The sequence below is a fragment of the Sunxiuqinia sp. sy24 genome (genome assembly GCF_052677165.1).
Genome location: NZ_JBQYLH010000002.1, coordinates 1 through 57,671 on the forward strand (window position 1 = coordinate 1; position 57,671 = coordinate 57,671).

The window sequence follows — 57,671 nt, forward strand, 5'->3', positions numbered from 1 at the left end:
CATTCTCCACATTTTAGGTTGACTATCATTATTGTAAGTTGTTGGTTATGTGTGCTATGCGTAGCATTACATCTAACACTTGTATACCCACAGTCTTGTGGATATATTCGCTTTAGTTGGATGTACTTTTGTTTGTTAATAGGCTGCTTAGGGGTGGTTGATGCGTGTAGGATGATACTGTCATTGGTTTTTTGTTTTTTAGATTTAAAAATTGATTAATCAGCTTGTTTAAAAATAGGAATTTTTTGTTTCAAAAGTCAAGTTTATCCAAAGGATTTTGGATTTGGTCAAACCCTTTTGTGGTAATATGGGTATAAATCTCGGTGGTTTTGCTGCTTGCGTGCCCCATCAGACTTTGTATATACCGTAAGTCGGTTCCGTTTTCGAGCAAGTGGGTGCCAAAACTATGGCGTAAGCTGTGGGTCGAAACCTTCTTTTTGATCCCGGCCCTTTTGTAGGCCGTTTTTACAATACTTTGTACGCTGCTAGCCGAGTACTGCCGTCCTTGGGGACCTTCAAAAAGCCATTCTTTCGGCTTGTACTCCCTAAAATAGTCTCGCAATACCGGTAGTACTTTCTTCGACAACAAGGTATACCTGTCTTTTCTTCCTTTAGCTTGTTGTACAAATACTTTCATCCTTTTGCTGTCAATATCTTTGATCCGTAAGTTGATAAGCTCGCTTAAACGCAGCCCGGCCGAGTAAATGAGCAAAACAACAGCTTTGTGTTTGATGTTGTCTATTTTTTGTATCACCGAAACCAATTCCTCTTCGCTCAATACTTCAGGCAAGGTCTTCTCCTTTCGTGGCCGCTCAACCAAATATATTTTTCGATGTCCACCCAATACCCGTTCGTAGTAGAATTTTATGGCGTTAATAGACTGGTTCTGATACGAAGTCGATACTTTTCGCTCAATCACCAAATACTGCATAAAAGCAATGATCATCTTTTCGTCAATCGTTTTGATATCATATTTGTGGTAATAATTTATAAATTCCTCGAATAAGCCTTTGTACGATTTTATGGTGCTGGCACTGTATCTGAGTTCCTTCAGTTTGAGGATATATTCATCAGGGCATTGGCGGTAATTGGCAACATCAAACGCCGTAATTCGAGGAACCTTATTTTCAGTCGTGGGTTCTTCTTCAAATAAAATCGCTAAATTTTGAGCTTTTGCGGTGACGGTAATTTCGTTTAAAATTTTTTCGGAGAAAGGGACTGTCCACCATTTGTTGACTGAATCCCAGGAGTGAAATGGCATTTTTTTCAGCAAATAGCTTAAGGCTTTGTTGAACCCAAAAATCAATTTTAACCTTCCCGTCTTGGTTTTGATGATTAAAAGCTCATTCGCATTTAACGTTCTTTGCGCATCGGTACTTGTTTTGACTTCCAGCTCTTCATGAATAATAAGTTCGCTAATCCGATCTTTAAAATAGTCGTTAATCAGCTCTAAATTGCCCGGGTAATTCGGCACAATCCAGCAAAACTGTTTCGGGTCCCACCGGCTGTAGCGCAACGAAACGATAAAGCGAGTGTCACGGTCATTCTTAGGCAGTTTCAAGATGATCTTCCTGCCGATGACCTGCACCGAAACACCTTTTCGTTGTTGTGAAGGCGTAGGACGAACCGCTATGGAGGAAATGAGCTTCGATTCTTCCGGTTTTTCAACAAAAGCGTTGGGGAGATATTCCATCTTCGGGAAAAGTTTTTTCAACTGATTAAATGCACTTTCCCCATAGGGGATATGCCATGCCCCCAGCGTTTTGCTCCATTTAGCATCCTGAATTTGCTTAATTAAGCCAGCAATCTCTTGGTTGTAAGGAAAATCAACTTGAATACGATGCTCTCCCCGGTGGATGATTTTTGTTGCCCGCATAAGATAGCGTTGAGTGTATACATCAAAATTAAGAAATATCTACAGTCGAATACCTAATTTTTTGTAAGAAAAACCGGGTGTCACTAGTCTTTAATCCCTGAAAACCAATCCGGAAGCAACCGGCTTGTTATGGATATCGATTATTTTTTCATCAATTTCGTTGTTACTCCACGGTACTTTGGATCTATTGTCCTTTCTTCTGACTGGCTATTTAGTTAAAATCGATCTCATCATTTTACCTCTAGTCGAGTCATCCGATCCTGCTTGGGATGATTAAGCCCCTTGTATTTGCAGTCGAGGGCAACAGGTCGAGGGCGGACGAGTCAGCTAGGTATGTTGCTCCATACCAAGTCCAAATCTTTCCCGTTTTTTCTAAGTTATTTCAAAGTATCTTCTGTGTTTTTCAATACAGAAGCTATACAGAAGCTACCCAGAAGTAACGCAGAAGATCCGGAGTTGAACCGAAGACGATTCTGTCCGGAAAAATGCAATAGAAGAAACGAACAGACGAACCTACGAAGACACGAACGCACGAACCGATTCCCAACAACCGACAAGGTCTAAGTCTTCCACTTCACCGGCAGGTGAAAGCGCGTTGGGCGAAAATTTGGCCCGGGACAGCTAGAGCCTTGCGGGAGGAAGGATGAGGCCACGAATGTACGAAGGCACGAAGCCACCGGCAGGTGAAAAGCATCGTTAGCCTTGATCTTTTCGTTCTTTGGGATTTAGCCAAAAGGACAGGTCTGTTTTATCGGAAAAGAAATGAAAAGTGCCGCAGACACAGAAGCCTTAACAACAAAACCACCTCGACAACGGTAAACCGGCGCCACTCCTCTTTGAAAAAAAAGGAGGAGAAAAGAGCTGCTGGCATTCACCGAAAATAATACAAACAGACAACTTCCGGCCAGCAACCGATCCGGAAACGAGTTCAGGAAGGCGCTTAAAACGGATAACCAAGCGCACGAAAACATGAATTAACGAATACAATCAAAGGGATGACTGTGGGCGTATATCCCCGGCTGCTATAGGTATGGAGTGTAGCTCGGTTTCTTATTCGTTTAAAAACTGGATCAAGGGTTCAATAAACTGATTGAACGCTTCAATGTGGGGAAGATGCCCAATGTTATCCAGCTCTATGAGTTGACAGTCGGGAATTTGCTGTTGCGTGCGACGTCCTAGTTCCGGGTAGTTCCCCATAGTAGCACGGACCTCCGGACTCACCAACGGTTTACCAAGTGCGGTACGGTCGCGCTGACCAATAATCAGCAGCGATGGATTTTGAATCTGCCCGAATTCATAGCACACCGGCTGGGTAAAAACCATGTCGTAGGTTAAGGCTGCATTCCAGGCTATTCGAGGATAATCAATACTTAAGGTCCAACCGGCAAGCAGGTTTACCCATTCATCGTATTCTGCTTTCCACTGGTTGTCGTAGTAGTTTTCCAACTGGTAACTTCTGATTCCCTCGTACGTTTTTTTTAACTCAAGCTGATACCACCATTCCACTGGTTTATAGGGAACTTTCAATTTCCAGTCTTCCAGTCCGATGGGATTTGCCAAAATCAACTTGTCGATCACCTCAGGAAACATTAAGGTTAAGCGCGTAGCCAGCATGCCTCCCATCGAATGCCCCAGCACACTAATCTTCTCAATTTCCAACGTATCGATAAGCGCCTTTGTGTTGTGCGCCAGCTGCTGAAAGGAATATTGATAACACTCAGGTTTGGACGATTTCCCAAAGCCAATCTGGTCGGGAATAATGACGCGATAGCCTTCTTCAGTAGCCAGTCGATTGGCGGTTTCAGCCCAGTAAGCACCATTAAAATTCTTGCCATGCAGTAGCAGGATACTTTTGCCATTGGGGGCAGTGGGGTGCACATCCATGTAGGCCATCTGGTAAGCCTGATTCTGACTCGTAAGGGTGATGTAATTAACCTCGTACGGATAATCATAATTTTCAAGATTGAGTCCGAGTACCTTTAGTTGATTTGGTTGAGCTGAGCTGTTCAATCCAAGGAATAAGGCCAGCAAAGACAGGTATGATTTGACGTTTCGCATAATGTTCTACTTTTATATTTCTCTTGAATAGAACAGACTGGTTAACCAATGGTTTAGCTGCTGAAACAATGTTATTGGAAAATAGAATAGCATCAGATCGAACTAAAGCAAGTTCGGAACGGTCGGGAAGTATTGAATAAACTGGAGAGCACGCTTATTTCAGATTCTTCTACTCCAGCACGGATTTATCCAGTTGATCTCGTTTGTCAAATCCCTGACGGATGACAAATAGCAGTTGTAGTATGTTGCTTAGGATACTGTTGAAGAAGATGATCACCATCACCATAATCTGGTATTTCACGGCCAGCACTGGATCAGACCCTCCGAGGATTTGGCCGGTCATCATTCCGGGAAGCGACACCAGGCCGATGGTAGCCATCGTGGCCAGATTGGGAGCCATAGCCGTTCGGATAGCTTCCTTCATAAAGGGGCGGGCAGCTTCCTGTTTCGACGCGCCGTTGGCAAGCAAAAACAAGTAGGTTTTCTCTTCTTTGGAGGCACTGTTGAAAAAAGTTTTCAGAGCCACAATGTTTGATTTTAGCGTGTTGCCGAGCATCAGTCCAGCAATGGGAATGAGAACATCAGCCTGGAAGATATGGTCGAGCTGAACAATGGCCCAGTTGAAATAGAGCAGAGTCAGGATGGTGGGAAGAAACATGGCCATAAACGTGGGAATCAGAAGTTTTTTCAAGCGTAATGACGAACTTCGGATGCCCGAATGAGCGGCAAACAGAACCATGAGCAGGATGTAGCCCAGGCTGACCAGGATATGGTCGAGCAGGAAAATGTATTTTAGGTAAAGGGCGACAAAGCTAAGCTGAACCAGCATACGGATTACTGAAATGATCAGTCGCTTGTTTATCCCCAAGCGGAACCACCAGATAAGCAAGATGCTTGGTGCGATTAGCAAAAGCCCAAACACCAATCCACTGATGGGTATGGTGGCCGCGTTCATGCGATGAAATTGGTGATGATTTTCATTTCGGGGATTTGCCATGCCGGGTCGTGACTGACACATATCACCGTTTTCCTGGTCTGGATAACATAGTCGATGAAACGTTGCTTTTGCTTTTCGTCCATCGCGGAAGTGGGCTCATCAAGCAATAATATGGGGCGGTCGAGCAACAAGAGCAGGATCCAGCCCAGGCGTTGCCGTTCGCCTCCGGAAATGATGCTGGTGTTTTTGTCGAGCAGTGTTTCGGGCAGGTCGAAAGCAGTCAGCTTTTCGCGGAGTTTCTCTTCGGAGTAGGGTAAGTGCTTGTTGGTTGCGAATTGGAAGATCTCCTGAAAGACTTCCCGCACCTTCCCATTCGGAAAGTCAACATCCTGGCTTAGATAGGCCATCTGGCGACGCATCTTCTGGATGGTCTCCGGTGTAATTGCGTTCTTTTTGAAAAAGATTTTGCCTGAATCCGGATCGCTGAATCCCAGAATCAGACGCAATAAACTGGTTTTTCCGCTCCCTGACTGGGCCGCCAGCAGTACTTTATCTCCTTTGCCAATGCGAAGGTTGAAGTTCTTCAACAACTGTTTATTTCCCCGGGTTAGGGAAACATCTTTGAATCGTATCATGGGAGATGTATGGAAAAAGTAAGACAAAAAAAGCCGGAACATGTCCGGCTATATTTTATAAAAGGCATCAATATCTGACCATTACGTGATTGCATTGTATGTAATCGGGTAACCGTCATTGTTTTGCCTTAGGTTTTATGAATCACTTCTTAGCTTGCTTTTAAGCGGTGAGCATTGCTGGGATCAATTTTTGCTTCAGCATATTCCCGTGTTATTGCAAGACTTTTAACTCCATCAGAAGGACTGTCGAACATGGCGTCAATCATGATGCTTTCACAAATGGAACGTAATCCGCGGGCACCCAGGCTAAATTCAACAGCTTTGTCAACAATGAATTCCAAGGCGTCGTCTTCAAAGGTCAAGTCAATATCATCGAGCTTAAACAGTTTGATGTATTGTTTGATGATTGAATTTCTAGGTTCCGTCAGGATGTTGCGCAATGCTTTCCGGTCCAGTGGTTCCAGGTAAGCCAATACGGGCAGACGACCGATGATTTCAGGAATCAAACCAAAACTTTTCAAATCCTGGGGGGCAATGTATTGCAACATATTTTCCCGGTCCAGGTTATCAACCAGTTTTTGTGCTCCAAATCCAACCACCGAAGTATTGAGTCGTTTGGCAATTTTCTTATCGATACCATCGAAGGCTCCACCGCAAACAAAAAGAATGTTTTTGGTGTTGACCGGAATCATCTTTTGCTCCGGATGCTTGCGTCCTCCTTGTGGGGGAACATTCACAACGGCTCCTTCGAGCAGCTTCAGCAAACCTTGTTGAACACCTTCGCCCGAAACATCGCGGGTGATGGAAGGATTATCGCCTTTGCGGGCAATCTTATCCAGCTCGTCAATAAAGACAATGCCGCGTTCGGCTGCTTCTACATTGTAGTCGGCTGCCTGCAGCAAACGAGTCAGTAAGCTTTCGATGTCTTCGCCCACATAACCGGCTTCGGTTAATACGGTGGCGTCAACAATCGTGAAAGGAACGTGCAACATTTTGGCAATGGTGCGGGCCAGTAAGGTTTTCCCGGTACCGGTTTGCCCTACCAGGATGATATTGGATTTTTCAATCTCCGTTTCATCATTGGTGACCTTCTGAGTCAATCGTTTGTAGTGGTTGTAAACCGCTACTGCTAAAATTCGTTTAGCCTGGTCTTGTCCAATCACGTACTGATCGAGAAATTCTTTGATTTCTTTTGGCTTCAACAGTTTCAGTCCGGCAAGGTCAAACTCACTGTCGTGTTTCAGTTCTTCCTCTATGATGGTATAAGCTTGTTCAATGCAGTGGTCGCAAATGTGGCCATCCATCCCCGCAATCAACAAGTTCGTATCTTTCTTCTCTTTTCCGCAAAAAGAACATTTATCCATGATCTACTCCTCTATCGCTAATGCTTATTTACTTCTAATTAAAATATCGTCAATCATGCCATATTCTTGGGCTTCTTCTGAAGTCATCCAGTAGTCGCGGTCTGCATCCTTTTCAACCTGCTCGTAAGGGTTTTCTGAATGTTTGGCAATGATATCGTATAATTCTTTTTTCAATTTCATAATCTCACGTGCCGTGATTTCGATGTCCGACGCTTGTCCTTGCGCACCACCCATTGGCTGGTGAATCATAATGCGTGAGTGTTTCAACGCTGAACGTTTGCCTTTGGTTCCGGCTGTCAGCAGGACGGCACCCATTGAGGCGGCCATTCCGGTGCAGATGGTGGCAATGTCAGGTGAAATGTACTGCATGGTGTCGTAAATGCCAAGTCCGGCATGAACGGAGCCTCCGGGGCTGTTGAAATAAATCTGAATGTCTTTACTTGGATCTGTTGACTCAAGAAACAGCAGCTGGGCCTGAATGATGTTGGCGATATAATCGTCAATAGGTGTTCCTAAAAAGATGATGCGGTCCATCATCAAGCGGGAAAAAACATCCATTGAAGCTACGTTCAGTTGTCTTTCTTCGATAATGTATGGGGTCAGGCTATTGGTAAACAGCGAGTCGTAACGGTGCATGTTTAAGCTACTAATTCCCATGTGCCCTTGGGCGTATTTATTAAATTCTCTTTTATCGCTCATCTCTTTAATTTCTGGTTAAAAAAAAACTTTGTAAACTCCGTCTTCATGATACTTTCCGCTGCATGTGCAGTAGAAAGCTAAAGGCGGAGTTTACAAAGTTATAAAATTATGCTATTTGCCTAAGCAGCAGCAGAATTATTTTTCGAGTAATTCATTGAACTCGTCCTGGCTGATTGGTTTCTCATCCAGATTGACGTTTTCCTTGATTACCGCCATGATTTTGTCTTCCTGAACCCTGGTGGTGATGCGACGTTTCTCTTCTTCGTTTTGAAGAATCTGATCGGCGTAAGCGCTCAGTTGCTCATCGGGCATGCTGAACATACCATACTGGCGGAATTGCATTGCGGCAATTTCTTTAGCCATGGCTTTCACATCTTCCTGTTTGATTTCAATTTCGTTGTCTTTCGCAATGCGATCTTTGATCAATTGCCAGCGAAGGTCTTTCATGAAATTGTCAAAGTCAGCTTCAATTTGCTCTTCCGTCAGCTCGTTGTTGGTTTCTTTCAACCAACGTTTTAGGAATTCTTCTGGCAATTCCATGCTGATTTTTTCGATCAAAATATCGCGGCTGTCGATCGTGAATTTATAATCGCTTGAGTATTTCAGTTGCCCTTCTAAATCTCCTTTAAGCTTATTGCGGAATTCTTCTTCAGTCTTGATCTCCGTATCTTCGCCTAAAGCTTTTTTGAACAAGTCTTCGTTGATCTCGGCTTTTTTGAATCGCAGAATTTCAGAGATGGTGAATTTGAAGTCTCCTTCAATGTTCTCTGCTTCTTCATGCGACACATTCAACATGTGGCCTACTTCGTGTTTGTTATCGTAAACTTTGATTGGGTCGAATACGATGGTGTCACCAACTTTCTTCCCTTGAATTTCTTTTTTCACTTCTTCGTCTTTCATCACATCAACTGCAATGATGACCTGCTCAGCTTTGATGCCATCTTCCAATTCGTTTCCTTCAGCATCTAATTGTACAAAGTTTCCGCGGATGGTATCTTTTTCTTCAACGGCATCAACCGTTTCATTTTCGCCAAAACGTCCGGTATATGAATCTACCTGTTGATCCAGCATTTTGTCATCTACCTGAATCTGGTAGTATGGGTATTTCTTGCGTTTGTCGAATTTTACTTCAACTTCAGGAGCAACAGCTATGTCGAATGCAAACTCGAAATCTTCGGCTGTTTCCCAAGTGAAGGCTGGAGTTTTTTCTTCATTGGGAAGGGGCTCCCCAAGAATATTAAGTTTCTCCTCAACAATGAATTTTGACAAGTTATTTGACAACATCTTGTTTACCTCTTCAGCCAGAATAGCTTTTCCGTACATCTTTTTCACAAGACCGGCAGGTACTTTCCCTGGTCTGAATCCAGGCATGTTGGCTTTTTTACGATATTCTCTTAGTTGTTCGTTTACTGTTGCCTCGTAATCGCTCTTTTCAATCTTAACAGTAATAATCGCATTTAGCTCGTTGATGTTCTCTTTTGTAATATTCATATAATTCCGCTTATGATTTTGGAAAATGTTCAAGTAACCAAATAGTTAACTCATTTTGTCAAGTTAAACTAAAGCCTATAAATCAATAAAAACCGCATGCTTAGATTTAAAAAATCAAGCACTACGGTTATTTTTGTTGTTTGGTGCGGGCGAAGGGACTCGAACCCCCACGTCAAAGACACTAGATCCTAAGTCTAGCGCGTCTACCAATTCCGCCACGCCCGCTAATTGCGGTGCAAATGTATGTTATTTTTTTTATTCGCCAAACAGTTTCTGAAAGTTTTCTTGAAAAAAAAGATTGTTTCTTCGGACTATCTCAGGGTGAAGTTCTGACCCAGGTAAACCCGTCGTACGTCTTCATCGTTTGCCAGGTCTTCGGCCGATCCGGCTTTCATAATTGACCCTTCGAATAATAAGTAAGAACGATCGGTGATCGACAGCGTTTCGTGCACGTTGTGGTCGGTAATCAGCACACCAATGTTTTTTTCCTTTAAGGTCATCACGATTTCCTGGATATCTTCTACCGCAATGGGGTCTACTCCAGCAAACGGTTCATCCAGTAAAATGAATTTAGGATCGATGGCCAGGGCCCGGGCGATTTCGGTCCGGCGACGCTCGCCTCCGGACAGCTGAAACCCTTTACTTTTTCGGATGTGTTGTAAGCGAAACTCTTCAATCAGCGATTCCATTTTTTCTTTCTGGTAGCTTTTTGAGTAGTCGGTCATTTCCAATACAGCGCGCAGGTTGTCCTCGATGCTTAGTTTTCTGAAAACCGAAGCTTCCTGCGCCAGGTAGCCGATTCCGAGTTGGGCACGTTTGTATACCGGGAGCTTCGTAATGTCGCGATCGTCCAGAAATACTTTGCCGGAAAGGGGTTGAATCAATCCAACAATCATATAAAAGGAGGTTGTTTTTCCTGCTCCATTGGGGCCCAGTAGTCCAACGATTTCTCCTTGTTCTACTTCAATCGAAACCCCTTTTACGACTGTTCTTTTTCTGTATTTCTTGACAATGTTTTCGCCCCGTAATTTCATAATATCTATTCGCTTAACGCTTGTTGTATAAATCTATTATATTGATTCCAGGTTTTCCTCTGCTTTCTTATTCACCCGGCGTGAGATAATGATACCGATTTCATATAGAAAAACCAAAGGGATACAAACCATAATCTGACTGAATACATCCGGAGGCGTAATGATTGCTGACAACAGTAAAAGGGCAACATAAGCATGTCTTCGGTAGCTTTTCATCAAATCAGGGGTCAGGATCCCAATCTTGCTCAGAAAGTAAACAAAGATAGGCAATTCGAAAATAACACCGCTAGCCAGGCTTATCGAAGTAACCGTACCAATGTACGATCGCATATTAATTTGATTGATGACCTCGCTTGATATGGAATAGGAGCCTAGAAAGTGAATCGAGAGGGGGACTATTAAATAATAGCCAAACAATACACCGGTAATAAACAGGAATGACATGTAAATAACCGCACCTCCTGAATGGCGGCGTTCTTTTTCGTATAAAGCAGGGCTGATAAATCGCCATACTTCGTAAAAGACGTAAGGGGAAGAAACGATCAGTCCGGCAATGATCGAGGTCATGACGTGAGTCATGAAATTGTCGGCCATTTTAATACTGATCAATTGTAGCTCGGTCGTGTTGATTCGAAGTGAGTCTGTGCCCGTTAGTTCTGCCAGTTTGGCAAACATGCGGTTGGTCCAGAAATCAGCTGTTTTGGGGTTGAAGATAACCGTATCGAAGATAAAATCTTTATTAATGAAAGCGAGGATTGCAAAAAGGACGATCGCCAGAAATGCGCGGATCAAATGCCACCTTAATTCTTCTAAGTGTTCGAGAAATGACATTTCTTCTTTTGGATCTTCCTTGCTCTTTTCCTTTTCAGAGTATTTTGTTTTAGTCATTATTGGCAATTTGGTTCAGAAAAAAGATTTAAAATTAGCTTTAAAAAAATCACGACAAATATAGTTTATATTACCGATTAAGCTTTTGTGTGGCGTCTTAATTTTTGGGGGGATGAGCGAAAATGTCATATTTGGAAAAAAGCTTGCGAAATGAAGCATATTTTATCTATCTTAGTTTCTGCGATTGTGAAAATAAAAAGGTTTAACGAAAACAAATTCAGGCTTTTATGAAGAAAGAGCTATCATTAACTGAGCAACTCCAGAAGTATTTTGGGTTTGATCGGTTTAAGGGGCAGCAGGAAGAGGTCATCAAAAGTGTTCTTGATGGAAGGGATTCTTTTGTGCTGATGCCTACGGGGGGAGGAAAGTCATTGTGCTATCAGTTGCCTGCGTTAATAATGGAAGGGACTGCTATTATTGTATCACCACTGATAGCATTAATGAAGAATCAGGTGGATTCGATTCGCAGTTTTGGAACTGAGGATGGGATTGCACATTTTTTGAATTCATCATTGACGAAGCTGGCGATCCAAAATGTAAAGGATGACGTGCTTGCGGGGAAGACAAAGTTGCTATATGTCGCTCCCGAATCATTAACCAAGCAAGACAATATTGATTTTCTAGCGAATGTCAATATATCGTTTTACGCGATTGATGAAGCACACTGTATTTCGGAGTGGGGGCATGACTTTAGACCCGAGTACCGACGAATCCGTCCTATTGTTCAGGATATTGGGTCGGCTCCCATTATGGCATTGACGGCTACGGCCACAGCAAAAGTGCAACATGATATCCAGAAGAATCTGGGTATGTTGAATGCACGCGTATTTAAGGCTTCTTTTAATCGGCCAAACTTATATTATGCTGTTAGGCCCAAGGTGAAGCCGGAAACTCAGATCATCCGGTTTATTAAGGAAAATGAAGGCAAGTCGGGCATAATCTATTGCCTGAGCCGTAAAAGGGTGGAAGAGTTAGCTGAAGCCTTGCAGGTGAATGGTATTAAAGCGCTGGCCTATCATGCGGGAATGGATTCGGCTACCCGTTCCGGAAATCAGGATAAATTTCTGATGGAAGAAGTTGATGTCATTGTTGCGACTATCGCCTTTGGAATGGGAATTGATAAGCCAGATGTCCGTTTTGTGATGCACTATGATATTCCTAAAAGTTTGGAAGGTTATTATCAGGAAACCGGGCGGGCTGGCCGCGATGGAGGAGAAGGGCAATGTCTGACTTTCTATTCGTATAAAGATATTCAGAAGCTCGAAAAGTTCATGCAAGGGAAGCCAGTGGCTGAGCAGGAGATTGGACGGCAGTTGTTGCTTGACACCGCATCGTATGCCGAAACCGCTATTTGCCGGCGGATCATGCTGCTTAATTATTTTGGAGAAACGTTGGAAGAGCCTTGTGGTAATTGCGATAATTGCCTGAACCCTAAAGAGCAGTTTGAAGCCAGTGATGAGGTTGTGCGTGCACTGCGAGTAATTGATGAGGTGCATGAGAAATACAAAGCTGATCATATTTCCGATATTCTGACCGGAAGAATGTCCGCAGCAGTCAAGTCGTTTAAGCATGACCAGCTTAAAACGTTTGGTTCGGGCAATGATCACAGCGACCGTTTTTGGAACGCTGTTTTTCGGCAGAGTATGATTGCCGGGCTTATTAATAAGGACATTGAGCATTATGGCTTGCTGAAGATTAATGAAAAAGGGCACCAGTTTATGGAGAAGCCCGAATCATTTATGTTGGTTCGCAATCATAATTATGACGAGCTTGAAGAGGAAGCTTCGTCAACAGGACCATCCGGAGGCTCGGGTGGTGATCCGGAATTGTTTGCCATGCTAAAGGATTTGCGGAAGAAGGTTGCCAAAAAACACAAGTTGCCCCCTTTCGTTATTTTTCAAGATCCTTCGTTGGCCGATATGTCGATCCAGTATCCGATTAGCTTGGAGGAAATGAAATTTATTCAGGGTGTTGGAGAAGGTAAAGCTCGCCGATACGGCAAAGAGTTTGTGCAATTGATCAAAAGCTATGTCGAAGACAAGGGCATTGAGCGGGCGCAGGATATGGTCGTAAAAATGGTGGCTAACAAATCAAAACTGAAAGTCTACATTATTCAAAGTATTGACCGCAAGCTTTCGCTGGATGACATTGCTGATTCCAAAGGTCTTGAATTGAAAGATTTGATCACTGAGCTGGAGGCTATCGTCAATTCAGGAACGAAGATTAACATCGATTACTATATCAATGATGTGATGGATGAAGATCATCAGGATGAAGTGTTTGAATATTTCCGGGAAGCCGAAGATGATTCGGTGGACGCGGCGATTGAAGAGCTGGGAGAGGACGAATATACGGAAGAGGATATTCGTCTGATGCGCATTCGGTTTATGTCTGAAATGGGAAACTAAAACTTAGAATAGACATTAAAAAGAGCGGCTGATTCATAATGAATCAGCCGCTCTTTTTTTATTTATTTAGAGATGCAAGTGTTTAGCATTTGGTCTGTTGCTTATTTCAGGTTGGCGATTTGCTCCTGCAATACTCTTATTTTGGCCTCGGCATCAGCTTGTTTCGCTTTTTCCTTAGCGACAACGGCTTCGGGCGCTCCACTTACAAAGCGTTCGTTGCTGAGTTTCTTCATTACTGAATTCAGAAAACCTTGCGTATACTTCAATTCTTCTTCCAGTTTCTTCAGTTCTTCTTCTGCATCAATCAAATCTCCCAGATCAATAAAATAACTAGATGAATACACTCGGAACGAAGCGGCTCCTTTCACTTCTTCGGTTACCAGATTGATGGCCGACAGGTTTCCCATCTTCGCAATAACAGAGTCGTATTGCTGATTGTAGCCCTTATCTCCCGACTGAATCTTTAACTCCAGTTGGTCTTTCATTGGTAGGTTGTTGTTATTTCGGATATTCCGAATCCCGGCGATTGCCTCTTTTACCGATTCAAAGTCGTTCAGTACACTGGCATCTACCACGCCAGCTTCGGGCCACTGGCTGATCATGATGCTTTCACCTTCCTGGCGTTCGCGAAGCAACTGCCATATTTCTTCTGAAATAAAAGGCATAAAAGGGTGCAATACCCGCAACACTTTGTCCAGAGCTTCCAGAACTTCTTCGTATGTCTTTTGGTCGATGGGCTGCTGGTAAGCCGGTTTTACCACTTCAAGCAGCCACGATGAAAAATCATCGCGGATGGTGGTGTAAACGGTCATCAATGCATCCGAAATCCGGAACTTGTCAAAATGATCGTTGATAATGGCGATTTGCTCGTTCAGTTTGTTGTTGAACCAGTCGAGTGCTAGCCGTGAGTGCTCAGGTTGCTTCAGGAAACCAGCAACTTCCCAGCCTTTAATCAATCGGAAAGAGTTCCAGATTTTTGCGGTGAAGTTTCGTCCCTGTTCGGTCAGTGCCTCATCAAACAGCAGATCGTTTCCGGCAGGCGAGCATAGCAGCATGCCTACCCGAACACCATCGGCACCGTAAATTTTAATCAGGTCAAGAGGATCGGGCGAGTTGCCCAGCGACTTACTCATCTTGCGGCGAAGCTTATCGCGCACAATACCAGTAAAGTAAACATTCTTGAATGGTTTCTCCTGACGGTATTCATAACCGGCAATAATCATTCGGGCTACCCAGAAAAAGATAATTTCCGGAGCAGTTACCAAGTCATCGGTCGGATAATAATAGTTGATTTCTTTGTTGTCGGGATCATTGATGCCATCGAACACCGAGATTGGCCACAACCACGAAGAAGCCCAAGTGTCGAGTACGTCTTCGTCCTGTGTCAGGTCGGCCATGGTCAGGTTTGCGTTGCCAGTTTTTTCTTTAGCTGCTTCCAGTGCTTTTTCAGCGGTTTCGGCTACCACAAAGCTGCCGTCAGCCAGGTAGTATACCGGTATTTGATGTCCCCACCACAGTTGGCGACTGATACACCAGTCTTTCACATTGCCCATCCAGTGACGGTAAAGGTTTTTAAATTTCTTGGGGTGAAATTCTACGTCGTCCGACTCTACGGCTTCCAGTGCGGGTTTCCCCAGCTTTTCCATAGCCAAAAACCATTGAGCCGATAATTTGGGTTCTATAGCGACGTCGGTGCGTTCTGAGTAGCCAACCTTGTTTTTATAGTCTTCAACTTTTACCAGATTGCCGGCTTCCTCCAGCATCGGAATGATTTGCTTGCGCGCCTCAAACCGGTCGACTCCCACCAGCAGTTGGGCTTTTTCGCTCAGTGTACCATCATCGTTGAAGGTGTCGATGGTTTCCAGGTTATGGCGCATACCAATTTCGTAGTCGTTGATGTCGTGGGCAGGTGTAATTTTCAGGCAGCCTGTACCAAACTCCATGTCTACGTAGTCGTCCATAATCACCGGCACACTGCGATTTAGCAGTGGAACCAATACGCGCTTGCCTTTCAAATGCTGAAAGCGCTCATCTTCTGGATTGACACATACGGCAGTATCGCCTAAAATGGTTTCAGGACGTGTGGTAGCGATGGTCACATAATCATCTTCTCCTTCAATTTGATAGCGGACATAGTATAGTTTCGATTGCTCTTCTTTGTAGATTACCTCTTCATCAGACACGGCCGTTTTTGCTTGTGGATCCCAGTTTACCATGCGCACACCGCGGTATACCAAGCCTTTGTTATACAGATCAACAAATACTTTGATGACGGATTCGGAGCGGGCTTCGTCCATGGTGAAGCAGGTACGTTCCCAGTCGCATGAAGCGCCCAGCTTTTTCAGCTGCTCCAGGATGATACCACCATGCTTGTCGGTCCACTCCCAGGCATGTTTCAGAAATTCTTCGCGGGTCAAATCTTTTTTCGCGATGCCCTCGCTTTTTAGTTTGTCCACCACTTTGGCTTCCGTTGCAATGGAGGCATGGTCGGTTCCGGGTACCCAGCAGGCGTTTTTACCTAGCATGCGTGCGCGGCGGACCAAAATATCCTGAATGGTATTGTTTAGCATGTGCCCCATGTGTAGCACACCCGTTACGTTGGGTGGTGGAATCACAATGGTGTAAGGCTCACGCTCATCGGGCTCGGAGTGAAAATAGTTTTGCTTCAACCAATATTGATACCACTTATCTTCTACTTCAACAGGATTATACTTGCTTGGAATTTCCATTAGTTATGTGATTTTTAACGTATTCTGAATTACGGCACAAAAATATAAAAATTCCGCTATCGCTCGTTGGTTTTCTGGGTGTTTATCCTCTAGCTCTTTGGAAGAACTCAAATGCACAGATTTTAAAGGCTTTTGTTGGTGTTAAGTTTCGTTTGCCGGGAAATAGCGGGAACGAATCGAGTTGTTTTCCGTTAGACCTAGTCCGGCGGATAAAGCCAATGATGGGACCAAGCGAGTTTTAAAAGTCAGTATCGACATGGACTTTTTATTTAGAATAGAAATGAATTGTTCTAAGTGTCTTCGGGATAGAGGAATTTGGGATTTGTTTTGATAACTTGTGGAAGCAAGAATACCTTACAGTGATTGTTGGTTTAAAAAAAGCTGTAATCACAAGATCTAATTGGTGAAAATTGAGCTAAATAGAACGCGACATGTAGTTGATACGTCATGCTTAATACGGGACAAAAATGAGACTAGAAGATTTAGGATATAACATAGCTTTAGAAAACTACCGAAAAGAGCAAAAACTTGATTCATATGGAGTGGGGCGAGTTATTTCAGAATACAAGGAAGGATACAGAGTCAGAACGACAGAAAAAGAATATGATGCAGAGATTATTGGTAATTTAAGATTCTCAGCACACCAAAGGTCCGATTTTCCAGCTGTTGGCGATTGGGTTGCAATTTCTGAATATGATGAAAATAAAGTGCTTATTCACTCCGTCTTTCCGAGAAATACCATAATTGAAAGACAAGCAGTTGGCAAACAAGGTGAGAAACAGATTATTGCAACAAATATTGACAGTGCCTTTATTGTGCAGGCGGTTGACAGGGATTTTAATATCAACCGGATAGAGAGATATTTAACAATTTGTAATACATCCAACGTACGGCCTATTATTATTCTCAATAAAATTGACTTGATAAATGACATTGAATTAGAAAAGTTGATTTCTGAAGTTCAAAAAAGAGTAAGGCAAGTGCCTGTATTTGCAATAAGTAATGTGAGCCAAAAAGGAGTTAAAAGATTGCATGAGGGTATAGTGAAGGGTGAGACTTACTGTTTGTTAGGCTCGTCGGGAGTGGGGAAGTCAACCCTTTTGAACACTTTGGCAGGTAAACAACTGATGAAGACAAACACGCTTAGTACAACTACCAACAAAGGAAGACATGTTACAAGCCATCGAGAGTTATTAGTTCTTGAAAATGGCGGAATTCTGATTGATAATCCAGGAATAAGGGAGGTGGGGATTTCTGATTCTGCTGATGGACTGGAAATGACGTTTGTCTCAATCGTCAAATTAGCCAAAGATTGTAAATTTAAAAACTGTACCCATACGACAGAAATCGACTGCGCTGTTTTAGCTGCTGTTGAAAGAGGTGAAATTGATGCAGCCTTTTATGAGAATTACCTGAAACTGGAACGTGAAAAAGAGCATTTTGAATCGACAGTTACCGAAAGACGTAAAAAGGACAAAGATTTTGGGAAAATGGTTAAGAACTATAAAAAAGGTAAAAAATCGAATAAGTACTGAGTTTATTAGAAGCTGCATGTAATATGAGATTACTGATAGATTGAGTGTAAATAATTACTGATAAAAAGATCGAAGGTTTAATGAAAGATGCAATGAAAAAGTTCAATTCCTTAAAATACAAGTTGCTCTTTTTTGTAGTGATGAGTTTGCCATTGTATCTCAACCTGTTTGGGCAAGATACGAGGGGCAATCCAGTCGAAATTTATTTTACTGACAACGGAAATCAAATTCATGGGTGGTTGTATAAATCGCAAGCAGCCAGTCCTTCCTCAACTATTATTTTGCTTCATGGTTCTATTGGGCGTGATGGCGATGTCTTCAATTTCGGAGAAAGCCTGTCAAAGGAAGGATTCAATGTTATTACGTTCAACTACCCCGGGGCATGGCAAAGTGAGGGCTCCAGAACAGATGAATCCGCTTTAAGCAGTGTTCAGTCAGCCATTAATTTTGCCAAGTCAGAATCTTTTATTCAATCCTATGAAAGCGATACAGCAGACATTGTTCTTGTGGGCTATAGTTATGGAGGGGCTATGGCTTTGTTGGCTTCTGTAAAGGATAAAACCATCAAGAAGGTGGTTACGGTTGCAGGGGGTGATCTGAGTGTTACTGCCAGTAAGATTGAGGCGAATCCTGAGTTCAGAGAATCTTTTCAGCAGATGATTGACAGGATACGATTAAATCCGGATGTGATGCGTGGTGATAGTGGTGAGGCTTACGTGGAATCGCTTTTAAAAAACAGAGATAAATACAGCCTAAAAAGATACTCTGAAAAATTAGTTGAAAAAAGCTTGCTTTTGATTGTTGGTTGGCTTGACTATACCGCGAAGATCGAAGATAACATGTTGCCGCTCTACCGTGAATTACTAAACAGAGGAGCAAATGACGTAAAAATTATTGCATTTGAAACTGATCATCAAATTACAGGTGAGCAAAAAAACATAACAGAAATCATTATCAGCTGGCTAAAAAAGGATGAATAATAGGTTGCAAAAATCGTGTAGACCATTAGAATAGATTTGCCAACTGCTCAAGAAGTCAGTCCGGCGAAAAATAAACGCGTAAGATCAAAAAAAACCTCCAGCAGCTGATTGATCACAATGGTTCTAGAGCATAAAACACATAATTCATTTGATCATTTTGTTTTGCTAACTTGCTCAGCCGATTGGAGCATGTGGCGTGGAAAGGGCAAACGAAACGAAGCCATTAGTATGGATAAGTTCAGAAGTTATAAACGGTAGTTATTTGAGGAGACAGGCTGATCTTATCTGCATTGCTATTTTGTGCGTAGTGCGAATTTTTGTTCCTCCTATTAGCAATAGAAAAATCTCAAAAACAGCACAACAAAACCATGAGCCGTCAAATCAATATATCATGACAATAACCTAAAATCAAACTAAAATGAAAAGACGTAATTTTTTTAAGTTGGCAGGCATCTCTGCAGTATCTACGATTGTTCCAACTGTTTTTGCTCGTGCAGCAAAAGGAAATGTTACAGATACAAAAACATTGACTAATCCTTTTGAGACAGAAGGAAGTTGGTATAAAGCGGCCTTGCATGTGCATACTACCAATAGTGATGGCGATGTGGATGTGCCAACACGATTAAAACAATATCGCGATGTTGGATTTGATGTTGTGGCAATAACCGACCACCGGAGAACCAATGATTTATCGAGCTATTCAGATAAGAAGTTCTTAGCATTGAGCAGTATCGAGTTTCATCCTGAAACATACTCGGGAGCACCTACTCATCATTTCCTGGGATTGGGTTTACCCCATCCGTATAAATACAACAATGATTTATTGGCACAGGAGATCATTGACGATATTAAAAGCAAGGGGGCAAAAGTGTTTTATGCCCATCCTTACTGGACTGGACATACTTATGTTGAAATGACGGAAGTATCGGGGTATTTAGGTTTAGAGGTTCATAACCAGGTGTGCCAGGATGCTGATAGTGGCAGTGGGCGTGTACACTGGGATCAGATGTTGAATAATGGACATGTTTTGTCGGGCTTGGCGACCGATGATGTTCATCGTAGTGCCGATGTTGGTAAGGCATGGACAATGATAAAGGCTACTGAGCTTACTGATAAGAGCATACTGGAGGCTCTCGAAAATGGTTGCTTTTATGCTTCTAAAGGTCCGGTGATTAAGGATTTTCAATTGGGTGAGGATATGAAAATAAAAATAGCATGTTCCTCGGTTAAGAAAATAGCATTTAGGACAAGTGGTGCTGGAAATGGTAAAGTATACAGAGCCGAAGACGGAAAGGACTTGCAAGCTGCAGAGTGGGACTTGAGTAAAAAGAAACCAAAGTGGGTAAGGTGCGAAGTAACCGATAACGATGGTAATACAGCATGGACAAATCCTATCTTTTTAGCAAGCTCAAAATAAATGATCTCATAGTACGATAAGGAACAGTAGGCAGAGAGGCGTGGATGAATTGAAATAGCTGGAGCGCGTGTTCAGTATTTGTACAAATGGCTGTGGCGTGTGGCTGAAAGTTCATCATTCAGGCGGGCATGGTCAGGTCCGAAAGAGAAATCTCACGTACTCCGCTTCGTTGAGTACTGCGTGCCCGCTGAATTTAGTATCATAAAAAAAGGGAATGTAGCAGATGAAAGGATATAGTAGTAGGGAACAAGCGGGTGTAAGCACATTCGTGGGGTTAATTAATATTATTAGTGGGATTTCTTTTTGTAAGTTGTTCGGAAGGAGAACGCAAGTAGCCCAATATTGTTATTATCTATGCTGGTGATATGGGTTATGGTGACCTTAATTGTCAGAATCCGAATTCGACAATACCGACTCTAAATCTCGATCAATTGGCAGCGGAAGGCATGCGCTTTAGCGATGCGCGCAGCTCATCGGGTATTTGTTCGCCCAGTCGTTTTGCTCTACTCACCGGAACGTATCATTGGCGCAGACAGCATGGCATTGTTGATGCCTTTGGCAAGCCTTTTTTTTTAGCGACCGATATCACCTTGCCCCAAGTGTTGAAAAACAAAGGTTACACGACAGTCTGCATTGGTAAATGGCATCTGGGGTGGGATTGGGAATTTAAATTCGAAGCAACGTGTCAACCTGTATGAGCGTTATCCGGAAAAGGTTGTTGAAATGAATAAGCTGCTCCAAGAGTATCGTACTAAAAGTAAATCGGTGGATCGTTCAAACTAAAATTTTGATGAGTCTGCAATATTTTTAGAGCTCAGGGCATAATGCTCTGAAAAGGCAACTTTCCCTGAGTCTGGATATAGACGGGAAGTTGCTTTTTCGTTAGGATTATAGTGGCAAATGCTGCTTCTAGTTTGATGCCCATTCTTTTAGTTTGCGAAGAGAATAATAAAATTGCAGTCCTAATTGACCAAATGTATAGGCAATTGAGCCTTGTATCCATAGCAGGCCGGGCGGTTTTTGGTGCGAATTAAGTTTTGACTTTAGGAGTTGAAATAAGACTCGGGGTGATAGGTGTGTTATTATCTTCTCGTTGTCATTAAGGTTATTACCTGCTTTGAATTTGTCGAAAATGATTGTTTCCTTTCTCTTGGGTCTTTCTATAAAAAGATATAAGGAATTGAGTCCGCAGGCGGTTATTGCCGATTTGGCGTTGGTCATTAACCAATGAAACGATGCGTATTCTTTGGAGAAAGAGACGGTGTTGCTATACAGTTTTTTTGTGTACTCTTCAGCATAGATGTCTGAATTTTCTTTCGTGTCAAATTCCGGAACAATTTGGTCACCTTTCCTTTTGTAAGCGATTGTACTCCCGTCAGTGGTCATGGCAAAAACCTGCTCGGCAACCGCAACAAATCCGCTATTGAGCGATCGGTCAATTTTTTCAGACCAAATAATTTCTTCGGGATAGAATCCAGCCATGTAGTCGCCCGCTTCGTTGGGTAGCAGTCGGTCTTTAAACACGCCAAAGTAATACCCAAATACCTTGGTGTTGCCAAGTATCGAATTAATTGATTTCTGGCATGTTCTAGTCCAGCCTAAGTCAACAATGGCAACCGTTGAGGCTGGGTCGAACATACCTTCTTGTTTGAAATAGTGACGTGCAATTTCTTTTTGTTTCTGGGCTTGGTGAAGTAGTTGTGGCAAGACCTTTTTATCGGTCAATAGATCCAGGAAAAGCTCAAAGCTCTCTGTTGTTAGACTTTCGTCATAGAAGTTCTGATCGATTGAAAAAGACTCCAAGCCATCATTCAGCAAATGGACGTCCAGGTTAATGCGCCGCATCATTTGCTTGGGCGTTCGTCTGATGGCTCCCCCCATGATCCTGTTGAACTCTTCTCTTGTGCCATGGTCTATGCCTGCCAGATAGAAGGTTCTTCGTGAACCATACAAATATGAAAGTTGGATGTCGGGATAACTAGCGCTAAATGTTTTGGCTATTTGTAAAAAGATATAAGCATCGCGTGCTAAAAAGTAGATTCGATTGATTCCTCTTTTGTTGGCATCTTCCAGTACGCCGGCAACGAAAGGAACAAAGAGTGGGGCAATAACGTCTGAGACCATATCGGTGATGTCCGATTTTTCAGAACAAAGGCGCACCGTTCGGGCTATTCCCGCCATTAGTACGCCTTGCAGCGGATTGTCAGATAACGTTGCCGACTTGATCCATTCCAACTCATAGCGAGAATATTGGATACTGCGCAGCAATTTGGTTGTAATTCCTTTTTGCTTGGGAACCTGGTGATCGTTTTTCTTGTTGTCTCCGCAATGGTACCATTCCTTAAAGGGGGTGTTTTTATTTTCTGAAATCAGATCAAACAATGCACCGCTTTCTTTTGTGAATCCGACTTCATTTGAAACATAAAGCTCATCTCCTTCCTCCCAAAAGCCATGTTTAATCAATTGGTTTTTTATAAAGGAGGATGGCAAATACATGTCGGATATGTATAGTACGCTTTTCCCTTCATTATGCAGAAAATCGATTTCTTGCTTGGTCGAATGAATTGGGCGTAATACGCTTTCTTCAATTTTTAATTCTAGTTGAATTAATTGTTCAATGCCAAATAATTCTACTATTGCTGAATTGAGATAGGTATAAATTTCACGGATTGAAACATCTTGTTTGCTTGAAGAGCTTAGCGAGCTGAGAGCCTTCCTTTCTGCCCTAATTCGGGCATTTACAAAGTCATAAATTATAGCTTCATGTGCGTTTTCGCCATGCAATTCAAGTGCCATTAAATAGAAAACGATTCTTGGCTTTCCGCAAGATCGAATTAGGCAAGTATCAAAAACATCAAACGAATATAGTTTATAAGAGCTCTTTAAACGATCTTTGCTTTTTAACATATGAGTATCTGATAATAAATAAATAAAATGTGTTGATGTGTTTTTTTTTGAAGTTTGTCTTTTACGTCCATCTGCTTCAGAACCCGGCTCATTTAGCTTAGGTTGTAGTTTAACAAAGTGTTGCTTTGAAAGGTTGTAGAAGAAAGAGGGAAAATGAATTCAAAAAATGAAAGAGCCAATAAGGAGGTTGCTCCACTCTTTAGTGCTTCTTGAGTCGGTCGTCTGAAAATTAAAGACGCTAAGTGTTGGTTGTTGAGGTTTTTGGAGGAATAGAAAGGGTGGTGCCGATATGCGACACCACCCTTTGAAATTATCAATCAGTTGGTTTTTACAAGACCGTTTCTACAGGCACGTAAGGTAGTCCAAAAGCATCGGCCACTTCCTTGTATACAATTTTCCCTTCCACTACATTCAGTCCCTTGCGTAAAGGGAGGTCGTCCTGGCAAGCTTGTTTCCATCCTTTGTTGGCTAGCTGAATGGCGTTGGGCAGGGTGGCATTGGTCAGTGCCAGCGTTGAGGTTCGTGGTACGGCACCCGGCATGTTGGCCACACAGTAATGAATGACGTCATCAATTACGAAGTTGGGATTGTCGTGCGTGGTGGGTGAGGTGGTTTCAAAACATCCCCCTTGGTCAACGGCCACGTCTACCATCACAGTTCCCGGACGCATGGTTGATAGCATGTCGCGGGTGATTAATTTGGGTGCTTTGGCTCCCGGAATAAGAACGGCACCAATAATCAGGATGTGTGACTGCACCATTTCGCGAATATTGAATTCGTTACTCATCATGGTGTTTACGTTGGCGGGCATGATGTCATCCAGATAGCGCAAGCGCTTCAGGCTGACATCCATGATGGTTACATCGGCTCCCAGTCCAGCAGCCATTTTTGCAGCTTCGGTTCCTACGATTCCACCGCCAATGATCAGCACTTTAGCTGGCGTTACGCCTGGCACTCCGCCCAGTAAAACGCCATAGCCGCCATATGTTTTTTCAAGGTATTTGGCTCCTTCCTGTACCGACATGCGTCCTGCTACTTCCGACATGGGAATCAGCAAGGGTAGGGAGCGGTCGCTCAACTCCACGGTTTCATAGGCCAGACAAATGGCTTCGCGCTCGATCATGGCTTGGGTTAGCACTTCCGATGAAGCAAAATGGAAATAAGTATAAAGAATTTGCCCCTTTTTTATGAGGGGATATTCGGATTCAATGGGTTCTTTTACCTTGATAATCATCTCGGCAATGGCATAAACTTCCTCGATGGTTGGAAGTAGTTTTGCGCCTGCCATTAGGTAAGCCTCGTCTGTAAAACCATTGCCAATACCCGCAGTGGCTTGCACATAAACTTCATGTCCGCATTTAATCAGTTCTGCAGTTCCGGCAGGTGTCAATGCAACCCTGTTTTCGTTATTCTTAATCTCTTTAGGTACGCCAATTATCATCTTTCTATCGTTTAGTGTGTGAATGCTATGATTCAAAAATAACTGCTTAATTGATTGAAAAACATGACAAAAGCACAAGAAAGCGGAGCGAAAGATTTGTTGGCTCTCTGGAGGCTTGGCAGGAATTGAAAGTGTTGATAATGTCAAACTTAATTCGATGTTAAAATGTCAAATTCCAATTAGGAGGATTGTTTTTATTTAAGATTGATAATTGTACCTTTGGCGGCTTAGCAAAAATATTTTATTTAACATGCCTACAACATCAATTCGGGGAAATAAAATGCCTGATTCTCCTATCCGTAAGCTCGTTCCGCTTTCGGAACAGGCTAAAAAGTTAGGAAGAAAGGTTTATCACTTAAACATTGGGCAACCAGACTTGCCTACTCCCCAACGTGCTTTGGATGCGATTCGGAATATAGACCGGAAAATTCTGGAATATAGTCCCAGTGAGGGAATTCTGTCGTTGCGCGAAAAGTTGGCGGCCTACTATCACAAATTTGTGATTCAGGTTGATGTGGAGGATATTATTATTACTGCAGGGGGAAGTGAAGCTGTTACTTTCGCATTCATGTCCTGTCTTGATCCCGGTGATGAGATTATCGTTCCAGAGCCCGCTTACGCCAATTACGAAGCTTTTGCGATTGTTGCGGGTGCGGTTATCAAGTCTATTCCGGCGAAAATTGAAGAAGGTTTTGCTATGCCTCCGTTTGAGGAGTTTGAAAAACTGATTACCCCGAAAACAAAGGGGATCATGATTTGCAATCCGAATAACCCAACCGGGTATTTGTATACCAAGGAAGAGATGAATAAAATTCGTGACTTGGTTAAGAAATACAATTTGTTCTTATTCTCGGATGAAGTGTACCGCGAGTTTTGCTACACCGGAGCTCCCTATATTTCGGCTTTCCACCTGGAGGGAATTGAGCAAAATGTGATTTTGATTGATTCTGTTTCGAAGCGATACAGCGAATGCGGTTTGCGCATTGGGGCGTTGATCACTAAAAACAAGGAGGTGCGCAAAAACGTAATGAAATTTTGCCAGGCGCGCTTAAGTCCGCCTTTGATTGGGCAAATTGCTGCCGAAGCATCGCTGGAAGAAACCGAAGACTACCTCATGGATTCGTACAATGAGTATGTGAGTCGGCGTAAGTTCTTGATTGATGGACTGAACCGCATAGAAGGAGTCTATTCGCCTATTCCGATGGGGGCATTTTATACCGTTGCGCAACTGCCGGTTGACGACTCGGACAAGTTTTGCAGCTGGCTGCTCAGTGACTTTGAGTACGAAAATCAGACTGTGTTTATGGCTCCAGCCTCTGGGTTTTATACTACACCGGGGCAAGGGAAAGACCAGGTGCGGATTGCATATGTCTTGAATAAAGAAGATTTGGGCAAAGCACTGAAAGTACTCGAAGAAGCCCTCAAAGTTTATCCAGGCAATACGTTGCGGAAATAGCAGGAACTGGATACTCGATTCTGGATCCTTGAAGCTGGATATTAGCTAAATAATTCGCTATCGGTATTTGGTTTCTGGGATCTGGAATTTATTGATCTCTGTATTTTCGATCCTTGTAGTTGGATACTCGAGATTCGCTCTATTAATTGGCTGCTTGATTTTTGTAACTCGTAGCTCAGGTCTTGTAATTGATCACTCAAATTGATCTTCTGTTTTTTATTTCCAATTGGCATGACTACTTTTATGACTTAATTTTAGAACGCTATGCCATCAATTCAGAACAACCCCAATTTGTTGGTGCAATACCTTCAAAAACCAGCTTCGGAATTCACCAAAGAAGATTTGATTCGGTATATTGAAGAGCGGGAAATAGAGATTGTCAATTTTCGCTATGTGGCCGAAGATGGGAAGCTGAAGACCATTAATTTCATGGTTACCGGACCTGAAGAGCTGGATATGATTCTATCTTCAGGTGAACGGGTTGATGGGAGTAGCATTTTTTCATACCTCGAAGCTGATTCCAGCGATTTGTATTTGGTTCCACGTTACAAGACTGCTTTTCTGAACCCTTTTGCCAGCATTCCTTCTGTCGATATTTTGTGTTCGTTCTACGATGAGCATGGTGTACCGCTGGAAAGTTCACCCGAAAATATTCTGCGGAAAGCACAAAAGCGATTTTTCAAGGAAACCGGCATGACACTCAAAATGATGGGTGAACTGGAATATTATGTGATTAGTCCGGTGGAGAAGGAAGTTGAATCTTCCAACAATGGCTATCATTCTGCGGAGCCGTTTACTTTGCATGAAACACTCCGGGTGGAAGCCATCAAGCTTATTGCCCGTTGCGGAGGTAAAGTCCGTTTTGGACATGCCGAGAACGGGCGCTTTTCTCATTGTGGAAAACATTACGAACAGCACGAGATTGAATTTGCACCGGTTGATCCAGAAGATGCTTCGGATCAGTTGGTGATAGCCAAGTGGATTTTACGAATGCTGGGATTAAAATATAGGGTGAATGTGACTTTCATTCCTAAGATATCGCTTAACCAGCCGGGAAGTGGTATGCACTTTCATTTTCTGGCAGAGCAGGATGGCAATAATTGCCTGGTGGAGAGTGGCGAGCTGACAGCAACAAGCTTGCGTATGATTGCTGGTGTGTTGGAGCTGGCTCCTGCTTTAACGGCCTTTGCCAATACCAACCCCATATCACACCTGCGTTCAATGCCGGGGCAGCGAGTTCCTTCTCATATCTGTTGGGGAAAACAAAATCGTTCAACTCTGATACGAGTTCCATTGGGCTGGAACAATAACATTGCTTTTGGAGCTATTCTGAATCAACAAGAACAGAAGAAAACCGATTATACTTTCCGGCAAACCATTGAATACCGAGGGTCTGATGGTTCGGCCAATCCGTATTTATTTTCGGCTGCCTTAATCGTGGGTTTCATCAATGGATTATCCGATCATGAGTCGGTGAAGAAAGCCGATGCTTATTTTTGTTCCGACAACCTGTTTATGGCGAAAGATAGTCCGGAAGAGGACGAAAAGAAGTTTCAGCGTTTGCCCTTATCGTGCTATGAATCGGCGAAGACGCTGGAGAATTACCGGCATTATTTTGAGGCGGATGCTATTTTTCCGAAATCGATCATCAACCACACGATCTTAAAATTGCGGGCCTTTAACGATAAGGATTTGGGCGAAAACTTTAAAACTTATGGTGAAAATCAGAATTTGCTGGACTTGATGGATGACTATTTAAATTACATGTAAACAAGAGCTAAAACATAAATAATTTCCTTTCAAAACACTTTTTATGACACTTATAAAATCAATCTCTGGAATCAGAGGGACAATTGGTGGAAAACCGGGCGATGGATTAAGTCCACTCGACGTTGTTAAATTCAGTGCTTCCTATGCCCGTTGGGTTAAAGAGGCCAGCAGTAAAGAAAAGCCTGTCGTTGTTGTGGGGCGCGATGCGCGAATCTCCGGGCAGATGGTGGAAGCCTTGGTTTGTGCTTCGTTAAATGGTATGGGCTGTCAGGTAGTCAATATCGGACTGGCAACGACCCCAACGACCGAGTTGGCGGTGGTAAAAGAACAAGCCGATGGTGGAATCATTTTGACTGCAAGTCATAACCCAGCTCAGTGGAATGCACTGAAGTTACTTAATGGCGATGGTGAGTTTTTGTCGGCTGCTGAGGGTGCTAAGATTCTGGCCTTTGCCGAAGCGGAGGATTTTAATTTCGCGGAAGTCTATGAGCTTGGAACGATTGAAGAAAAAGATTACCTGCAAGCGCATATTGACCATGTGCTTAAACTGGACCTGGTGGATATCGATGCGATTGCTAAAGCGAATTTCAACGTGGCTTTTGATGCGGTTAATTCCGTAGGAGGCATTGCGATTCCTGCTTTGTTGAAAGCCCTTGGAGTGAAAACCATTGTTCCTATTAATGAAGAGCCAACCGGACATTTTGCTCATGTGCCGGAACCACTGCCGGAAAACCTGATAGAAACTTGCCGTTTGGTGAAGGAAAACCAAGTGGATGTTTGTTTTGTGGTCGACCCGGATGTTGATCGTTTGTCAGTTATCAGCGAAGATGGCTCGATGTTTAACGAAGAATATACGTTGGTAGCTGTGGCCGACTACATTCTTTCTCAAACCGCGGGAAATACCGTGTCTAATTTGTCATCAACCCGAGCTTTACGCGATATAACGGAGAAACATGGCGGAAGCTATACGGCATCGGCTGTTGGTGAGGTTAATGTGGTAACCAAGATGAAAGAAACAGGCGCTGTTATTGGTGGCGAAGGCAATGGAGGGGTTATTTATCCGGCTTCACACTATGGCCGCGATGCGCTGGTTGGAATTGCCTTGTTCCTGAGCCTTTTGGCCAAGTCAGGCAAGTCATGTACGGAACTTCGGAAAACTTATCCAGATTATTTTATCTCAAAAAATAAGATTGAGTTGACTCCGGATATTGATGTGGATGCTGTTTTGGTGCAGATGAAGGAAAAATACAAGCACGAACAAGTCAATGATATTGATGGTGTCAAGATTGACTTTGAAAATGAATGGGTACACCTTCGCAAGTCAAACACCGAACCCATTATTCGGATTTACGCCGAGTCCAACAAGCTGGAATCCTCTCAGGAGTTAGCACAGCGTATTATCTCTGAAATCAGGGATATTATTTCAAATTAAACCTATTCTGATAGTTCTAGTCTCTGTTTAGGCACACCATTCAACGGGGTGCCTAAACAGATTGTAGGAAAGTGACTGTGTTTATGATAATTGGCACAGTTATTGTTAAATTTCCACGCGATAAAACAAAAGGCCTTGTTCTGCTGATGGAGGAGAATGGAGAAAGGGGCAGATTTCCCGGTAAAAACAAGACTTAGTATGATCGATATTTTTTAAGTCATTTAAAAGACTGACTAATTATACTGCTAACTAATTTTACTCATGAAAAACAAGAAAATCTTACTCATTGTCCTTATTCCGGTTCTATTAATTGTTACATATTTAATTTTTCAGGGCAGCGATAAAGTCGTTTCCGACATTACGGTGCAGGTAGAACGGGGGCCTTTCGAAATTCAAATTTATTCTTCCGGCGAACTGGAATCGGAAAACTCGGAAAACATTACCATTCCGGAGAAGATGAAAGATCGCAACCTGCGCATCTATGAATTAACCATTACCGACTTAATTGACGAAGGAACCTATGTCGATTCCGGCGATTATGTCGGTACGCTTGACCACAAAGCGGTTGAGGAAAATATAAAAAATACCCAAGACGAACTGGAGACTCAGTTGACAGAGCTTCAGGATGCCAAAATTGATTCGAACCTGAACCTAAGTAATCAGCGCGATGTGATTATCAATGCCCAGCTCGACCTGGAAGAGCGAAAGATTGTGATGGAGGAGTCGATTTATGAATCGCCTTCTGTTCAGAAAAAAGCGGCCATGGATCATGATAAGGCCCTACGTAAATACGAGCAGGAAAAGAATGCCTATAAGTTGAAGCGGGAGCAGGAAGAAAATCGGGTGACCCGCCGGTTTATCAACTATCGTCAAACACAAGATCGCCTGAAAGAACTGCAGGTACTCTTTAACTCATTGGAGATATTTGCCCCCAAATCGGGCTTGTTAACCTATTACAAATATGGCTTCGGTGGCGTGACCAAGGTTGGCTCGCGGGTGACCATGTGGAACCCGATTATTGCAACCATCCCCGATATGACGAACCTCATTTCCCGAACCTATATCAATGAAATTGACATTTCAAAAGTAAAGGTGGGCTTACCGGTGACAGTGGGGGTCGATGCCTTTCCGGATAAAGAACTTTCCGGAGAAGTTGTTTCTATGGCGAATGTGGGCCAAAACATGCCAAACAGTGATGCCAAGGTTTTTGAAGTGAAGATTAAGATTTTTGATGAAGATCCTGATTTACGTCCGGCCATGACCACCAGTAACGTAATTCAAGCCGTCACCTTGCCAGATACCTTGTTTATACCGCTTGAAAGCGTTTTCTCTAACGACAGCCTTCAGTATGTGTATAAGTTGCATCGTGGTAATGCGGTGAAACAAATTGTGTCGCTGGGCGATGCTAATGAAAATTATGTGCTGGTAAGAGAAGGTGTATCCGAAGGTGATGCTGTTTATCTGGCAGTACCTGAGGGAGCTGACGATCTGGAGTACGAAGGATTGGAGATTTACGCTAGCTTGCAGAAAGAGCAGGAAGAACGTGAAGCGGAAGAAAAGGCTGCAAAAGAAGCTTTCGATAAACAAGCAGGGGAGAAGAAACTTCAACCCGGCAATGCGTCGGCGCGCGCCAATGGTGGGTCATCAAAATCAACCGGTAATTAGTCAGTGCTATGTGGATAGAACGATACTTTCATGATGTGCTTATCGGGATTCAGGCAATCTTCGATAACCGCTTAAAATCGATGTTAACTGCCTTGGGAATTATTTTTGGAGTGGCTGCCGTTATTAGTATGATGGCCATCGGAAATGGTGCCGAGCAGGAAATTCTGGAACAAATTAAAATGGTTGGGGTCAATAATATTGTGGTGACTCCTACAGCTGTGAGTATTGATGGTAAAGGATCGGGAGGTGAAGAAGAAGGTGCTTCGGCCCGTTCAAAGTTTAGCAAAGGATTGAGTCTGCTGGATGTCCAGGCCATTGCCGACGTTATACCGGCTGTGGATAAAGTCAGTCCGGTCATTTCGTTTAATTACTCGGCCATTTTGAATGGCAAAAGTAACCCGGTGGTATTGGAAGGGGTTGATGCCTGTTATTTTGATGTGTTTAGCATTGACTTACAAAGTGGAGACGTGTTTAACCGAACACAAAGTGAACTCGGACAGCCGGTGTGTATTATTGGTGATAATATCCGGAATGTTTTTTTCAATCAGGAAAACCCGATTGGTAAAAGCATTAAATGCGGACAAATTTGGCTGAAAGTGATTGGCGTGGTCGAAAAACGCGATTTTACCAGTTCTGCATCCGATGAAATGGGGATCAGTAGTTCGGATAACAAGATTTTTGTTCCGGCACAAACCGTCTTACTTCGATTTAAAAACCGGTCATTGGTTCGGGCCGATGAAGTGGAGCGAGCAAATTCACGCCAGGGGAATGACTCCGGGGCATCAACAGATGAGGACAAAAATTTGAACCAGCTCAGCAAGATTATCATTCAGGTGAAAGAAACCGAGCAATTGAGTGCCACGGCTAATGTGGTCAAGCGTATGTTGTATCGGCGGCATTCCGAGATGTATGATTTTGAGGTAACCATTCCCGAGTTGCTGCTTAAACAGCAGCAGCGGACTAAAAATATTTTCAATGTTGTGTTGGGTGCTATTGCCGGTATTTCGTTGATTGTTGGTGGAATTGGAATTATGAACATTATGCTGGCTTCGGTGATGGAGCGAATCAGGGAAATCGGGACGCGTCAGGCCATTGGTGCTTCGCAAAAAGATATCATTGTTCAGTTTCTGTCTGAGTCAACCTTGATTAGTGTTTTTGGAGGGATCATCGGAATTATTCTGGGGGTTGCCTTATCGCAGATTATTACAGCCGTGTTTGACATTAAAACCATCGTCTCCTTTTTTAGCATTTTTATTGCCTTTGGTGTTTCAGCTGCGGTTGGAATTATTTTTGGCTATCTCCCGGCCAAGCAGGCTGCTGAAAAAGATCCCGTAGAATCACTCCGTTATTAACCTGAAATAACTAATATATTATGAAATCAAAATACATTTACACCATACTCCTGTTTTTATTGATCTCCCTGGGCTCATCGGCGCAGGAGCAGCACTTGAAATTATCGCTGAACGCGGTCATTGAATTGGCCTCGCAGCAGTCGCTCGATGCTTTTCGGAACGAAAATATGTTTCGGGCGAGCTACTGGGAATATCGTTACTATAAGGCTGACCGGCTTCCTAGTCTCTCGCTGAGTGCGACGCCTTTGGATTTTAACCGCTACCGTTCGCGGGAGTATAATTTTCAAACCAATGAGGAAGAATACGTTCAGCGCGAGTATTTGAATTCAGACTTTGGCCTTTCGTTGAACCAGAATGTGGGCTTAACCGGTGGTCGGTTATTTCTACGTTCCGATTTGGGAATTGTGAAAAACCTGGGCGACGGGCAGAAGGATTCCTATCAATCCACGCCCATCAGTATCGGTTACCAGCAGGATTTAAATGGCTATAATCGCTTGAAGTGGCAGGCTAAAATTGAACCTTTGAAATATGAGAAAGCCAAAAAAGTCTTTATCGAGTCTCGTGAAAATCTTGCAATGAAAGCTACTCAGCGATTCTTTAGTTTGGTGTCGGCCGAGATCAACCTGTCGATTGCTGAGAATAACAAAGCCAGCGCTGACACCTTATACAAAATTGGACAGGGACGTTTTCAGGTGGGAACGGTTACTCAGGATGAATTGTTGAACCTTCAGTTGAGGCAGTTACAGGCCGAGCAGGGGTTGAATACAGCTAATTTAGAGTTGTTGCGCGCACAGGCTAACCTGAATTCTTTCTTAGGATTGGACAAGGATACGAAGATCTCTTGTTCTGTTCCCAGTGAGCTTCCAAAGCTTGAGGTTCAAGCAGGGGAAGCGATCGAGCAAGCTTTGCAAAATAACCCGGAGATTCTGGATCAAAAGCAGCGCTTATTACAGGAAGACCAACGAGTAGCCGAGGCTAAGTCGGAGACTGGATTGAATACCAGCATTTTTGCCCAGTATGGTCTCGATCAGTCTTCGGATGAGTTTAAGAATGTGTATGATAATCCGGGAGAAAGCCAGCGGGTGCGCCTGGGAGTGAATATTCCGATTGTGGACTGGGGACGACGCAAAGGTCGCTACCAAATGGCCGAATACAGCCGCGAGGTAGTTAAAGCGACTGTTCGACAGGCTCGCATTGACTTTGAGCAGGAGATCGCACAAACGGTGATGGAATTTAACCTGCAAAGTGCCCAGGTTCGGAATGCGGCCTTGGCTGATACCGTTGCCCGACAGGGGTTTGAAGTTGCTTTTCAGCGCTTCTTAATCGGGAAACTGGATGTCATCAACCTGAATCAGGCGCGCAACGATCAGGAGCGGGCCCGTAAAGATTATGTTCTGGCACTGAATGCCTACTGGCGCTATTATTATACCATTCGCCGATTGACACTTTTTGACTTTGCCGAGGGACAACCATTATCGGAAGAGTATGAACAAATTCTTGAAAACTAAAAGACATGAAGAAGAATAAGAAATTGTTGATTAGAGGAATTCCTGTCTTGGTGGTGCTGGTAGTCGCGCTGTTCTTTCTCTTGGAAGAAACGGTTGTCTCGGGCGGGAAAAATTATGTTGTTAAAAATGGAAGCCTGGATGCTGTGATTGAAAGTGTGGGCGAAGTAAAAGGTGAAAAAGCAACTGAAATCAACATTCCGATGGAAATGCGCGATCGCGATCTTCGGATTTGGCAAGTGAAAATTGTTGATATGGTTGAGGAGGGTAAAATCGTAAAAAAAGGCGATTATATTGCCCAGCTGGATCAAACCGAGATTTCGAATCGAATGCGTGATCGTATGCAGGAGAAGGAGAAACGCGATGCCGACTTGAAAAATGCGCGTATCGACAGCACTGTTCGCTTGACACAGTTGCGCGAGGGGATCACTAACTCGAAGTTGGATCTAGAGTACAATAAAATTGATCTGGAGCAATCAAAATATGAGTCGGAAGCTTACCAGCGGAAAACACAAATGGCCTATCAGAAGGCCGAAATTCAGGTCGAGAAGAAGCGTCGTGACTATTTGTTGGAGCAAAATCGTTTGAAAATGCAGGTTCAGCGTCACGAAAAAAGACTGGACTGGTTGAATGATCTCATTGACCGGTATCAGAAAGCGATTGCCGCAACCCGGGTGACCACTCCTGAGGATGGGATTGTCATGTTCGGGACCAACTGGAGTGGACGGAAATACTCGAAAGATGATGAAATCAGCACGTATCGGCCTCTGCTTGCAACACTCCCGGATATGTCGACGGTGATTTCAGAAACCTATGTCAAGGAAATCGACATCTCAAAAATCAGTAAAGGCGATAGCGTAAACATCACCATCGACGCCTTACCTAATAAATCGTACACTGGCGAAGTGGTTTACATTGCATCCATCGGCGAAGACCATCAGGGGTTTGACATGAAGGTTTTTAAAGTGATTGTACGCTTTAATGAGAGTGATGATGAGTTAAAACCCGGGATGACTTGCTCCAATCATATTGTTTTTGAGCATTATAACGATCGACCGATTATTCCGCTCGAAGCCGTTTATACCGATAGTTTGCAGCGTATTGTTTTTCTGAAGCATGGTGGTAAAATTACCAAGCAGCCGGTTGAGCTGGGTGCTGAAAATAAGGGGATGACTGTGGTGTTGGAAGGCCTGCAGGAAGGAGATCGAATCCTGATGCATCCTCCCGAAGACATGCTATAGAATGCTTGGTTTTGCGGAAGAGCCGGATCATCTGTTATTTGATGTTTTTTAGCAAGACCAAGGATCTTCCTCCTATTTCAAAAACATTGGAAACTTGTTTGGGAGGTAGATCTTTGAGAGGCAGGTAGGTGTCGACCAGGACTTCCCAGTCGGTGTTTAATCCTTCGTGAGGCAGGGTGAATGAGATGGGTTCCCAAAAGCTGTTTACTAGAATCAGCAAAATATCTTCTCCCAGCACCTTGCCATTTTCATCAATCTCTTTCATCAATTCACCGTTGAGCAACATACCCATTCCCCGGATAAAACTGGTATCCCATTCTTCCTGGCTCATGTCAATACCATCGGTATTTATCCAACGGATATCTCTAATGCCTTCGCCTTGAATTCGGCGATTTTTGAAATAACGACGTCGATGTGTAACGGGATGGTTGTTGCGGATATGGATAATTTTTTTTGTGAATTCAAAAAGCTTTTGTTGATTTTCATCCCAATCCCAGTTCATCCAGGTCAATTGGTTATCATGGCAATAAACATTGTTGTTGCCATACTGTGTCCTGCCATATTCATCGCCATGACTGATCATGGGTACTCCCTGGCTTAATAGTAAGGTTCCAAGGAAACTTCGTTTTCTTCGCTCCCGAAGTTGAATAATCTCTTCATCGTCGGTGGGTCCTTCAACGCCGCTGTTCCAGCTCAGGCTATGACTTTCCCCGTCCATACTATCCTCCAGATTAGCATCATTGTGTTTATTATTGTAGCTGACCAAGTCATGTAAAGTAAACCCATCGTGCGCCGTCACAAAATTGATACTAGACGAAGGCATTTTCCCATTGTCTTCGTACAAATCGCTACTGCCGCTTAGCCGGAAAGCCAATTCGCTTACCTGGCTTTCATCGCCTCGCCAGAATTTACGTACGCAGTCACGGTATTTTCCATTCCATTCAGCCCACAATACGGGGAAGTTTCCAACTTGATAGCCTCCTTCACCTAAATCCCACGGCTCAGCAATCAGTTTGAGCTGAGAAATAGTCGGGTCTTGATGAATGGTATCTAAAAAGGTTGACAGTTTACCGACCTCATATAATCCTCGTGCTAAAGTTGATGCCAGATCAAAACGGAAACCATCCACCTGCATGTCATTGGCCCAATAGCGCAAACTATCCATTACGAGTTGCAGGGTTCTTGCATTGAGCATGTTAAGCGTATTGCCCGTTCCTGTGTAGTCGGTGTAGTAATATTTATTTTCAGGTTCAAGTCGGTAATAATTCTCATTGTCAATACCTCTGAATGCTAATGTTGGACCTAAATGATTTCCTTCGGCTGTATGGTTGTAAACCACATCGAGGATTATTTCAATACCTGCCTTGTGGTAGGCTTTCACCATTTCTTTAAATTCAATAACCTGATCTCCCTGCGAATCAGATGCACTGTATTCGGCGTGAGGAGCAAAATACCCAATAGTATTGTACCCCCAGTAATTGTTCAGCCCTTTATCCAGCAGAAATTTATTGTGTGCAAAATGATGGATGGGCATCAGTTCGATAGCGGTGATCCCCAGCTCTTTGAAATAATTGATAATTTTCGGGTTTGCCAATCCTTTGTATGATCCCCGTTCTTCTTCAGGAATATCGGGATGCTGCGCTGTAAAGCCTTTGACATGCAATTCGTAGATAATTGAATTGTGCATGGCGATTTTAGGTTTTTGAACGCCTTCCCAGTCAAAACTGGTGTCAATAACCACGCATTTATTCATTTTAAAAGCACTGTCGTCAATGTTTTTCTTAGGTGTTGGTTTTTTTGCTTCGGGGTTTAAACGATAATCAAACATGCTCTCATGAATATCGATCCGTCCACAAATAGCTTTTGCATAAGGGTCAATTAAAAGCTTTTGCGAGTTGAACCGCATGCCTGTTTTAGGCTGATATCTTCCGTACACCCGATATCCGTAGAGCTGTCCGGGTTTAATCCCTGGCAAATAGAGGTGCCAAACGTAGTCAGTTACTTCATCAAAATCAACCTGGGCATATTCGTGCTCATCCCTTGCTGAATGGAACAGACACAATTTTAGGCTGGTCGCATTTTCACTAAAAATAGCAAAGTTGACTCCATTGCCATCATAAGTTGCTCCTAGTGGATACGGTTTTCCGGGTAAGACTTGTGACCTATATTTTTTCATTTTGGTATGCGAATTGATTATTAAAAGAGTGTACAAGCTGTTGGGCCTGGATATCTGAAAAATTAGAAACCATGGTGGATAAATAAATAATCGTGCCACAAACAAAAGAAGTTAAAAGACGAACAAAGTTTTTAAGACAAACGTGTTAGGCCGCTTATTGATGAACCGAAAATTAAGAACGAATATTTGTGCTAACACTTGTTTCCTGAAATAGAATCCACAATGTCGGATTAAATCTAATGCCGTGTAATTCAGCAGGTCATGTGCAGTTTGTTTTTTGAGATGGCGTCGTAAAAAGACAATTTGTAAATAACGATATCTATGACACTAAAAACAATCTTTCCAGTACGTTCAAAAGACAAAGGCTTTACGTTCAATTTATGGGCTCCAAAGGCTTCATCGGTTACACTTGTTACTGATTTTCCACAATCTGAGGTGCCGATGAATCAGCAGCAATATGGCTATTGGTCGGTAACTGTTCCTGACGCTTCTCCCGGAACCCGCTATAAGTACGAGTTGGATGGACAGCACGCGTTTCCCGACCCAGCATCTCTTGCGCAGCCTGAAGGTGTGCACGAAGCTTCGGAAGTGATTGCCCTGGATAGCTTTGAGTGGACAGACAATAAATGGGAGAATATTCCACTTGGAGAAATGATTCAGTACGAGTTGCATACCGGGACTTTTTCTCCTGAAGGCACTTTTGAGGGGATTATTTCAAGATTGGACTATCTGCTGGATTTAGGGGTTAATACCATTGAATTACTGCCGGTTGTACAGTTTAGTGGCTTCTGTAACTGGGGGTACGATGGTGTTTATCCTTTTGCTGTGCATCAGGGGTATGGCGGTGCCAAAGAACTGATGAGACTGGTAGATGCCTGCCACAGCAAAGGGATGGCTGTTATGTTGGATGTGGTGTACAATCATTTTGGACCAGAGGGCAACTATATGTCCAATTTTGGGCATTACTTTTCGGGAAAATATTCCACACCTTGGGGAGAACCATTGAATTTTGATGGTGCTCATTCAGATGAGGTTCGAAATTATGTTATTCAAAATGCAGTGATGTGGTGTCGTGATTTTCACATGGATGGACTGCGGTTGGATGCGGTGCATGCCATTTTCGATTTTGGTGCCGAACACATTTTGAAACAGTTGGCAGGAAAGTTGGAAGAATTAACCACGAAAACGGGCAAATCTTATTATTTGATTGCTGAGTCCCATCTGAATGACGTCCGTTACATTTCCCCTTTTTCGAAAGGAGGTTATGGCCTGAATGCACAATGGTCGGATGATTTTCATCATGCTTTACATGTGTTGGCAACAGGCGACAGAAAAGGTTATTACGAAGATTTTGGAGAACCTGAACAATTGTCTAAAGCGATCAGGCAAGCGTTTGTCTTTGATGGGGTGTATTCGAAATACAGAAAGAAGACCTATGGTAACTCAACAAAAAACAGTGGAGGTGAGCAGTTCGTAATTTTTAGTCAAAATCACGATCAGGTTGGAAACCGGAAGCATGGCGAACGGCTGATTTCGCTTAGCGGTTTTGAAATGGCTAAGCTGGCGGCGGGGGCAATGTTGGTGTCGCCCAATATTCCGATGCTGTTCATGGGTGAAGAGTATGGCGAGCGAAACCCTTTTTACTATTTCGTCAGTCATTTGGATCCGGAATTGAATCAGTTGGTCAAAGAGGGTCGAAAGAATGAATTTAAGAAGTTTTTCGATGACCAGGAAGAAGTGGCTGATCCGGCTTCTCGTGAAACATTTGAACAGTCAAAACTTTCCTGGAACATTCATGCCAACTCAGAGCGACGAGCCATGCATGCTTTTTACAGGGAATTGATTCGCCTTCGGAAAACGAATCCGGTTCTTCGGCTTCCAGATAAGGACAACTTAAAAATAACGAATACCGGGAAAAGCTTTACACTGCGACGGTGGCAGGAAGGCCGGCAAATACTGGTCTTTATGAATTTCGATCAACAGCCGACCGAGTTTGAAGTACCCGAAACGATGAGCGGACAATTGAACAAATTGGTTGACTCATCGGCAAAGCAGTGGAAGGGGCCAGGCGAAGAAAGTCCACAACAAGTTTCCGGGGGGGATAAAGTAAAACTGACAAAAGAGGCAATTTTAATATATTCAAATTAATTGATTATGAATGGTCTACAACGAGTAATTATTGAAAATGTAAAACCACAAATCAACTGTGGTGAATTTCCCATAAAACGCGTTATTAAAGATAAGGTCAAGGTTACTGCCGATATTTTTTGCGACAGTCACGATGTGCTGAACGCTGAGGTTCTATACCGTTACCAGAACGAAAAACAAGCGCATGCCACACCGATGAGACAGTTGATAAATGATCGGTGGGAGGGCGAATTTCAGGTTTCAAAGCTTGGATCATACTACTATACAGTAAACGCATGGGTTGACCATTTTAAATCGTGGCACCGCGACATTCTTAAGCGCATTGATGCCCAAACCGACTATGGAGTTGATTTGCTGGTGGGTGCTGAGCTTATCCGAGAAACACTAAAAAGTGACCCTGAAATTTCGGCTAAAGATGAAGACTTTCTGAAAAATACAATCCGCGAGTTCGAAAACAAGGAAGACCCATTGGAAGATCGGATTGATGCCATTCTCAGTCAGCGCCTTTCCCAGGTGATGAGTAATTACCCATTAAAAAAGCAAGTATCACAAGCTGAAAAAGAGTTTGAAGTTAGTGTGGAGCGCTTAAAAGCAAATTTCAGTAGTTGGTACGAGGTTTTCCCACGGTCATTAAATCCCGATGGCGAACAGCACGGAACATTCAACGACGTGATCAATTTTTTGCCATACGTAGCTGATATGGGATTCGATGTGCTTTACTTGCCCCCAATTCATCCGATTGGAAAAACCAACCGAAAGGGTAAAAATAACCGGGTGACAGCAGAGCCTGGAGAACCCGGATCTCCATGGGCTATTGGCGGAAAAGAAGGAGGTCATAAAGCCATTCATCCGGAACTGGGAACAATGGATGATTTTCAAAAGCTGATTCATGAAGCAGCAGAACAAGGAATTGATATTGCCATGGACGTTGCCTTTCAGTGCTCTCCGGATCACCCCTATGTGAAAGATCATCCACAGTGGTTCAGACACCGTCCGGACGGCAGCTTGCAATATGCTGAAAATCCACCCAAAAAATACCAAGATATTTACCCCTTGAATTTTGAAACAGATGACTGGCGAAACTTGTGGGAGGAACTGAAAAGCGTTTTCACGTTTTGGATTGACAAAGGAGTTAAAATTTTTCGCGTAGATAACCCACATACCAAATCCATGCGTTTCTGGGGCTGGACGATTCAGGAGATCAAAAAGGAACACCCGGATGTCATCTTCTTATCCGAAGCTTTTACTCGTCCCAAGGTCATGTACAACCTAGCCAAGCAGGGGTTTACCCAGTCGTACACCTATTTTACCTGGCGAAATACCAAATATGATTTAACGACCTATTGCAAACAGTTGGTTGACACCGATGTGCGCGAATTCTTCAGACCGAATTTCTGGCCCAACACCCCCGACATATTGCCCGAGTTTTTGCAGGTGACCAATCGGGCCGGGTTTATACAGCGTGTGGCACTGGCCGCTACCATGAGCTCTAACTATGGAATCTATGGTCCTGCTTTTGAATTGATGGAAAACACGCCGACAAAACCAGGAAAGGAAGAGTACCTCAACTCGGAAAAATATGAGATTAAAAATTGGGACTTCAGCCGGCAGAATAATTTGCAAAAAATTATTAAGCGAATAAATATGATTCGGCGTGAAAATAAGGCACTGCAAAATACGCATAGCCTGAAGTTTCATGATATCGAAAATGAGGCACTTGTTTGTTTTAGCAAGACAACAGATGATTTGAGCAATATTATTTTGGTTGTTGTCAGCCTCGATCCCCATCATACCCATTCCGGCTGGATCAGGTTTCCACTCGAGGAATTTGAAATGGATCAGCATGTTCCGTTTCAGGTGCACGACTTGTTGAGTGGTGCTTATTATTTGTGGAATGGCGATCACAATTATGTAGAGATTAACCCTGGAATTATGCCAGTACAGATTTTTAAGGTGCGGCGTAAAGTCCGTTCAGAGAAAGATTTCGACTATTTCATGTAAAAACGAAAATTATGGAAAACGAAAATAATAAGCGATGGTACAAAGATGCCATTATTTACCAATGTCATGTGCGCTCATTTAAAGATAGTGATGGAGATGGAATTGGCGATTTTAAGGGATTGATTCAAAAACTCGACTATTTGCAATCGTTAGGGGTCACTGCAATTTGGCTGCTTCCGTTTTACAAATCGCCGTTGAAAGATGGAGGATACGATATTGCTGACTTTACCAGTATTCATGAGGATTATGGTACGATGGCCGATTTTAAGCGCTTTATTCGCGAGGCGCATAAAAAAGGATTACGGGTTATTACTGAGCTGGTTTTAAATCACACGTCAAGCGATCACAAATGGTTCGAACGAGCCCGACGGGCAAAGCCAGGAAGTGCTTATCGTGACTTTTATGTTTGGAATGACTCCACGGAAAAATACAAAGATGCCCGGATTATTTTTCAGGATTTTGAGATCTCTAACTGGTCATGGGATCCGGTAGCTAAAGCCTATTATTGGCACCGGTTTTACTCACATCAACCTGACCTGAATTTTGATAATCCGACTGTGCACAAAGCAGTAACCAAGGTACTCGATTTCTGGTTCGAAATAGGTGTGGATGGCTTACGATTGGATGCTGTTCCATATTTGTATGAACGAGAAGATACCAATTGTGAAAACTTACCGGAAACACATCAATTTCTAAAGAAACTTAGAACTCATATTGATGAGAAGTACGACGATAAAATGTTACTGGCTGAAGCGAACCAGTGGCCTGATGATGCCTCGGAGTATTTTGGAGAGGGTGATGAGTGCCACATGAATTTTCACTTTCCATTAATGCCGCGTTTGTATATGTCGATGCGCATGGAAGACCGTTTTCCCCTGATCGATATTTTGGAGCAAACACCGGAAATCCCGGATTCTTGCCAGTGGGCAATTTTCCTGCGTAACCATGATGAGTTAACCCTTGAAATGGTAACGGATGAAGAGCGGGACTACATGTATAAAGCGTTTGCTCAAAATCCAAAACAACGAATAAATCTTGGAATTCGCCGACGATTGGCTCCTTTGCTCGATAATGACCGGAAGAACATTGAGCTGATGAATATTTTATTGTTCTCGATGCCTGGAACACCAATCATCTACTACGGCGACGAAATTGGAATGGGAGATAATTATTACCTGGGTGACCGCGATGGCGTTCGTACACCCATGCAGTGGACCTCCGATAAAAATGCTGGTTTTTCAAGCGCTGAACCACAGCGCATGTTTCTACCCGTAATTTTTAATCACGACTATCATTACGAATTCATCAATGTCGAAAACCATCAGAAAAATCCGTCTTCCCTCCTTTGGTGGATGCGCCGCGTAATTGCTAAACGGAAAGAATATAAGGCTTTTAGCCGCGGAAATATTGAGTTTATCGATACGAATAATCATAAAATATTAGCCTTTACCCGAAGTTTCGAAGAAGAAAAAATACTGGTGATTATCAACCTGTCCCGATATTCGCAGCAAGCACAACTCGATCTTTCTGAGTTTGAAGGTTATGTGCCGACAGAGGTGTTTAGTAGAAATGAATTTGCTCAGATTAGTGAAGATCCATACATGTTTCCTTTACAGTTCAAAAACTATTTTTGGTTTGAGCTAACGAAACCCCACGAAGATAAACAGCTTGATGGTCTTTCACCGGAATTCAGCATGTCACTATCATCGGCTGACTGGAACAAGATGGACAAGAAAACGAAAGCCTCACTTTCAACCTTACTTAAAGAGTATATAACTAAAAGCCGTTGGTTTCGAGGAAAATCAAAGCAAATTAAAAAGATTGAGATTAGTCAAACCATCCCGTTTACCGATAATGAACTGAAATCATATATTCTGCTAGTTGAAATTCAATACATTGAGGGCAAGGATGAACACTATGTTATTCCGCTTTCTATTGCAACCGGAGACCAAGTTTTCGATGTCAAGCATAAAACCCCCGAAGCGGTGGTTGTTGATGTAGAGGTTGATGGGCACGAAGGTGTTATGTTTGACGGTTCGTATGACAAGGAAGTACGAGACAGTATTTTTAGAATCATATACCAACGCGGAAAGATTAGCAATCAAAGTGGTTCAATTGTTGGACTTGCCAGTAAAAATTTAAGTATAAAAATAAATAAAGATGAGCTTCCATTGCCTTCAAAAGTACTGGCAGCTGAACAGTCCAATACATCATTCTTGTACCAAAGTGACTTCTTTTTCAAAATGTACCGAAGCCCCGAAGAAGGGAATAATCCGGAGTTGGATATTATCAAGACCCTGACCGAAAATACATCGTTCAAAAATTTTCCAACTTACGCTGGCTCCTTGGAGTATCGTGCCAAGGGAATGGAAAATTTGCCCTTGGGAATTATGGTAGATTTTGTTCCGAATGAAGGAAATGCTTGGGAGTTTACCGAATCAGCCATTGAACGCTTTTTCGACAGTATTTGGTCTGGTAAGGAGGAATTGATGAGTGGCTATTCCGAGAAAGATGATCTGATTGAACATGTAGGCGAGGAGAAAATGAGAGACTTGCTCGGTCCTTTCTTCATCGAGATGGTTGAATTATTGGCGAAGCGGACAGCCGAAATGCATCTGGCATTGGCGTCGGTGAAAAACAAGAAAGATTTTGTAGAAGAACCATTCTCGCTGTTATATCAAAAATCGCTTTATCAGTCATTCCGAACCTTGATTAAGCAAACGATGAATGACATCAAATCATCAAAAAAGAAGCTGGATGAAGACCAGCGGGCATTGATTGACGACATTATTGCCAATGAGGGTTTGTTGTTGTCCACCATCAAGAAAACGCTGGACCAGAAAAAAATTCATTCATCTAAAATTAGGGTGCATGGCGATTATCATCTCGGGCAAGTATTGTTTACCGGAAAGGATTTCATGATCATTGATTTTGAAGGAGAGCCCACCCGGTCATTAACAGCCCGAAGCTTGAAATATTGCCCGTTTAAAGATGTTGCCGGAATGTTGCGGTCGTTCCACTATGCCATCTATATGTCGCAGTTGGAAAGCAAAACAAAAATTGCCGGCAATACCGATTTTATTCAGCCCTGGTTGGAAGCGTGGTATAAAATCGTGTATGATGTATTTATTAGTAGTTATTTAGCAACTGCGGGCGATGCCTCATTCATTCCAAGCGAGGAGAGGCAGGTACACAATCTACTTTCGGTGTACACCATTGAAAAAGCCATTTATGAAGCAGATTATGAATTTAATAACCGGCCCGACTGGTTGCATATTCCGCTGAACGGATTAAAGAAAATCCTGCATGATTTGGTGGAATCAAATCAACCCAGTTAGAATCTGAAAATCAATAAACGATAGAGATATGAGTGCAAAGCAAAATAAAACTTCAAAGGCAAAAAATAAAGAACCAGTTACAAAAAGGTCCGATCGTCCGGCGGTTCAGCAAACTGACAAGGTTGGCAAAGCCGCGGTTTGGGAGGTGTCTGACTATATTACTGAGTATGATATTTATCTGTTCAGGGAAGGGAAGCATTTTTCACTACACGAAAAGTTAGGAGCTCACATTTTAGAACACGATAACAAACTGGGAACTTTCTTTGCGGTTTGGGCGCCCAATGCCCAAACGGTTTCAGTTATCGGTGATTTTAACGGGTGGAACAAAAGTTCGCACTTGTTGACACTTCGCGAAGATGAATCCGGAATATGGCAGGGCTTTATTCCAGGGATTGGTCAAGGTGAGGCCTACAAATATTTCATTACCTCGAAATACGATAATTACCAGGTTGAAAAGTCAGATCCCGTCGGAACTTACAGCGAGCAACCACCCAAAACAGCCTCTGTGGTTTGGGAGTATGCCTACCAATGGAATGACGGCGAATGGATGAAGAAAAGAAAAAAGAATAATGCACTCGACAGTCCGTTTTCCGTTTATGAGGTGCAACTGGAATCGTGGCGTCGCAAACCTGAAGAAGATATGCGCCCGCTGAATTATCACGAGTTGGCCATCCAATTAAGTGCTTACGTGAAAGAACTCGGCTACACTCATGTTGAGCTTTTACCGGTAACCGAATATCCATTTTCAGGTTCATGGGGGTACCAGGTGGTTGGCTTTTTTGCTCCAACTAGCCGTTTTGGCACACCTGATGATTTTATGCATTTTGTTGATGTCATGCACCAAAACGATATTGGAGTTATCATCGACTGGGTGCCTTCACACTTTCCGGGCGATCAGCATGGATTACATTTTTTTGACGGTACTTACTTGTTTGAGCACGAGGATCCCCGCAAAGGTTATCACCCGGACTGGAGTAGTTACATCTTCAACTATGGAAGAAATGAAATCCGTAATTTCCTGATCAGTAGTGCCCACAGTTGGCTGGATCGTTTTCATGTTGACGGTATTCGTGTGGATGCAGTGGCATCGATGCTGTACCTTGATTATTCGCGAAAAGAAGGGGAGTGGATCCCCAACGAACATGGAGGCCGCGAAAACCTGGATGCCATTCGATTTTTACGTGATCTGAACGAATCGATTTATACAAAATTTCCAGATGTGCAAACCATCGCCGAGGAATCCACCGCTTGGCCAATGGTCACACGCCCGGTGTATACCGGCGGACTCGGTTTTGGGATGAAGTGGAACATGGGCTGGATGCACGATACCCTTGGTTATTTCGAGCACGAACCTGTTTACCGCAGTTATCATCACAACCAGATGACATTTAGTATCATGTATGCATTCAATGAAAATTTTATGCTTTCGTTGTCGCATGACGAAGTGGTTCACGGAAAGGGTAGTTTGATTGATAAAATGCCGGGAGATGTGTGGCAAAAGTTTGCCAACCTTCGCACTTTATTTGGGTTCATGTTTGCCCATCCTGGTAAAAAGCTGCATTTCATGGGAATGGAATTCGGACAATGGAAAGAATGGAATTACAAGAGCAGTCTCGACTGGCATTTGCTTGATCACGATACCCATTCTGGCTTACAGTTTTTTATGAAAGACCTGAACAGCGTCTACAAACGTTTTCCGGCCTTGTACCAACAGGATTTTTCACCGGATGGTTTTAAATGGATTGACGCCAATGATTCGCAAAACTCCATTCTCAGTTTTGTTCGATACGACAAGCAAAAGCAGCAGCATGTATTGGTGATTGTAAACTTTACTCCGGTTCCTCGTTACAATTACCGGGTTGGAGTGCCTGATGATACCCGCTGGGTTGAAATTTTGAACAGTGATGCCACTCAATATGGAGGAAGCGGTATGGGGAACTTCGGAGGTGTTGAAGCCAATCCGGTACCGTATCACGGAGAGGAGCAGTCAATCAATATTTTAATTCCTCCTTTGGGAATCATTTATTTTTCGCAGGAGTAATAACGACCAAAAGCTATGACACGATATAATCCGGGCTCTACTTATCGCCTGCAATTTAATAAGGATTTCACGCTGGCCGATGCGGAAAAAATAATTCAGTACCTGGATAAGACTGGGATCAAAACAATTTACGCATCTCCTGTTTTTCAGGCTGTGCGTGGAAGCATGCATGGCTATGATGTAACCAATCCGTTGCGGCTGAATGAAGAATTGGGGACAGATGATGATCTTGAGCGACTGGTTGAAAAGCTGCATGCGCGTGGTATGGGCTGGCTGCAGGACATCGTTCCAAACCACATGGCTTATTCGGCTGAAAATCCATGGATTGCAGATTTGCTGGAAAGAGGGGATGAGTCGGATTATTTGGAGTTTTTTGATATTCAGCTGAACCATCCTAATGACAAATTGCAGGGCAAGCTAATGTTACCCTTTTTCGGGAAGCCTCTGGTACAATTAATTGATGACCACGAGTTGTCGATTCATTTTGATGAAAACGGCTTTCATTTGAAGTATTTCGAAAATGAATATCCACTTTCAAAGAATGCTTACCCACTTTTATTGATTCCGGTTGATGATTTAAAAATTCCAGGCGAGATTCATGATTTCTTGTTTGATATGGAGAAATTACCATGGGATAGGAACAAGCAAAAACTGTCTGCTCTTTCTGTGGAAAACCCCGATGTCATTCATCACATCAATTACTGTTTGTCTATTGTCAATGCCAATTCCGAGCAGATGAAGGTCGTGCTGGAAAACTTATCTTACCGGCCAACATATTGGAAAGAAACCGAGCGGTTGATTAACTACCGTCGGTTTTTTACCATCAACGGATTGATTTGCCTGAATATTCAAAATAAGAATGTCTTTAAAGCGACCCACGAGCTAATTGAAAAGTGGATCGAAAAAAAACAGGTCGATGGCATTCGGGTCGATCACATTGATGGTTTGTTTAACCCATCCGAATACCTGCAGCGGCTGCGGGAATTAAGTGGAGAAACAATTCATATCACTGTTGAAAAAATTCTTGAAAAAGATGAAAAAATACCTGAAAACTGGCCGGTGGAGGGAACAACCGGCTATGATTTTTTAGGACTGGTGAATAATTTACTGACCAATCCGGAGAAGGGACCGGTTTTTTACTCCTACTACAGCGACTGGATCAAAAAAACAGACCAATACCGGGATGTTTTTTATAAGAAAAATCGGTTTATCCTTTATAATCGGTTTAAAGGTGAGTTGGATAATTTGACTCAGGAGTGTTTGTCGATCAAAACAGTGGCAGAGACAGAAATAAATGAGCAAAATGTGAGAGATGGATTGGCCGAGTTTTTGGTGTTTTGTCCGGTTTATAAAATTTACCAAGCCCCATCCAGCTTCTCAAAAAGCGAAAAACAACAGGTCAATGCCATTATTGATTCAGCTATTAGGGCAAATAAAGGCTTTGAAAATTCGCTGGAGGTTTTGCGAAAGCTATTCTTGTTATCTGATATCAAAAGTGAGAAGGAAATTGAACGGATTGATATCTTTTTCAGGCATTGCATGCAATTTACCGGGCCGCTAATGGCTAAAGGAATTGAAGATACGGCGTTCTATTCCTACAATCCGTTTATCGGTCATAACGAGGTGGGAGATTCGCCCGGCTACTTCGGTATTCACACCGAAACTTTTCATCAGTTAATGAAAGAACGACAGGAAAGAAATCCACTGACATTGAATGCCACTTCAACGCACGACACCAAGCGTGGAGAGGATGCCCGTGCCCGCTTGAATGTGCTCAGTGACATTCCTGAAAAGTGGAAAGATGCTACCAGAAGCTGGCGCAGGATGAATAAGATGCATAAAGTTTTTGACCGAGAAAAAGAAATACCAACGGCCAACGATGAGTATTTTATTTACCAGGTGCTTTGTGCTCATTCTCCGATGGATGGAACGTTTGATCAATTATTTATAACGCGTTTGCAGGACTATCTGGTCAAAGCTTTGCGCGAGGCAAAAGTACATTCTTCGTGGAGTGATCCGGATGAAAACTATGAGGAGGAAACGCTGCAATTTATTCAGAAAATTGCAGCATCCAACAGCGAATTTTCGCAACATTTCTTCGTTTTTATGAAAGAGGTCATTCCTCACGGCATCATCAATTCGCTCACCCAGCTTATTTTGAAAAACACGTGCCCCGGAATTCCGGATACGTATCAAGGCTGCGAGCGGTGGAACCTTAGTTTTGTTGACCCGGACAACCGCAATTCGGTGGACTATGAGCAATTAGATGATGATTTGGATGAGCTGATTCGTGGCAGTCAATCAGATGTTTTCGGTTTTGCAGAAAAATTATTGCAGCGGGCTGACAATGGGCACATCAAACAATGGCTGACGTACCTGACATTGAAAGAACGTAAAGAGCACGAAAATCTTTTTTTGAAAGGCAGTTATGTGCCGGTCGAAGTTGAAGGCAAATACAGAAAACACTTGATTGCATTTTGCCGTCATTTTGAGGATGATCATTTGTTGATCGTTTTGCCACTTAACACGGCCGCCCTACCAGCCGATTGCAACTGGGAAGATACCTGGCTTTTGCTGCCCGAATTGAAGCTGCTCGAATGGGAAAACGTTCTCACCAAAGATTTTTTTAAGAATACCAATAAGCTGGAAGCTAGCGCTCTTTTCGCGCGGAGTCATTTTGGCTTTTTAAGAAGTGATGGCAAGGTTGATGCATAGATCAAAATTGCTTTTTGGGAAAATACTGAAGATATGAAGGGGGACAGGCAATACTGGACAAGCACATGCGATATGGGCATTAGTTGGATTTTTTATGTCAAGAATGAAATTTTTGCTAATAATATTGATGGCTGGAGTCCCTGCAGATCCGGAGCTTACCAGCGAAAAGCGGGAATGGCCTATCAGAAAGCCATAGGGGCCACCCGTATTACAATACCTCAGGATGGGATTGTGATGTTTGGTACTTCCTGGAACGGACGAAAGTTCTCGAAGGATGATGAAATCAATATTTGGCGTCCACTGCTTGCAGCACTCCCGGATATGTCTACAATGATTTCCGAAACCTATGTCAAGGAAATCGACATCGCTAAAATCAGCAAAGGCGATAGCGTAAATATTACCCTCGATGCCTTGCCGGATAAATCGTATACCGGCGAAGTGGTTTATATTGCCTCTATTGGTGAAGATCATCAGGGTTTTGATATGAAGGTGTTTAAAGTGGTCATTCGCTTAAATGAAAGTGATGAGGACTTAAAACCCGGTATGACCTGCTCCAATCACATTATTATTGATCATTACAGTGATCGTCCGATTATTCCGATCGAAGCTGTTTATACCGATAGTTTGCAGCGTATTGTTTTTCTCAAGCATGGTGGTAAAATTACCAAGCAGCCGGTTGAGCTGGGTGCTGAAAATAAGGGGATGACTGTGGTGTTGGAAGGCCTGCAGGAAGGAGATCGCATTCTGATGCATCCGCTTGAAGACATGCTATAGGCGAACTGCCAATTTTTAGTGACGTAACTCCGGATCCGATTATCAATCAGTATAATTAGATCCGGAGTTATTTGTTTTTTGTACTTTTAGAATTCTAAACCAACCAGAATAGCCTAAAGTAATGAGAAACATCATGCTGTTGTTTGTCTTTCTGCAAACCCTTGCCGGCACCGTTTGGGGTGTCGAAAAATCGCACCCTGATAGTATTCAACAAACGTTTAATAAAGACTATGTGCTTCAAGTCAGGAGAGCCCGGAGCCCCATTCAGATTGATGGGAAAATAGATGAACCCGATTGGCACAAGGCCGACAAAGCCAATAACTTTACCCGGGTACTTCCGGTGGATACGGGCCTGGCCGACGCACAAACCGAAGTGGTGATGACCTACGATGATAAAGCCTTTTACCTGGGCTTTACGTTTTACGATTCCATTCCGGGCAAACGAATCATGGAGTCTTTCCGGCGCGATTTCGTTTTTGGAAATAACGATAACTTCCTGGTTTTCTTCGATACCTTTCTGGATCAAACCAATGGCTTTTCGTTTGGAGCCTCGGCTTCCGGAGCCAAATGGGATGGGATCATGTATGATGGAAGTGCGGTTAACCTGAACTGGGATTGTAAGTGGGAATCCAAAACCGTGCATTACGACGACCGCTGGGTGACTGAAATGCGCATTCCTTTTCGCTCCATCCGGTTTAAGTCGGGAACCGATCGGTGGTATGTGAATTTTAGCCGGCTCGATTTGAAGCGTAACGAAAAATCGTCGTGGGCTCCGGTGCCCCGACAATTCCCAACGGCCTCGCTGGCCTATACCGGCGTGTTGGAATGGGAAGAGCCTCTGCCCAAATCGAAAACCATGTTCTCGCTGATTCCTTATGTGTATGGTTCTGGGTCCAAAGATTATGAGGCGGGCACCAAGGCCGACTATCGCAAGGATTTTGGTTTTGATGCCAAGATTGGCGTAACCACCTCCATGAACCTGGACCTGACTTATAACCCCGATTTTGCGCAGGCCGAGGTGGACGAGCAGGTGACCAACCTGGACCGCTTTGAATTGTTCTTTCCTGAAAAGCGGCAATTCTTCCTCGAAAATTCCGACCTGTTTGCCGGCTATGGTTACGATGTGGTTACGCCGTTTTTCTCGCGGCGCATTGGGCTGGATGCCCCGGTATTGTTTGGCGCTCGGCTGAGTGGCAAGCTGAATAACAACTGGCGGCTGGGGCTGATGGATATGCAAACCGAAAAGACGGCCTTTTTGCCCGCCCGGAATTTTGCGGTGGCTTCGGTGCAGCGCAAATTGTTTGCCCGCTCAAGTGTGGGGGTGATTCTGGTGAATAAAGAAAACATCAACGAGCCGGGCGGTGTGCAGGATTATAACCGGGTGGCCGGGCTCGACTACAATTTGGCATCGAGCGACAATACCTGGAATGGCAAGTTCTTTTATCATCAATCCTTTGATGAGGAAGAGCACAGCCGGGGGCAATACGCGCAAGGGGCATCGCTGGAATACAAAACCCGGAACATTGGCTTTGGGCTGTCGCAAACCAGTGTGGGGACTGACTACAGGGCCGAAGTGGGCTTTGTGCGGCGCACGGGCTACAACTTCCTGGGGCCTTCCTTCAACTATACCTGGGTGCCAAACAAGAAAATTGTGGCGCATGGTATTTTTGCGGAAAGTGAAAATTTTTACGACACCGATTTTGATAAGATTGATCACCAGCAAACCCTGGGCTACCAGTTTGAGTTCGAGAGCCGGGCCAAAGCCAAGTTCGGTTTCGTGGATTACTTTGTTCATCTTCAGCAGGATTTTGACCCTACCCACCAGAATGATGTTTTTCTGCCCGCCGGTTCTGAATACCGCTACCGCGGGGGCTGGCTCGAGTACGAATCCGACAACCGGAAGAACTTCAAGTGGTCGGGTTCCTATACCAAAGGGGAGTTTTTTAATGGCGATATTGATTTGCTGGAAGGCATGGTGGGCTACCGCATTCAGCCCTATGTGAACTTTGCCATGAATTTAAGCTACAGCAACATTCGTTTGCCCGACCCGTTTGAAACCACCCGCATGTGGCTGGTTGGCCCCAAGCTGGATGTCACCTTTTCGGATAAAGTCTTTCTCTCCAGCTTTGTGCAATACAACGAGCAGATTGACAACATGAATGTGAATATGCGGTTTCAATGGCGGTATGCGCCGGTGTCCGACTTTTTTGTGGTGTATACCGACAACTACTTTACCGGCGACTGGAACTCCCGTAACCGGGCACTGGTGGTCAAACTGTCGTATTGGTTTAATTAACACCTGTTGATAACTTTGGAATGCTATCCCGAATGGATGGTGGTGTGAGAGGCGCACTGGCGGACTATTAGTCCGTCAGCCGTTTACTCGATGTTTGTTGTTGTTTATTTGTCATTCATTATAACCCGTCTTTGGCAAATTGGACAAATTCTTGAACATCCATATATTTACTTTCCTTTTTTATTAGCTTGCCATTAGTATCAAAAATTACGAAGGTAGGAAAAGCTCCCTCTATATGGTATAAAGCCATAAAGTCAAGTTTTGATTTGTTTAACTTTTTATAGTCCTTAGTTTTCATTGCGGCAGCTGGTCTTTTTAAATAGACTTTGGAGCATATGAAGTTTTCATTTATAAAATTTTGCAATGTTGTGTCTGAAAAGACATCGCGTTCCATTTTTAAGCACCAGCCACAACCGTCAGAGGTAAAATACATTAATAACGGTCTTTTCATTTTTTCCGATTCTTTCTGAGCATCGCTAAATTTGTCATATTTGAACTGAATTGAACGTGTGTCAATTTCAGTATCTAAAGAATCTATTATTGCTTCTCTGTCTGTACAACTCCATGTTATTAAAAAAAAGAAAGCAAGTATAATTCGTTTAATTTTTGTATAATACATTGATTGCGTTTATTTTATTGATGCTTCTTTTCTATATAATTTCCGATAACCATACCAACTGCTCCGAATAAAATAGAAATAGTTATTGCTAATATCCCTTCCAGCTGAGTATCAGATGTAAATTTCATGAACATTAATATTATTCCAACAAGAAAGCCCAATGCTCCACCAATAATTGCAAAACCTATAAGATACCAAGGAATTCTAATCTTAATTCTGTCTGGATTATTCGGAACGGACTGAATTTCATCTATTTTTTCTTGCGGAAGATTCGAAAAATAATCCGATGACACATCTAAAGAGGAAGCAAGATTTTTTAATGTACTCCCTCTGGGTACACCTTCTCCATTCTCCATTCTTTGTATTGTCCGTAAGCTAAGTCCTGCTTTCTCACTTAGTTCTTCCTGTGATAATCCTTTACTTTCTCTTAGTTGTTTTATTCTAGTATGTGAATTCATTTTTATGATATAAATGAGATTGATTTTAGACAAAGTTAACAGCTCTGCTATAAAGATATTACGTCAAGTATAATAAATTAATACGTCATTTAAATGTCACAATATGGCGTAATTTTGACGTATGAAATTGCATCTATTTGACGCCCGCGCCCCCGCGCGATTGCATCGCGTGGTCTTTAGACTCTACTTTACAACGATGACATTATTCAATACCCCTTTTCCGCCTGAATAGTTCACTGCACTGCTATACAAATAATCTTCAACTCTGAAAACCAATCCTGCTTCAACTGGATTATAATGGATGTAATCTATTTTCTCATCAATAACTTTGATTAAACCACGCGATGAAATCGCGCGGTAGCAGGGTTAAATTAGCAATAATAATTGATATTGCTAATCAGTTATTTTGACGAAAGACGAATGATGGAGAAGATAGGACTGGAGGCTTGTCTGTCGGCGGTACTGATCAGATGACTCCAAGTCATCCGATCAGTAAGACTCGCCGAGGCCCCCGCTGGGGCCGCATTTGTAATCGGTGGCTTGCCTGTCAGCTTTTGCTTTTTCAAAGCAAAACATGGGGCACAGACCCGCGCCAGCGTGGGGAGTTAATTAGTTTGAATGAAAATGATTGTTTATTGTTTTGAAAGGCAAGTTAGTAAAACAAGATGATAAACTGAATTGTGGTTTTTATGCTGTAGAACCGTTATGTTTAACTTTAGAAGTAGTCTTTTGGGGTGTTTCGAATGCTCCGGTTAGCTGCCGAGTTCATCTTTTGACCCGTCGCCTTCATTTTTTTACCTTCTCGACTGGTAAGGATTTCTATCCGTGTCAGAGCTGAAAGCAATGCTGTGATCCGTCTTAATTTGCATTATTTAGGACTACTGTATTCCTAGTTTTCGGTCTTAAAGACCCAACCGGTTTCAACCGAGCTGTGGTCAAACGTCTCTGTACCTATATTGTTCCGCACCAAGTTCAGATATTCCACATTTTTTCTAGGTTATTTCAAAGTATCTTCTGTGTTTTTGAATACAGAAGCTATACAGAAGCTACACAGAAGTAACGCAGAAGATCTGGAGTTGAACCAAAGACGATTCTGTCCGGAAAAATGCAACAGAAGAAACGAACGTACGAAGGCACGAGGCCACTTAATAACTGACAACTTCTGACCAGCAACCGATTCTGAAACAAGTTCAGGAAGACGCTCATAGCGACAAGAACGAACCCCTGCTAGTCAGGATTTGCAAATTGAAGCTTAAAAGCTTTTTTAAGGCTGTGAAGCTTTGTGATCTTGCCAAGCCAATAACCGTTAGGGAGAGGAGGTAAACATATCCTGCCAATATTTTATGGCAGATTGCCAAGGATAACTGAAGAAGTAAATTGGGGGATTGCAAATCCGATCCAGCGTGGTCCAGTTTGGGTGAGTCTTGGGTATGAGCAAATACCTTGGCAAATATGAATACTGATGAACCGTGAGCGAATGATCCGGTAGCTTGTTCAAGAGCTTCAGCGGTGATCTTCTATTTAACCAACAATCAGTTTTTTATTGCGTATAGGATTATTACCTGATAAAATAAAAAGCCATGAAAACTTTATTTTTAAAAAAGGGAAGATTGCAGCCCGTTTTCCTCATCTTATTTACGTCAGTATTCCTTTGGGGCTGTCAAGGAAACTTTATGGAAGCTGAAGAAGAGTCGCACTTAGCGCTGAAAGATGCTCATATCACCGAGATTGACAGTGAGGGTACCCTGGTGGATGGTGCAGCCTATGAAATTGTACTTCCGGAAACCTGGAATGCTCTTCCTCTTAAGATTCTGATTGTTTATGCCCATGGCTATGTTGATGTGACAAAGCCGGTAGAGCTGCCTGCCGATAAAATAGAAGGAGTTGAAATAAAGGACATTCTTCTCAATGGCATCGATTATATGGGGCAAACATTGCCTGTAGGTTATGCTTCAACAAGCTACCGGGCCAATGGCTTGGTTGTGCTCGATGCTGTTGAGGATATTTTGCAGCTACGCAGTTTGCTGACGACTTTTTTTGAGCAGTCGGAATACGACGACCCTTCTGCAATATTATTGGCCGGTGTTTCAGAAGGTGGGTTAATTACGGTACTAACCACTGAGCAGAACCCCGGATTGTTTGATGCCGCAATCGCCACTTGCTGTCCTATTGGTAATTTCTATGATCAGCTACAGTATTATGGTCATGCGCATGTGTTGTTTAAGTATTTCTTTGGGCCAAGCGTGAGCGGCATCAACATTGGAAGCCCACGAGGAGTTTCAAAAAATACCATGTACGCCTGGGAAGCAGGTGAGTTGCCTAGGGCTATTGCTGAGGTTCTTCAAAACGATTACAGGTATAATGGAGGAAATAAAATCAGGCAGTTTATTGCCTGTGCCGGTATTCCTGTGAACATGGCAACCCAGGCACCGGAAGATGTCATTCGTTCATTGGTTGAAGTGTTGCGATTCCCCATCATGGCTACCAATGATGCCATCATGAGGCTGGGAGGAAATCCGTATAATAATAAATACCCACCCGTTCAATACGAGGGATCGGATAACGATCGCAAGCTGAACTTGACGGTGGAGCGTATCTGTCGTCCAAACTGGGAGCGGGCTAAAGAGGAAATCGCAAACTATGAAACAACAGGTCTGTTGTATACTCCGCTATTATCCATGCATACTGAATTCGACCATGTCTCCTTGTTTAGTCATCAGGGAGAATATGCAACGAAGGTTGGTGCAAACCCCTTATTTATTCCTATTCCGGTATTGGATCGATATGGACATTGTAATTTTAAAATAAGTGAAATTCATCAGGCAATTGGAACATTATTAAGCGGGATGCCTTAGTCGGGTTTGATGTATTCATAGCATGAGAACCCATTTCTGGATTCAACGCTTTCGTTTGAGGGGAGCAGTGACGAGCGAAAGCCCTGGTGGATGAAACAACTCTTTTTTGTTCGGATGAACTTACAAATTGACAGCAATAGGGGGTGTGTGGGTGAAAAAATAAACGAAAAACAGGGCTTTACTAAAAGTTCATTCGTAGGTGCGCCGTATTCGGAATAATTGGACGTAGGGGGCGACTTCCTGCTGTCTGTTTTAAGTCGTCGTTCTTCAGCAATGATGTGTAGGCCGTATGATCGAAACAGTTTATCAATCAGTTATTAAATTGTTAAGGCCGTGCGATATTTTTAGGCTATTTGAAAATACATTTTATCTTTGTCAACGTTAAATTTTTTATAAAATAAAAAGAACAAAATTATGAAAGTAACAGTTGTTGGTGCAGGTGCTGTAGGTGCTAGTTGTGCTGAATATATCGCCATTAAAGATTTCGCGGACGAGATTGTCTTAGTTGACATCAAAGAAGGATTTGCCGAAGGTAAAGCCATGGACTTGATGCAAACGGCATCGTTGAATGGTTTTGATTCAACCATTACCGGAACGACAAACGATTATTCAAAAACAGCTGGTAGCGATGTAGCTGTGATTACTAGTGGAATTCCACGTAAGCCAGGAATGACTCGTGAAGAATTGATTGGAATCAATGCAGGCATCGTTAAAACCGTTTCAGAGAACCTGATCAAGTATTCTCCAAACGTGATCCTGATTGTGGTAAGTAACCCTATGGATACGATGGCTTACCTGGCTCACAAAGCAACTGGTCTTCCTAAAAACCGAATCATCGGTATGGGTGGTGCCTTGGATAGCGCTCGTTTCAAATTCCGTTTAGCTGAAGCCTTGGAATGCCCTCAGTCTGATGTTGAAGGTATGGTTATCGGTGGTCACTCGGATACCGGTATGGTTCCATTGATTGAGAAAGCGGTACGCAACAGCGTTCCTGTTTCAGAATTCCTGACGGAAGAAAAAATGGCTGAAGTAGTTGAAGCAACTAAAGTTGGTGGTGCTACATTAACCAAATTGCTGGGAACAAGTGCATGGTATGCTCCAGGTGCTGCTGTTTCTGAATTGGTGAAAGCCATAGCTTTGGATTCTAAAAAGATGTTCCCTTGTTCGGCTTTGTTGGAAGGCGAATACGGTTTGAACGACATTTCTTTAGGTGTTCCTTGTATTCTGGGTAAAAACGGAATTGAGAAAATCGTTGAGATTTCACTTTCTGACGCTGAAAAAGAAAAAATGGCTTCCAGCGCCGAAGGGGTAAGCAATGTGAATGCTTTGCTTGAACTGTAGTAAAATCGGATTTTATTATACTATATTTAGTGCCTCTGCATGTGCAGGGGCACTTTTTTTATTATGGCAAAAATACCTGTTGAGTTGAT

The 57,671-nt window shown here is 43.1% G+C and carries 37 protein-coding genes and 1 tRNA gene (1 of these 38 running past the window's edge); 22 read left to right on the forward strand and 16 right to left on the reverse strand.

What is annotated here, in order from left to right:
* Nucleotides 1-250: 250 nt before the first annotated feature.
* From ACUNWA_RS02260 to tatC, 10 genes are all read right to left on the reverse strand, one after another.
* Nucleotides 251-1,876, reverse strand: a complete 1,626-nt coding sequence (locus ACUNWA_RS02260; RefSeq protein WP_445590257.1) for a tyrosine-type recombinase/integrase — start codon at nucleotides 1,874-1,876, stop codon at nucleotides 251-253.
* Nucleotides 1,877-2,926: 1,050 nt separating this feature from the next.
* Nucleotides 2,927-3,934: an alpha/beta fold hydrolase gene (locus ACUNWA_RS02265; RefSeq protein ID WP_445590258.1), complete on the reverse strand. Its 1,008-nt coding sequence runs from the start codon at nucleotides 3,932-3,934 to the stop codon at nucleotides 2,927-2,929.
* Between the two features lie 169 nt (nucleotides 3,935-4,103).
* The gene (locus ACUNWA_RS02270; protein ID WP_445590259.1) at nucleotides 4,104-4,931 is read right to left on the reverse strand and encodes an ABC transporter permease; all 828 of its coding nucleotides are present in this window, start codon (nucleotides 4,929-4,931) and stop codon (nucleotides 4,104-4,106) included.
* Nucleotides 4,886-5,506 (reverse strand): ABC transporter ATP-binding protein, encoded by a 621-nt coding sequence (locus ACUNWA_RS02275; protein ID WP_445590260.1) that lies wholly within the window; start codon nucleotides 5,504-5,506, stop codon nucleotides 4,886-4,888. Before ACUNWA_RS02275 ends, ACUNWA_RS02270 begins: the two co-directional genes overlap by 46 nt.
* A gap of 149 nt (nucleotides 5,507-5,655) precedes the next feature.
* The gene (gene clpX, locus ACUNWA_RS02280) at nucleotides 5,656-6,870 is read right to left on the reverse strand and encodes an ATP-dependent Clp protease ATP-binding subunit ClpX (RefSeq protein ID WP_445590261.1); all 1,215 of its coding nucleotides are present in this window, start codon (nucleotides 6,868-6,870) and stop codon (nucleotides 5,656-5,658) included.
* 24 nt (nucleotides 6,871-6,894) lie between these two features.
* A complete protein-coding gene (clpP, locus tag ACUNWA_RS02285) occupies nucleotides 6,895-7,569 on the reverse strand; it encodes an ATP-dependent Clp endopeptidase proteolytic subunit ClpP (protein WP_445590262.1) in 675 nt (224 codons plus the stop codon).
* Between the two features lie 135 nt (nucleotides 7,570-7,704).
* On the reverse strand, nucleotides 7,705-9,060 hold the full coding sequence (gene tig / locus ACUNWA_RS02290) for a trigger factor (protein WP_445590263.1): 1,356 nt from the start codon (nucleotides 9,058-9,060) through the stop codon (nucleotides 7,705-7,707).
* A gap of 141 nt (nucleotides 9,061-9,201) precedes the next feature.
* Nucleotides 9,202-9,285 (reverse strand) — tRNA-Leu (locus ACUNWA_RS02295).
* A gap of 86 nt (nucleotides 9,286-9,371) precedes the next feature.
* On the reverse strand, nucleotides 9,372-10,094 hold the full coding sequence (gene lptB / locus ACUNWA_RS02300; protein ID WP_445590264.1) for an LPS export ABC transporter ATP-binding protein: 723 nt from the start codon (nucleotides 10,092-10,094) through the stop codon (nucleotides 9,372-9,374).
* Nucleotides 10,095-10,130: 36 nt separating this feature from the next.
* A complete protein-coding gene (gene tatC, locus ACUNWA_RS02305) occupies nucleotides 10,131-10,982 on the reverse strand; it encodes a twin-arginine translocase subunit TatC (RefSeq protein WP_445590265.1) in 852 nt (283 codons plus the stop codon).
* Nucleotides 10,983-11,209: 227 nt separating this feature from the next.
* Here tatC and recQ point away from each other — a divergent pair, with 227 nt between their 5' ends.
* Nucleotides 11,210-13,390, forward strand: a complete 2,181-nt coding sequence (gene recQ / locus ACUNWA_RS02310) for a DNA helicase RecQ (RefSeq protein ID WP_445590266.1) — start codon at nucleotides 11,210-11,212, stop codon at nucleotides 13,388-13,390.
* Between the two features lie 101 nt (nucleotides 13,391-13,491).
* Here recQ and ACUNWA_RS02315 read toward each other — a convergent pair whose 3' ends face one another.
* A complete protein-coding gene (locus ACUNWA_RS02315) occupies nucleotides 13,492-16,119 on the reverse strand; it encodes a valine--tRNA ligase (RefSeq protein ID WP_445590267.1) in 2,628 nt (875 codons plus the stop codon).
* 467 nt (nucleotides 16,120-16,586) lie between these two features.
* Here ACUNWA_RS02315 and rsgA point away from each other — a divergent pair, with 467 nt between their 5' ends.
* The 4 genes from rsgA to ACUNWA_RS02335 all read left to right on the forward strand — a co-directional run bounded on the left by rsgA (nucleotide 16,587) and on the right by ACUNWA_RS02335 (nucleotide 20,749).
* Complete coding sequence (gene rsgA, locus ACUNWA_RS02320; RefSeq protein WP_445590268.1) at nucleotides 16,587-17,654, forward strand: ribosome small subunit-dependent GTPase A; 1,068 nt, start codon at nucleotides 16,587-16,589, stop codon at nucleotides 17,652-17,654.
* A gap of 92 nt (nucleotides 17,655-17,746) precedes the next feature.
* On the forward strand, nucleotides 17,747-18,634 hold the full coding sequence (locus ACUNWA_RS02325; RefSeq protein ID WP_445590269.1) for an alpha/beta hydrolase family protein: 888 nt from the start codon (nucleotides 17,747-17,749) through the stop codon (nucleotides 18,632-18,634).
* 418 nt (nucleotides 18,635-19,052) lie between these two features.
* A complete protein-coding gene (locus tag ACUNWA_RS02330) occupies nucleotides 19,053-20,051 on the forward strand; it encodes a CehA/McbA family metallohydrolase (RefSeq protein ID WP_445590270.1) in 999 nt (332 codons plus the stop codon).
* Between the two features lie 347 nt (nucleotides 20,052-20,398).
* A complete protein-coding gene (locus ACUNWA_RS02335; protein WP_445590529.1) occupies nucleotides 20,399-20,749 on the forward strand; it encodes a sulfatase-like hydrolase/transferase in 351 nt (116 codons plus the stop codon).
* Between the two features lie 211 nt (nucleotides 20,750-20,960).
* Here ACUNWA_RS02335 and ACUNWA_RS02340 read toward each other — a convergent pair whose 3' ends face one another.
* A complete protein-coding gene (locus ACUNWA_RS02340) occupies nucleotides 20,961-22,847 on the reverse strand; it encodes a hypothetical protein (RefSeq protein ID WP_445590271.1) in 1,887 nt (628 codons plus the stop codon).
* Between the two features lie 439 nt (nucleotides 22,848-23,286).
* Nucleotides 23,287-24,399: an alanine dehydrogenase gene (ald, locus tag ACUNWA_RS02345; RefSeq protein ID WP_445590272.1), complete on the reverse strand. Its 1,113-nt coding sequence runs from the start codon at nucleotides 24,397-24,399 to the stop codon at nucleotides 23,287-23,289.
* A gap of 250 nt (nucleotides 24,400-24,649) precedes the next feature.
* On the opposite strand from ald, the gene ACUNWA_RS02350 reads away from it, so the two are divergent.
* From ACUNWA_RS02350 to ACUNWA_RS02380, 7 genes are all read left to right on the forward strand, one after another.
* Nucleotides 24,650-25,855: a pyridoxal phosphate-dependent aminotransferase gene (locus tag ACUNWA_RS02350; protein WP_445590273.1), complete on the forward strand. Its 1,206-nt coding sequence runs from the start codon at nucleotides 24,650-24,652 to the stop codon at nucleotides 25,853-25,855.
* A 264-nt stretch (nucleotides 25,856-26,119) separates the two neighbouring features.
* Complete coding sequence (locus tag ACUNWA_RS02355; RefSeq protein ID WP_445590274.1) at nucleotides 26,120-27,625, forward strand: glutamine synthetase beta-grasp domain-containing protein; 1,506 nt, start codon at nucleotides 26,120-26,122, stop codon at nucleotides 27,623-27,625.
* Nucleotides 27,626-27,668: 43 nt separating this feature from the next.
* Nucleotides 27,669-29,057 carry a phosphoglucosamine mutase gene (gene glmM, locus ACUNWA_RS02360; RefSeq protein ID WP_445590275.1) on the forward strand — a complete coding sequence of 463 codons (1,389 nt, stop codon included), beginning with the start codon at nucleotides 27,669-27,671 and terminating at the stop codon, nucleotides 29,055-29,057.
* A gap of 261 nt (nucleotides 29,058-29,318) precedes the next feature.
* Nucleotides 29,319-30,722: an efflux RND transporter periplasmic adaptor subunit gene (locus ACUNWA_RS02365; protein WP_445590276.1), complete on the forward strand. Its 1,404-nt coding sequence runs from the start codon at nucleotides 29,319-29,321 to the stop codon at nucleotides 30,720-30,722.
* Between the two features lie 8 nt (nucleotides 30,723-30,730).
* Nucleotides 30,731-32,074, forward strand: a complete 1,344-nt coding sequence (locus ACUNWA_RS02370; RefSeq protein ID WP_445590277.1) for an ABC transporter permease — start codon at nucleotides 30,731-30,733, stop codon at nucleotides 32,072-32,074.
* A 20-nt stretch (nucleotides 32,075-32,094) separates the two neighbouring features.
* Entirely contained in the window at nucleotides 32,095-33,582 is a 1,488-nt protein-coding gene (locus ACUNWA_RS02375; protein ID WP_445590278.1) for a TolC family protein, read from the forward strand.
* A 5-nt stretch (nucleotides 33,583-33,587) separates the two neighbouring features.
* Nucleotides 33,588-34,820, forward strand: coding sequence for an efflux RND transporter periplasmic adaptor subunit (locus tag ACUNWA_RS02380; RefSeq protein ID WP_445590279.1), 1,233 nt, complete (start codon nucleotides 33,588-33,590; stop codon nucleotides 34,818-34,820).
* 34 nt (nucleotides 34,821-34,854) lie between these two features.
* On the opposite strand, the gene glgX is transcribed toward ACUNWA_RS02380, so the two are convergent.
* Nucleotides 34,855-36,996: a glycogen debranching protein GlgX gene (gene glgX / locus ACUNWA_RS02385; RefSeq protein ID WP_445590280.1), complete on the reverse strand. Its 2,142-nt coding sequence runs from the start codon at nucleotides 36,994-36,996 to the stop codon at nucleotides 34,855-34,857.
* A gap of 321 nt (nucleotides 36,997-37,317) precedes the next feature.
* Here glgX and treZ point away from each other — a divergent pair, with 321 nt between their 5' ends.
* From treZ to ACUNWA_RS02420, 7 genes are all read left to right on the forward strand, one after another.
* The gene (gene treZ, locus ACUNWA_RS02390) at nucleotides 37,318-39,144 is read left to right on the forward strand and encodes a malto-oligosyltrehalose trehalohydrolase (RefSeq protein WP_445590281.1); all 1,827 of its coding nucleotides are present in this window, start codon (nucleotides 37,318-37,320) and stop codon (nucleotides 39,142-39,144) included.
* Between the two features lie 6 nt (nucleotides 39,145-39,150).
* Nucleotides 39,151-41,145, forward strand: a complete 1,995-nt coding sequence (locus ACUNWA_RS02395; RefSeq protein ID WP_445590282.1) for an alpha-1,4-glucan--maltose-1-phosphate maltosyltransferase — start codon at nucleotides 39,151-39,153, stop codon at nucleotides 41,143-41,145.
* Between the two features lie 11 nt (nucleotides 41,146-41,156).
* Nucleotides 41,157-44,483 (forward strand): maltose alpha-D-glucosyltransferase, encoded by a 3,327-nt coding sequence (treS, locus tag ACUNWA_RS02400; protein WP_445590283.1) that lies wholly within the window; start codon nucleotides 41,157-41,159, stop codon nucleotides 44,481-44,483.
* Nucleotides 44,484-44,511: 28 nt separating this feature from the next.
* A complete protein-coding gene (gene glgB / locus ACUNWA_RS02405) occupies nucleotides 44,512-46,524 on the forward strand; it encodes a 1,4-alpha-glucan branching protein GlgB (protein ID WP_445590284.1) in 2,013 nt (670 codons plus the stop codon).
* 15 nt (nucleotides 46,525-46,539) lie between these two features.
* Complete coding sequence (gene treY / locus ACUNWA_RS02410) at nucleotides 46,540-49,239, forward strand: malto-oligosyltrehalose synthase (protein WP_445590285.1); 2,700 nt, start codon at nucleotides 46,540-46,542, stop codon at nucleotides 49,237-49,239.
* 33 nt (nucleotides 49,240-49,272) lie between these two features.
* Complete coding sequence (locus ACUNWA_RS02415; protein WP_445590286.1) at nucleotides 49,273-50,013, forward strand: efflux RND transporter periplasmic adaptor subunit; 741 nt, start codon at nucleotides 49,273-49,275, stop codon at nucleotides 50,011-50,013.
* Between the two features lie 121 nt (nucleotides 50,014-50,134).
* Nucleotides 50,135-52,309 (forward strand): DUF5916 domain-containing protein, encoded by a 2,175-nt coding sequence (locus tag ACUNWA_RS02420; RefSeq protein ID WP_445590287.1) that lies wholly within the window; start codon nucleotides 50,135-50,137, stop codon nucleotides 52,307-52,309.
* Nucleotides 52,310-52,427: 118 nt separating this feature from the next.
* Here ACUNWA_RS02420 and ACUNWA_RS02425 read toward each other — a convergent pair whose 3' ends face one another.
* Both ACUNWA_RS02425 and ACUNWA_RS02430 read right to left on the reverse strand, forming a co-directional pair.
* Nucleotides 52,428-52,928, reverse strand: coding sequence for a thioredoxin family protein (locus ACUNWA_RS02425; protein WP_445590288.1), 501 nt, complete (start codon nucleotides 52,926-52,928; stop codon nucleotides 52,428-52,430).
* 14 nt (nucleotides 52,929-52,942) lie between these two features.
* Nucleotides 52,943-53,386, reverse strand: coding sequence for a helix-turn-helix domain-containing protein (locus ACUNWA_RS02430; RefSeq protein ID WP_445590289.1), 444 nt, complete (start codon nucleotides 53,384-53,386; stop codon nucleotides 52,943-52,945).
* 1,580 nt (nucleotides 53,387-54,966) lie between these two features.
* Here ACUNWA_RS02430 and ACUNWA_RS02435 point away from each other — a divergent pair.
* The 3 genes from ACUNWA_RS02435 to ACUNWA_RS02445 form a co-directional block, all read left to right on the forward strand.
* Complete coding sequence (locus ACUNWA_RS02435) at nucleotides 54,967-56,241, forward strand: hypothetical protein (protein WP_445590290.1); 1,275 nt, start codon at nucleotides 54,967-54,969, stop codon at nucleotides 56,239-56,241.
* Nucleotides 56,242-56,655: 414 nt separating this feature from the next.
* Nucleotides 56,656-57,582, forward strand: coding sequence for a malate dehydrogenase (mdh, locus tag ACUNWA_RS02440; protein WP_445590291.1), 927 nt, complete (start codon nucleotides 56,656-56,658; stop codon nucleotides 57,580-57,582).
* Between the two features lie 63 nt (nucleotides 57,583-57,645).
* Nucleotides 57,646-57,671 carry the 5' portion of a retropepsin-like aspartic protease gene (locus ACUNWA_RS02445; RefSeq protein WP_445590292.1) on the forward strand. 409 nt of this gene lie beyond the right edge of the window, so 26 of the gene's 435 nt are visible here — the first part of the coding sequence; the start codon lies at nucleotides 57,646-57,648; its stop codon lies beyond the right edge, outside the window.

Coding starts and splice junctions, on each gene's coding strand:
- ACUNWA_RS02260 (WP_445590257.1), bottom strand. CDS start 1,876: ATGCGGGCAACAAAAATCATCCACCGGGGAGAGCATCGTATTCAAGTT.
- ACUNWA_RS02265 (WP_445590258.1), bottom strand. CDS start 3,934: ATGCGAAACGTCAAATCATACCTGTCTTTGCTGGCCTTATTCCTTGGA.
- ACUNWA_RS02270 (WP_445590259.1), bottom strand. CDS start 4,931: ATGGCAAATCCCCGAAATGAAAATCATCACCAATTTCATCGCATGAAC.
- ACUNWA_RS02275 (WP_445590260.1), bottom strand. CDS start 5,506: ATGATACGATTCAAAGATGTTTCCCTAACCCGGGGAAATAAACAGTTG.
- clpX (WP_445590261.1), bottom strand. CDS start 6,870: ATGGATAAATGTTCTTTTTGCGGAAAAGAGAAGAAAGATACGAACTTG.
- clpP (WP_445590262.1), bottom strand. CDS start 7,569: ATGAGCGATAAAAGAGAATTTAATAAATACGCCCAAGGGCACATGGGA.
- tig (WP_445590263.1), bottom strand. CDS start 9,060: ATGAATATTACAAAAGAGAACATCAACGAGCTAAATGCGATTATTACT.
- lptB (WP_445590264.1), bottom strand. CDS start 10,094: ATGAAATTACGGGGCGAAAACATTGTCAAGAAATACAGAAAAAGAACA.
- tatC (WP_445590265.1), bottom strand. CDS start 10,982: ATGACTAAAACAAAATACTCTGAAAAGGAAAAGAGCAAGGAAGATCCA.
- recQ (WP_445590266.1), top strand. CDS start 11,210: ATGAAGAAAGAGCTATCATTAACTGAGCAACTCCAGAAGTATTTTGGG.
- ACUNWA_RS02315 (WP_445590267.1), bottom strand. CDS start 16,119: ATGGAAATTCCAAGCAAGTATAATCCTGTTGAAGTAGAAGATAAGTGG.
- rsgA (WP_445590268.1), top strand. CDS start 16,587: ATGAGACTAGAAGATTTAGGATATAACATAGCTTTAGAAAACTACCGA.
- ACUNWA_RS02325 (WP_445590269.1), top strand. CDS start 17,747: ATGAAAAAGTTCAATTCCTTAAAATACAAGTTGCTCTTTTTTGTAGTG.
- ACUNWA_RS02330 (WP_445590270.1), top strand. CDS start 19,053: ATGAAAAGACGTAATTTTTTTAAGTTGGCAGGCATCTCTGCAGTATCT.
- ACUNWA_RS02340 (WP_445590271.1), bottom strand. CDS start 22,847: ATGGCACTTGAATTGCATGGCGAAAACGCACATGAAGCTATAATTTAT.
- ald (WP_445590272.1), bottom strand. CDS start 24,399: ATGATAATTGGCGTACCTAAAGAGATTAAGAATAACGAAAACAGGGTT.
- ACUNWA_RS02350 (WP_445590273.1), top strand. CDS start 24,650: ATGCCTACAACATCAATTCGGGGAAATAAAATGCCTGATTCTCCTATC.
- ACUNWA_RS02355 (WP_445590274.1), top strand. CDS start 26,120: ATGCCATCAATTCAGAACAACCCCAATTTGTTGGTGCAATACCTTCAA.
- glmM (WP_445590275.1), top strand. CDS start 27,669: ATGACACTTATAAAATCAATCTCTGGAATCAGAGGGACAATTGGTGGA.
- ACUNWA_RS02365 (WP_445590276.1), top strand. CDS start 29,319: ATGAAAAACAAGAAAATCTTACTCATTGTCCTTATTCCGGTTCTATTA.
- ACUNWA_RS02370 (WP_445590277.1), top strand. CDS start 30,731: ATGTGGATAGAACGATACTTTCATGATGTGCTTATCGGGATTCAGGCA.
- ACUNWA_RS02375 (WP_445590278.1), top strand. CDS start 32,095: ATGAAATCAAAATACATTTACACCATACTCCTGTTTTTATTGATCTCC.
- ACUNWA_RS02380 (WP_445590279.1), top strand. CDS start 33,588: ATGAAGAAGAATAAGAAATTGTTGATTAGAGGAATTCCTGTCTTGGTG.
- glgX (WP_445590280.1), bottom strand. CDS start 36,996: ATGAAAAAATATAGGTCACAAGTCTTACCCGGAAAACCGTATCCACTA.
- treZ (WP_445590281.1), top strand. CDS start 37,318: ATGACACTAAAAACAATCTTTCCAGTACGTTCAAAAGACAAAGGCTTT.
- ACUNWA_RS02395 (WP_445590282.1), top strand. CDS start 39,151: ATGAATGGTCTACAACGAGTAATTATTGAAAATGTAAAACCACAAATC.
- treS (WP_445590283.1), top strand. CDS start 41,157: ATGGAAAACGAAAATAATAAGCGATGGTACAAAGATGCCATTATTTAC.
- glgB (WP_445590284.1), top strand. CDS start 44,512: ATGAGTGCAAAGCAAAATAAAACTTCAAAGGCAAAAAATAAAGAACCA.
- treY (WP_445590285.1), top strand. CDS start 46,540: ATGACACGATATAATCCGGGCTCTACTTATCGCCTGCAATTTAATAAG.
- ACUNWA_RS02415 (WP_445590286.1), top strand. CDS start 49,273: ATGAAGGGGGACAGGCAATACTGGACAAGCACATGCGATATGGGCATT.
- ACUNWA_RS02420 (WP_445590287.1), top strand. CDS start 50,135: ATGAGAAACATCATGCTGTTGTTTGTCTTTCTGCAAACCCTTGCCGGC.
- ACUNWA_RS02425 (WP_445590288.1), bottom strand. CDS start 52,928: ATGTATTATACAAAAATTAAACGAATTATACTTGCTTTCTTTTTTTTA.
- ACUNWA_RS02430 (WP_445590289.1), bottom strand. CDS start 53,386: ATGAATTCACATACTAGAATAAAACAACTAAGAGAAAGTAAAGGATTA.
- ACUNWA_RS02435 (WP_445590290.1), top strand. CDS start 54,967: ATGAAAACTTTATTTTTAAAAAAGGGAAGATTGCAGCCCGTTTTCCTC.
- mdh (WP_445590291.1), top strand. CDS start 56,656: ATGAAAGTAACAGTTGTTGGTGCAGGTGCTGTAGGTGCTAGTTGTGCT.